The organism is Acidimicrobiales bacterium, from assembly GCA_035536915.1.
Classification (GTDB): domain Bacteria; phylum Actinomycetota; class Acidimicrobiia; order Acidimicrobiales; family JAHWLA01; genus JAHWLA01.
On the sequence record DATLNE010000012.1, the window covers coordinates 1 to 55519 of the forward strand.

Here is a 55519-nt window from a genome sequence, read left to right on the forward strand (position 1 = left end):
ACGCCCGACCAGCTCACGGCCGTCACCGAGGTCAAGGGCGACATGGAAGAGCCCGTCCCCATGGACCGCCTGGTGTGCGGCGACGTGGGCTTCGGCAAGACCGAGGTCGCCCTGCGGGCCACGTTCAAGGCAGTCCAGGACGGCATGCAGGTGGCGGTGCTGGTGCCGACGACCCTCCTGGCCCAGCAGCACTTCGGGACGTTCTCGGAGCGGTTCGCCGGGTACCCGGTGCGCGTCGAGGTGCTGTCGAGGTTCCTCACCCCCGGCCAGGCCAAGAAGGTCACCGAGGGCATCAAGGACGGCAGCGTCGACGTGGTCATCGGCACCCACCGCCTCCTCAGTGGCGACATCGCGTTCAAGGACCTCGGCCTGCTGGTGGTCGACGAGGAACAGCGCTTCGGCGTCACCCACAAGGAAGCCATCAAGAAGCTGCGCACCAACGTCGACGTGCTGACGCTCACGGCCACGCCGATCCCCCGCACCTTGGAGATGAGCCTCACCGGCATCCGCGACCTGACGCTGCTCAACACGCCGCCGGCCGATCGCCAGCCCATCCTCACCTACGTGGGCGAGTACGACGAGCGGGCGGTGGCCGAGGCCATCCGACGCGAGCTGCTGCGCGAGGGCCAGGTGTTCTTCGTACACAACCGGGTCATGGACATCGAGCACGTCACCGCCCGCATCAAGGAACTGGTGCCCGAGGCCCGCGTGGCCGTCGCCCACGGGCAGATGGACGAAGGCACGTTGGAGAAGGTCGTGCTCGACTTCTGGGAAGGCCAGTACGACGTGCTCGTGTGCACGACGATCATCGAGTCGGGCATCGACATGCCCACGGTCAACACCCTCATCGCCGACCGAGCCGACCTGCTCGGCCTCGGCCAGCTCCACCAGTTGCGCGGTCGGGTGGGGCGGGCCGGCATGCGGGCCTACGCCTACCTCTTCTTCCCGCCCGACCGGTCGCTCACCGAAGAGGCCTACGAACGGCTGAAGACGATCGGCGAGCACACCGAGTTGGGCAGCGGCTTCAAGATCGCCATGCGCGACCTGGAGATCCGTGGCGCGGGCAACCTGCTGGGCGGCGACCAGTCGGGCCACATCGCCGCGGTGGGCTACGACCTCTACGTGCAGATGGTCAGCGAAGCGGTGGCGGAGCTGAAGGGGGAGGAGCCGCGGGAGCCGGCCGAGATCAAGCTCGACCTGCCCCTCGACGCCCACCTGCCCAAGGAGTACGTGGCTCGCGAGGATCTGCGCCTGGAGGCCTACCGGCGCCTGGCCACCGTCACAACCCAGGCCGAGGTCGACGACATCCGCGACGAGTGGCTCGACCGCTACGGTCCGCTGCCCGCCCCCGCCGAGGCGCTGCTGGCCGTCGGGCGCCTGCGGGCCGAGTGTGCACGGGTCGGCGTGCGGGAGATCGCCGTGGCCCGCGACGTGGCCCGCATGGCGCCGCTGCAACTCAAGACGAGCCAGACGATCCGCCTCCAGCGCCGCTTCCCCAAAGCCGTCTACAAAGAAGACCTCCAGCAGGTCGTCCTGCCGTTGCCCAGGGGTGCTCACCCGGCCGAGGTGCTCATGGCGTTCCTGGCCGAAATCGTCCCTGCCGAGATGCCCTCGGTAGCATCGTGACCACCGTGAGACGAATCAGCGTCCTCCTCATCGCGGCCGTGCTCGCCCTCGGGGCCAGTGCGTGCGGCGACGTCGCCCCGTTTGCCGCCAAGGTCAACGGCGAGCGCATCAGCGTCGACGAGCTCAACCGCGAGCTGGAGGCGGTGAAAGCCAACCCGAAGTACCTCGACGCGCTGCGCGCCAGTCGGGAGCAGCAGGGCGTGAGCGTGCTGGGCACGGGCACCAGCGGCACCTTCGGCAGCACCTTCGTGGCCGAGACGCTGACCCGGCGCATCTACTTCAAGCTCGTCCACCAGGAGGTGGAGCGGCGCAAGCTGCCGGTCACCGACGAGGCGGTGCGCGAGGCCCGTGAGCAATTGGCCCAGTCGCCCGAGGACAAAGAGCTCTACGACGCCTTCCCCAAGGAGTTCCTCGACGAGATCGCCCGCTCGACCGCCGAGGTCACCGTGTTGCAGGAAGACCTCCAGAAGCAGGTGTCGCCGCAACAGATCGAGGAGTTCTACCGGGGCAACCCGCAGTACTTCGAGCAGTTCTGCGCCCGCCAGATCGTCACCGGTGGCTTCTCGGGCGAGGCACCGCCCCCGCCCGACCAGGAGGCGGCGGCCAAAGCCACAGCGGACGACATCAAGCGCCGCCTCGACACAGGCCAGGACTTCGCCGCCATCGCCCGGGCCGAGTCGAAGGACACGGCCACCGCAACCAGCGGCGGCGACCTCGGCTGCGTGCCCGGCAGCGCCTTCCCGCCCGAAGCCCAGGCTGCCGTGAGCGAGGCGGCACCGGCCCAAGTTGTGGGCCCCATCCGCACCGACCGCGGCCACTACCTCATCCAGGTGCAGTCGAAGAAGACACAACCGATCGAAGAGGTGGCCGACCAGATCCGCCAGTTCCTCGAATCCCAGGCCGGCAACGCCCTCACCACCTTCCTGCAGGAGACGCTGGCCAAAGCGAAGATCGAGGTGAACCCCCGCTACGGGCGCTTCGACCGCGAAGGGCAACGTCCTGGCGTGGTGCCGCCCGACCTGCCTGCCACGTCGACGACGACGCCGGCCGAGCCGGCAGAAGGCGTGCCTCTCCAGTGACCCCTCGGGTCGTGGTGGCCGGGCTCGGCCCGGCGGGCCCCGACCTGTTGACGGTGGCCACGCAGGCCGCCATCGAACGCATCCCCCGTCGTTTCCTGCGCACCCGGAGGCACCCGGCCGCCGACGCCGTGGCCGACGCCGCCGGCTTCGACGAGCTGTACGACGCGGCCGACACGCTCGACGCCGTCTACGCCGGGATCGTGACCGCGTTGGTCGACGCCGCCGAGGAGAACGGTGAGGTGCTCTACCTCGTGCCCGGCTCGCCGGTCGTGGCCGAGCGTGCGGTGGAGCTCCTGCGCACCGACGACCGGGTCCAGGTCGAGGTGCTGCCCGCCCTGTCGTTCCTCGACCTTGTGCAGTCCCACATCGGCGCCGCGGGGCGGCTGGTCGACGGCCATCGCTTCGCCGTCGAGGCGGCGGGGGAGACGGGGCCGCTCGTCGTGTCGCAATGCGACACCAAGCTCGTCCTCTCCGACATCAAGCTCGCCGTCGACGACGGGCCGACGGTCACCGTCCTCCAGCGCCTCGGCCTGCCCGACGAAGCGGTGTTCACCGTGGCGTGGGACGAGCTCGACCGGGCCTTCGAGCCCGACCACCTCACGTCGTTGTTCATCCCCGCCTTGGCGTCGCCCGTGGCCGCCGAGCTGGTGCGCTTCGCCGAGCTCGTGCGCACCCTGCGGGAGAAGTGCCCGTGGGACCAGGAGCAGACGCACCGCACCTTGACCCGGCACCTGCTGGAGGAGACCTACGAAGTCCTGGAAGCCATCGAGGCGGGCGACCCCGACCACTTGTGCGAGGAACTCGGAGACCTGCTGTTCCAGGTCTTCTTCCACGCCACCTTGGGGGCCGAGTCGGGCGACTTCGACCTGGCGGAGGTTGCCCGCGGCATCCACGACAAGTTGGTGCGCCGCCACCCCCACGTCTTCGGCACCGTCGCAGCCGACACCGCCGACCAAGTCGTCACCAACTGGGAGCAGATCAAGAAGGCCGAGAAGGGGCGCTCGTCGATGATGGACGGCATCCCCGGCGACCTGCCGTCGCTGCTGCACGCCCACAAGGTGCAGCGCAAGGCGGCCTCGGTGGGCTTCGACTGGCCGTCGGTCGACGACGTGTACCCCAAGGTGGCCGAGGAGTTGGCCGAGTTGCAGGCGGAGCCGTCCGACGAAGAGTTGGGCGACCTCTTGTTCGCCGTGGTCAACGTGGCCCGCCACCTCGACATCGACCCCGAGGCGGCGTTGCGAGGTGCGACGGCCAAGTTCCGCGACCGCTTCCGGGGCGTCGAATCGCTGGCCGCCGAACGGGGCATCGACTTGGCCACCGCAGGCTTGCCCGTGCTGGATTCCCTCTGGGACGAGGTCAAGGCCTGGTAACTTTGTCAACATCTACAACAGGAGCCACAGCAGACCGTGAGCGGCATCGAGCACATCGTGGGGCGGGAAGTCCTCGACTCCCGTGGCAACCCGACCGTGGAGGTCGAGGTGTTCCTGGAGTCGGGCGCCAAGGGCCGGGCCATCGTGCCGTCGGGCGCCTCGACCGGCACCTTCGAGGCCGTCGAACTGCGTGACGGCGGCGAGCGCTACAACGGCAAGGGCGTGCAGCAGGCCGTGGCCTTCGTCAACGACGAACTACGCGACCTGCTGGAGGACGTGGAGGCGCTCGACCAGCGCAGCGTCGACTCGATGATGATCGAGGCAGACGGCACCGACAACAAGGCCCACTTCGGGGCCAACGCCATCCTCGGGGTGAGCCTGGCCGTGGCCAAGGCGGCGGCCGACGAGCTCGACCTCCCCCTCTACCGCTACGTCGGCGGGGCCAACGCCTGCGTGCTGCCGGTGCCCATGTTGAACGTGGTCAACGGCGGCGCCCACGCCGACAACAACATCGACCTGCAGGAGTTCATGGTCATGCCCGTCGGCGCCGCGTCCTTCAGCGAGGCGCTGCGCTGGGGCACCGAGATCTATCACGTGCTCAAGAAGGTCCTGCACGACCGCGGCCTGTCCACCGCAGTGGGCGACGAGGGCGGCTTCGCCCCCGACCTCGGCACCAACGAGGACGCCGTGAAGCTGTTGGTCGAGGCCATCGAGAAGGCGGGACGGGTGCCCGGCGAGGAAGTGGCCATCGCCCTCGACCCGGCCAGTTCGGAGATCTACCGCGACGGCGTATACGACTTGGCGGGCGAAGGCCGCAAGCTGTCGTCCGACGACTTCGTGGGCTACTGGGTCGAACTGTGCGACCGCTACCCGATCGTGTCGATCGAAGACGGCATGGCCGAGGACGACTGGGACGGTTGGGCGGCCATGACCAAGGCGTTGGGCAGCCGCGTGCAGTTGGTGGGCGACGACCTGTTCGTCACCAACGTGGAGCGGCTGCAGCGGGGCATTGTTTCCGGCGTCGCCAACTCGATCCTGGTGAAGGTCAACCAGATCGGGACGTTGACCGAGACGCTGGAGACCGTGGGCCTCGCCACCCGGTCGGCCTACACCGCGGTGATGTCGCACCGCTCCGGCGAGACCGAGGACACCACCATCGCCGACTTGGCGGTGGCGACGAACTGCGGGCAGATCAAGACCGGCGCCCCCGCTCGCTCCGACCGGGTGGCCAAGTACAACCAGCTCCTGCGCATCGAAGAGGACTTGGGCGAATCCGCCGTCTTCCGGGGGCTGCGCCGGTGAAGCGTGCCGCCTGGCCCCTCATGGTGTCGGTGGTGATCGTGGGGATCCTGTTCCTCGCCGTCTTCCCGACCCGCACGTACCTGGGCCAGCGGCGCGACCTGGCCGCGACGCAGCAGCGGCTGGAGGTGCTGAACGCCGAGAACGCCCGCTTGGCGGCGCGGGTCGAGCGGCTCAACACCGACCAGGAGATCGAGCGGTTGGCCCGCGAGCAGTACAGCTTGGTGAAGCCGGGCGAGGAGGCCTACGCGATCCTGCCGTCGCCCCAGGCCGCCGCCGCAGTCCAAGCGGCGCCCGAGGAGGAGGCCGACGACCCCGGCTTCTGGTCGCGGGTGTGGGACGACGTCACCTTCTGGTCGTAGCGGGATTCACGTCACCCGCACCACGCCGCGCATGCCGTAGGCGAAGTGCCCGGGCAGGTGGCAGGCGAAGACGAACGTCCCCCGTTGGTCGAAGCGATAGGTGGTGGCGGCCGTCGTGCCCGCAGGGACCGACACCTCGCCCGGGACTGCGCCGTGGTGGGGTTCGGTCCCCGTTTCGTGGCGGGCCTGCACGGCATCGTCGCCCACGATGAACTCGTGGTCGATGGGGTCCTCGTTGCGCACCTCGAACTGCACCGTCGTGCCGAGCGTCACGGCGATGTCGCCGGGAGTGAACCGGCTGTAGCGGGCCTCGATGTCGACGGTGCGGTCGGCGGCCCCGCCGCTCGGGTCGTCGCCCCCGCACGCCGTGAGCGTGGCGGCGAGGACGACGACGACCAAAGCCGACCTCATCCGAAGCGGCGGTTGAGGACGAGGACGGCGACGGTGCACAGGGCCAACGTGCCTACCGCAAACGGCCACAGCGGCGGGTCGTCCTGCGTCAGGGGACCGTCGACGGCGATCGACGTCGCCCCGGCCAGGTCGTAGCCCGCGTCGACTCTCGACGGGGTGCGGCCGTCGACGGAGATGGCCAGGTCGTGGTCGAGCTCCTTGGCGGCGGCGTCGACTTCGAGGTGGGTGAACCACATCTTCTGGGGCACCCAGCCCATGCCCTTGTCGGAGCGCAGGTCGTCGAGCAGCGACTGGCCGGCGGCCGAACTGCGTGACGTACGCATGCCGCGCAGGCCCAGGAGCGAGGGCTCTTCGTCGGTGAGCAGGAACACGTCGGCTTCCACCGGCTCGTCGGGGCCGCGGCCCAGGCTGAGGATGCGGATGGGCACCCAGGGCGTGCGGGTGGGGATGGTGACGTGGATGGGGGTGCCGTCGCCCAGCCCCTGGCCCAGGGCCTGGGCGGCGTTGGCGTCGAAACGGGCGGCCAGGAAGATGGGGCTGCGCGAGGCGTAGAACTCCAGCACCTCGGGGGCGTCGGGCGACAGGTTGAAGCCGTGCTCCCGAGCCCAGTTGCCGACGGCCACGGCGCCGCCCTTGAGCACGGTGAGGTCGAGGGCGTCGATGCGCTTCTCCAGCAGCACCTGGGCGGAGTCGGCGGAGACGGCGGACAGTGCCCCGCCCTCGGCAGAGGAGCGGCGCGCGGTGTTTGTCTCCCGCACCAGCCGCTGGAGCATCCAGTCGCCGCCCCGTTCCACCTCACTGGGGATGCCCGGCAGCGGCACGATCGAGCCGAACTCGCCGCCGCCGCCCGAGAAGGTGAACGAGGTGATGTAGTGCTCGATGCCTTGGTGGTAGGCGGCCAGGGTGGCGGTCTCGAGCAGTCGCACGGTGCCGTTTGGTGCGACCAAACCGCCGCAGGCAACCGCGGGTGCCGCGGCGAGCCCCGAGACGACAAGGGCGACGGACAGGGCACCGAGCAACCTTCGAGTCGTGCGCATGCCGGTTCGACGGCCGAGCCGAGCGACCTGGTTCCCGTTAGCGTCCTGAAGGTGAGCATCCTCGGCAACCGCGTGCTGCGAAAGGAAGACCCCAAGTTCCTCACCACCGGGGGCGTGTACCTCGACGACCTGCCGCTGGTGGGTGCCGCGCACGTGACCTACGTGCGCTCGACGATGGCCCATGCCCGCCTGCTGACGGTCGACGTGTCGGAGGCCCGCAGCGCGCCGGGCGTGCTCGCCGTGCTCACCGTCGACGACCTCGACCTCGAGCCCATCGCCCCCTTCGGCTTCGTGAACTCGGCCATGGCGTGGCCGTGGTTGGCCCGCGACGTGGTGCGATACGTGGGCGAGCCCATCGCCGCCGTGGTGACCGAGGAGCGCTACCAAGGCCAGGACGCCGCCGAGTTGGTGTACGTCGACTACGACCCGCTCCCTGCGGTGGTCGACCCCGTCGAGGCGTTGACCTCGGAGACGGTCCTCTTCCCGGAAGCCGGCACCAACCTGGCCTCTGAACTCGACTTCGGGCAGAGCGACTCGCTGTTCGAGGACTGCGAGGTCGTGGTGCGCGCCCGCATCGTCAACCAGCGGGTGGCGCCGTGCCCGCTGGAGGGACGGGCGGCCGCCGCGTCGTGGGGTGACGACGGCAGGCTGACGATGTGGGTCTCGACCCAGACGGTGCACTCGGTGCGCGACCAGTTGGCCCGGCACTTCCGGTTGGAGCCCGAGCAGGTGCACGTGATCGCGCCCGACGTGGGCGGCGGCTTCGGCGCCAAGATCGGCCAGTACCCCGAGGAGATGCTGATGGCCGAGGTGGCGCGGCGCATCGGCCGTCCGGCCAAGTGGGTGGAGACCCGCTCGGAGAGCATGGTCGGCCTGGGCCACGGCCGAGCCCAGGTGCAGGACATCGCCATCGGGGGCAGCAGCGAGGGACGCGTCACCGCTTACCGCCTCGTCGTCACCCAGGACACCGGCGCCTACCCCCGGATGGGCGCGGCGCTGCCGGTGATGACCCGCACCATGGTCAACGGGGTGTACGACATGCCGCGCTGCGAGTTCGTCAGCCGCGCCGTGGTCACCAACACCACGCCGACCACCGCGTACCGCGGCGCGGGCCGGCCCGAGGCCACGGCCGCCATCGAGCGGGCCATGGACCTGTTCGCCGCCGAGATCGGGATGGACCCCGTCGACGTGCGCCGTCGCAACCTCATCGCCAAGGACGCCTTCCCGTACACCACGCCGGTGGGCACCGTCTACGACATCGGCGACTACGAACGAGCGCTCGACCTGGTGCTCGACGCCGCCGATTACGACGGGCTGCGAGCGGAGCAGCGCCGTCGCCGGGAGGCGGGCGAGACGGTGCACCTGGGCATCGGCGTGTCGGTCTATGTGGAGATCACGGCGGGCGGCGGGCCTGCCAACGAGTGGGGTGCCGTCGAGGTAAAGCCCGACGGCAAGGTGCTGGTGCGCACCGGCGTGTCGCCCCACGGGCAAGGGCACGTGACGTCGCTGTCGATGATCGTGGCCGACAAGCTCGGCGTCGACCTCGACGACGTGGAGGTCGTCTTCGGCGACACCGACCTGGTGGTGCGAGGCGTGGGCACCATGGGGTCACGGTCGCTCCAGACCGGCGGGGTGGCCGTGCTGCGGGCTGCGGGCCAGGTACTCGACACCGCCCGGGCAGTGGCGGCCGACCTGCTGGAGGCGGCGGCCGACGATGTCGTGTTCGACCCGGCCGGCCAGGTGTTCTCGGTGGCGGGCACGCCGTCGATCACCACGTCGTGGGCCGAGGTGGCGGCGGGCGCAGGGCCGGGTGCGCTGGCGGTGGAGCTCGACTACCAAGGCAGCAGCGCCACGTTCCCGTTCGGCGCCCATGTGGCCGTGGTCGAGGTCGACACCGAGACCGGCAAGGTCGAGTTGCGGCGGCTGGTGGCGGTCGACGACGCGGGCCGCATCCTCAACCCCATGCTGGCCGAAGGCCAGGTGCACGGCGGGTTGGCCCAAGGCGTGGCCCAGGCGTTGCTGGAAGAGGTGCGGTACGACGAGGACGGCAACCCCATCACGTCGAACCTGGCCGACTACGCCTTCGTCACCGCCGCCGAGCTGCCGAGCTTCGAGACGCTGCACATGGAGACGCCGACGCCGGTCAACGAGTTGGGGGCCAAGGGCATCGGCGAGTCGGGGACCATCGGGGCGACGCCTGCGGTGCAGAGTGCGGTGATCGACGCCCTGTCGCACCTGGGCATCCGCCATCTCGACATGCCCGCCACCCCCGAGCGGGTGTGGCGGGCATGTCGTAGTGCTCAGGAGATGGGGTAGGCGGAGACGGGGACGACGACCGTCTGGGCGGCCATGTCGTGCCAGGTCTGCTTCTCCTTGTTGAAGAACGCCCAGATGTAGCCCAAGAAGCAGGCCAAGCCCGAGACGATGCGGACGAGGTTGCGCACGACTGCCCGAGACATGTCGATCGGCCCGCCGGTGTTGAAGTCGACGACGCGGATGCCCATGACCCGCTTGCCCAACGTCTGCCCGGTGGCCGATCCCTCGAAGTAGATGTAGTAGGCCAAGCCCAACACGGTGCCGATCACCCGGGCGGCGGTCATGCCGAGGATCAGGGCGATGACGAGCTGTGCGACACCGACGATGATGCCGTCGACGATCAGTGCGACGAACCTGACCCCCACGCTCGCCCTCGGGCCGCTCGGGCCTCCTGCTACGGCGGCACCTCCGGTGTTGTATTCGCTCATTGCGGCTTCCTTTCCGAAGCGTCAGATAACGGCGAAGCGGTGCAACTGGAACAACCACATGGCCGCGAAGGCCGAACCGACGGCCCACCATGGCACGCGCAGTGCTGTTGGCCGGCGGACCACCAGGAGCACGACGGCGACGACCACGGCGGCGATCCCCACCGGGTTGGCCGCCCACGCGTCGGCCAGGTCGAGGCGAACCGCCGCGGTCACGCTCGTCGTCATGCCGCACAGCGGGCAGGGGATGCCGGTGAGGGCCCGCATCGGGCACGGGAGGCCCTGGTCGCCCGGCGCCGCCGACAGCACGGCCGCCGCCCCCAGCATCAGAGCCCCGACCGGGCGCAACCCGGTGAGGTCGACCGTCGCTCGCGTGGTGAGGAGGGCGGGCGGCACGGCGCGCAGCGTACCGAGGGTCAGCCTCGGGTGGCTTTTACTGCGGCGAGGTCGAGCAGGAAATGCTCGGGGTGCATGTCGTCGTCGGGGCCGACGACCTTGGCCCGCAGCCGAACGGCGAGGTCGTGCCCCAGGCGCGCTCGGGCTTCGGGGGTGAGGGCGGCGCGTCGTTCGAGGAAGCGCCGCACGGCCAGCAGCTCCTCGTTCGTCACCGCCGAGACGTCCCATGCCTTGGCGGCTTCGGAGGGCTCGTGGCGTACTTCGGCTCGCAACCAGGGCGGTGTCTTGTCGGGCCGTCCGCCGGTTTGCTCGCGCACCACGATGGTGCCCGCTGCCATGTCACCGAGGCGCTGGTTCCTCTTGCTCGACAGGACGGCGATCATGCCGACGAGGTACAGCCCGGGCAGGGCGTCGACGAGGCGGACCAGGTTGCGGATCGCACTACTGGTGAACGTCACCGGGCCGCCGCCCAGCTTGACCACGCGCAGGCCGGTCCAGCGCTTGCCCGGGGTGCGTCCCGACGCCAGCGTCTCGAACAAGACGGGGTAGCCGAACTGCACGACGAAGACGCCGAGGATGAACAGGGCAGCGAACAGCATCCCGGAACCGTCGCTCATGTTGCCCTCGTCGTCGGCGAACACGGCAGACACGAGCGCGAGGCCGAAGAACCCCGCCAGGATGAGCAGCCACTGGAGGGTCTGGTCGATGAGCGTGGCGGCGAAGCGGGAACCGAGGCCCGCCAGCGTCACGTCGAGCTCCACGCCCTCCGGCGTGGCCATGGAAATGCGATCCTCGTAGCTCACCGCCGATGAAGCTAGACCGATTCCTCCGCAGCCGAGAGCCGTCGTGGGCCGAGCTCCACGGGTTGGTGGCGCGGGCGCGGGGCCGCGCTGAGCGGCTGGGCGCCGACGACGTGCGCCGCCTCGGGACGCTCTACCGCGGGGCGGCGGCCGACCTGGCCATGGCTCGTCGGAGCTTCCGCGGCGACCCGGTGGTGGCCCGCCTCGAAACGCTGGTGGGAAGCGCTCGGGGGCTGGTCTACGCATCCGAGCCCACGCGAGAGTCGTTGTGGTCGTTCCTGTCTGTGCGCTACTGGCGCCGCATCCGGGAACGGCCGGTGCCGTTGCTCGTGAGCTTTGCGCTGTTGTTCGGTCCGATCGCCCTCTCGTCGGTGTGGGCGCACGGCGACCCGTCCGCCGCGGTGGCGTTGGTGCCGGGCGACTTCCACGGCGGCGACGGCCAAGCGCCCGCTGCGGGGGGCACCGACCTCGGGTTGTCGTCGGTCGAGCGCACGGCGTTCTCCATCGAGATCTTCGTCAACAACATCCGGGTGACGTTCATGGCCTTCGCGGGCGGCATCAGTGGCGGCCTGCTGACTGCTGCGGCGTTGTTGTTCAACGGCTTGATCATCGGCGTGGTGGGCGGTCTGGCGGCCGAGGCGGGCACCACGGGGCCGTTGTTGGAACTGATCGTGCCCCACGGGGTGCTCGAGTTGTCCTGCATCGTGGTGGCGGGCGCCGCGGGCCTGCGCATGGGGTGGGCCGTGGTCGACCCGGGGCGGCGCCGGCGAGGGGCGGCCTTGCTGGCCGAGGCCCGCCCAGGCGCAGAGCTGGTTATGGGCACCGCCTTGTGGCTGGTGCTGGCCGGACTGGTAGAGGGATACATCTCGCCCGCGGGCTTGGGCCCGGCCGTCAACTGGAGCGTCGGCGTCGGCCTCGGCCTCGTGTTCTGGGGCCTGGCGTGGTGGCGAGGCGCGCCCGCGCCCGTTGATACCTAAAAGCATCACGTCGTGGGTACGTTGCGATGTATGCTGGCACCGCCCGGTGATCGGGCCCTTCGGGAACACGGCGTTCCCCTTCGTACGGCCACCCGCCCGACTGGAGGAGTCCGTGGCGATCACCGAGCAGTCCAGGAAGCAGTTGTACGACGGCCTTGAACAGGTCCTCGACAAGGAGCAGGCGACGACGCTCATGGAGCACCTGCCACCAGTGGGCTGGGCCGACGTGGCCACCAAGCAGGACCTGACAGGCGCCATCCAGGGCGTGCGCGTCGAGATCGAGCACGTGCGCAGTTCCCTCTCGGCCGAGATCGGCCATCTCCGCGAGGTCATGGAACTCCGGTTCGCTCGCGTCGAAGAGCGCTTCGCTCGCGTAGACGACCGCTTCGACCGCATCGACGAGCGCTTCGCCGGCCTCGACCAGACGTTCGCCACCAAACGCGAGTTGGCCGACTTCCGTGCCGACATGTTCAAGCTGATCGCCGCCCAGACCGTCGCCTTGGTGATCGCCATGCTCACCATCGCCACCCGGCTGGGATAGCCGTGCCCAACTCCCTACAGGCGGGCCATGGCCTTCATGCGCAGGTAGGCGCTGACGCAGGCGTGGGCTAACCCGGCAGGCGGTGCTTCCACCACTTCGGCCCCGGCCGTGCGTAGTTGCGCCGCCACGACGGCCCGCGCCTCCAGCACGTCGACAGCCACCGAGGCGGCGTAGCCGTCCGCCACGTTCGCCGGCGGCGTGCGCAGCAAGCCGGCCAAGTCGGGGTCGGTGACGCTGGCCACGACGACGACATGGCGGCGAGCCAGCACCGGCACGGCGTCGACCAGGGGACGGGCGGCCGACTCTTCGAGCAGGTCGGTGAGGACGAGCACGAGCGACCGCTTGGCCCCACCCACCGTGTGGAAGGCGAGCTCGTAGTCGCTGTCGACCGACGTCGGCTCCACATCGAACAAGGCGTCCACCACGGCGCGGCCCCCCGCTCGCCGGGGCCGCACCTGTCGGCGGATGGCCGAGTCGAAGGCCACGGCGCCGCACCGGTCGCCTACTTCGTCGGCCACCAAGGCCACCGCCGCCACCGCGTCGAGGGCGATGTCGAGCCGCGTGGTGCGCGGCGTCACCGGCGCCGTCATCAGGCGCCCGCAGTCGACGACGCACAACACGTCGCGGTCCTGGTCGAGCCGGTACTGGTTGCTCATGGGCCGTTCCAGCCGCGCCGTGGCCCGCCAGTTCACTTGGCGGATGTCGTCGTCGGGCGAGTAGTCGCGCATCGACTCGAAGTCGGTGCCCAGGCCCAGCGCCCCCCGGGTCAACCGGCCCTGCTCGCGCAACTGCCCGAAGCGCACGGCCGTGGCCAAGCGGCGGGCGGCGGGCAGGTCGGGGTAGACGGCCACCTCGGCAGGCTCGCCCACCCGATGGTCCCAACGGCCGAGGCCGAGCGGGCCGGTGGTGCGCGCCACGGGCGCGGGCAGCACGTGGCGCCCGCGCCGCAACGGCGTCAGCGTGGCCTCCAGCCTGCCCACCGCGTCGGTGGGCTCGACCCGGAGGTCGGGAGGCACCGGCTGGCGCACTGCGACCACGGCCCCCGGCGCACTGCCTTCGACGACAAGGTGGGCGGCCACGCCCCGGGCCAGCACCGTCGGCGCTGTTCGCTCGACGGCGGGCGCACGGCGGGCGGCCGCCATGTCGACGGCGACCGCACCGAGCAGGGCCACCACGCCGAGCAACGCCAGCCCCGGCGGGACCACCAGCGCGGAGAGCGCCAACACCCCGAGGACGACGACCGCCCTCGGGCTGGGGCTCATCGGGGGACGGGGACCGCGGCGATGGCGGTGGCGATGGCGTCGTCGGGGCGGTAGCGCTCCAGTTCCGCCTCGGGCCGCAGCTGCAGCCGATGGCGCAACACGGGTGGAGCCATGCGGATCACGTCGTCGGGCGTCACGAAGTCGCGACCCTCCAGGCGGGCCGCCGCCTTGGACGCCGCCAACAGGTGGACGGCGGCGCGGGGGCTGGCGCCGAGCGACACGCTCGGCAGGTCGCGGGTGCGGCGCACCACGCCCGCCACGTAGGCCGTGACCTCGTGGCTCACCGTGGTGGCATCGACTTCGGCGCGCGCCGCCAGCAGTGCGTCCCCCGACGTCACCGCCTCCACGTCGTCGAGCGTCACCGGGCTCACGCCGTGGTGGGTCAATTGCAGCAGCGCCACCTCGTCGGCCTCGGACGGGTAGCCGACGTCGAGCTTGAGCAGGAAGCGGTCGAGCTGGGCCTCGGGCAACGGGTAGGTGCCCTCGTACTCGATGGGGTTCTGGGTGGCGATGACGAGGAAGGGCTCGGGCAACGGCCGGGGTTCGCCCTCCACCGACACCTGTTGCTCCTGCATCGCCTCCAACAGCGCCGCCTGCGTCTTGGGCGGGGTGCGGTTGATCTCGTCGGCCAGCAGCACGTTGGTGAACACCGGCCCCGGCCGGAAGGCCAGCTCGCGGCCCCGAAGCGTCATGGTGCCGGTGATGTCGGACGGGAGCATGTCGGGGGTGAACTGCACTCGGCGGAACTCCACGCCGAGGGTGCGGGCCAGTGCGTTGGCCGTCAGCGTCTTGGCCACGCCGGGCACGCCCTCGAGCAGGACGTGGCCACCGACGACGGCGGCGGCCAAGAGGAGCTCGACGACATCGGCTTGCCCGACCACCACCTTTGTGACCTCGGCCGTCACGTCGTCGCGCAGGCGCGCCAACTCGCCGCTGCCTGCCGTGCGCCTGGTGCGCGTCACCATGTCGATCCCTCCAGCCTGGCCAGCGCTCGTGCCGCCGCCAGGATGTCGTCGTCCCCGGTCGGGGTCTTGGTCAATGCCTCGAGCTCGTCGTCGGCCAGGCCCAGTCGTGCGGCCGCGACGACAACATCGTCGTCGGGCGCATCGGGCGGCAAGCCTGCCCTGGCCACCACGCGTCGGCGCGCAGCGCGCTGCAGCGGCCGCGCCGCGGCGGCGGGTTCGCCGGTCTTGGCCAGGGTTGCACCCACGGCGTCGACGTAGGCGCGGCGGGGCGGAGGCAGCTCCCGCTCCAACTCGTCGGGCGGGCCGAAGCGCCGGCCCTTCGACCACATCCACGCCAGCGCGGCGAGGGCGCCGAGGAAGAGCGCCCACTTCCAGCGGCTCGGCAGGGCGCCGAGTCCCACGGAATCGGCGTAACCGTGGGCGGCTTCGGCGAAGCGGACGGGGCGGCGGGCCTCGCCTGCCGCGGCCAGGGCGAAGGCGGCGTTGTCGGCCTCGTCGAGGAACCGGTTCTGCAAGACGGACGCATCGGCCAGTGCCACCACCCGGCCCTGCCCCACGGTGGCGACTGCGGCCAGCACCTGTGGGCCGTCGGCCAGGACAGGCAGGCCGCCCGCGGCGTGGCGCCAGCTGCCGTTGCCTGCGGCGCGAACCTCACCGACCGCCGCCACCTCGCTCACCGGCACCAGCGGGCGGGCACGCTCGGCACCCGAGGCCGACCAGTCGAGGTCGGTACCGAGCAGGCGCCGCAAGGCCGGGTTGGTGCGTGGCCCGGCGGCGATCAAACGGCCACCGCCACGCACGAAGGCGGCCACGGCGTCGGCCTCCTCCGTCGAGAGGTCGTCGGGGTCGGCCATCACCAAGGTCGTCTCGACGGCCAAGTCGGCCTCGTCGAGTGACGTGCGCAGGCGTTCGACGGGGTGGCCGCGCGCTTGGAGGAGGTCGGCGTACGCCGCCAAGCCGTCGTCGGCGGTGGCATACGACGACGACGTCGGCCCCCCGGGCGTGGTGCCCACGATGCTGCGCAGCATTCCGAGCGCGAGGTTGAGGGCGACGATGACGGCTATCAGCGCGGTGACGCCGCGAGCCGCGGGCGACAGGCCCCGCCACCACGTCATCGCCGCGCCTCTTGCAACACGCGAGGCCAGTCGCGTCGGGCGGCTGCCACGTCGTCGGCGTCGGCCGGCTCACCGGCGTAGGCCACTGCCTCGAAGGTGGTGGTCAGGTCGCGCATGGTGTCCGATCGCAGGCGTCGACGCAGTTCTCCCGTGGTGAGGGAGGGCCGGAGCTCCACCACGCCCGCCGCATCGAGGCGCAACAGTCCCGCTCGAAAGCGCAGCCGCACGGCGAGGTCGTAGTCGCCGCTGCGCTCGGCGTCGTCGGCTTGATGTTCGAGGGCGGCGGGGTCGTCGTGCCGTCGACGGCGGAACTCGCGCCCCTCGTCGGAGGCGACCGCCGCTGCCTTTCGGCGTGACACGAGGCGTGCCGCAACAGCCACGGCGACGGCGACGACCGCCAGCCCGAGCACACCCTTGGCCCAGTCGGGGATGCTGAGCTTGGCCAGCAGGTCGCCGATCGGCCGCAACCAACCGCCGATGCGGCGAAGCACGCCGCGCAGCGGTCGCGGGGGTTCCGCCGGGTTGTAACGACGGCCGTCGAGGATGCGCTTGGCGTCGTCGCGAGCTCCGACGACCGGAGCGCCCTCCGCGCCTTCTGCCAACGTCCGTAGTCGCGACCGGCGCTCTGTCTCGTCGGCACCTTCGAGGGCGGCGGCCACGTCGACGGGGCGACCGTCGACCCGTCGCACCTCCGTCAACTCCCGTCGCGCCTCGGGGTCGTGCTCGGCCCGGGCCGCCAAGGTGCGCAGTTCACTCGCCGTCACCTCTTCAGCCGCCGTTGCCGCCCCTGTCGAGGTACCGACGCCGACGAAGAGGACGATCAGGAGGCAGGCGAGGCGCTCACGCATCCGGTGGCCGCCACCCGGGGGGAGGCGGCCAGAACGGCGGCTCCGCACCGGCCGACGGCGGTGGGGGAGGCGGCGGCGGGAGGAACGTCGGTCGCGCACCCGCGGGCGGCGCCACGCCGACGTCGCGTGCCAGCAGCTCGACGTCGAAGCCTTCCTTGCGCACGCGGAGGTCGAAGTAGAGGACCGTCGCCACTGCCGCGGTGAACGGGGTCACAACGGCGCCCGCCAGGGTGGCGCCGATGGCGCCGACGACCACTGCCACGATGTCGCTGTCGGTGGCACCCAACGCCAGCTCCACGACGCCGGTCAGCATGCCCGACACGATCACGCCCAGGAGGAAGCCGAGGAAGACCACCGCGGCCACCGGCCACCAACGACCCTTTGTCAGCGACCTCGATCGCTTCAACGCCCGTGTGCCCCGGACGTTCTCGACGAAGAGGACGGGAATGGCGACCGAGAACGCCGCCCACAGGTAGATCCCGGGAACGATGCAGAAGAGGAAGCCGATGACGATCACGAATCCCATCAGGATCGACAGCCAGATCAGCGCCCACAACCGTTTCCGGGCGAAGCGAAGGGATTCGGGCCAGTCGACGTCCTCACCCAGGTAGGTGGCGCTCACGATGCGGAAGGCAGCTCCCGTCGCCAACTGGGTGGCCAGGTACCCGGCGAAGCCGAGCACGATGGCCGCAGCCACGAAGGCCCAGATCTGCTCGACGTCGACCTCGGGGAGCCCGGTGGCGGGATCGATCGTGGAGAACTCCTCGCGGTCCAGGGGTTCCACCAGGGAGAGCTCGACCAGCGCCGACAGGAAGTGCACGGGTGCGACCACCACGGCCACTGCCTTGACCAGTGTGAGGAACCGGTTCCGGTAGAGCTTGATCGCCACGTCGAGTATCTCGCCGACACCGAGGGGGCGGAGACTGGCCGCGTCCATGCGCGCTCACACTAACGGCGGGTAAGCGGGCGCGTGCCGGCATCATGAGCGACCATGCACCTGACCGTCACCGTGAACGGCGAGCAGCGGGAAGGCGACGTGGAACCGCGGCTGCTCCTCGTGCACTACCTGCGCGACGTGCTCGGGCTGACGGGCACCAACGTCGGCTGTGACACGTCGTCGTGCGGCGCCTGCACCGTCCTTTTCGACGGCGAGTCGGTGAAGTCGTGCACGGTGCTCGCCGTCCAAGCCGACGGGGCGGTGGTGACAACCGTCGAAGGGCTGTCGTCGGGCGACCTGCACCCGGTGCAGCAGGCGTTCCGCGAGAACCACGGGCTCCAGTGCGGGTACTGCACGCCGGGCATGGTGATGGCCGCCGTGTCGCTGCTGCGGGAGAACCAGGCGCCTTCGGAAGCCGACGTGCGCGAGGGGCTGGAGGGCAACCTCTGCCGCTGCACCGGCTACCACAACATCGTGAAGTCGATCCTCGCCGCCGCCCGCATGCCTGGAGCCACCGAGGTGCCTGCGTGATCCCGGCCGCCTTCGAGTACGTGCGGGCGAGCTCGGTCGACGAGGCCCTGGCGTTGCTGGCGGAGCACGGCGAGGACGCCAAGCTCCTGGCGGGCGGGCACTCGCTGCTGCCCCTCATGAAGTTGCGGCTGGCCGTCCCCTCGGTCTTGATCGACGTCGGCCGACTGCGGGAGCTGTCGTTCGTCGACGAGCGCGACGACCACATCGCCGTCGGCGCCCTCACCCGGCACCACGACCTCGACGTGTCGCCGGTACTGCGTCGTGAGGTGCCGTTGTTGTCGGCCGCCGCCCACAGCATCGGCGATCCGCAGGTCCGGCACCGGGGCACGCTCGGCGGCAGCCTGGCCCACGCCGACCCCGCTTCCGACTTGCCCGCCGTGGCGCTGGCCACGCGAGCGACGCTGGTGGTGCGGGGGCCGGCCGGCGAGCGGGTGATCGAGGCCGACGACTTCTTCCGCGGTTTTCTGGAGACGGCGTTGGAGCCGGGCGAGATCCTTGCCGAGGTGCGCTTCCCCAAGTTGGCCTCGGCGGGGTGGTCGTTCCAGAAGTTCACCCGTCGAGCGCAGGACTGGGCCATCGTCGGCGTGGCCGCTGTGCGCAACGGCACCGCCGGGGTGGCGTTGGTGAACATGGGCTCGACGCCGGTGCGGGCGGCTGCCGTGGAACAAGCGCTGGCCTCGGGAGCGTCGGTCGACGAGGCCGCTTCATTGGCCGCGGAGGGCACCGACCCGCCCGGCGACCTCCACGCCGGGCCTGACTTCCGTGCGCACCTCGCTCGCGTGCTGGTGCGGCGAGCGCTGGAGGAAGCGAGCCGCTGAAGTGAGCGAGCTCTCGGTCGAGTCGGTGCGAGCGGCGTTGGCCGAGCACGACTACCTGGCCGACGAAGGGCTGGCCACCGCCGTCTTCCTCGCCCTGCGCCTGCGCCGACCGCTGCTGCTCGAAGGGGAGGCGGGCGTGGGCAAGACCGAAGTGGCCAAGGTGCTGGCCCGGTGGACCGGTGGCGAACTGCTGCGGCTGCAGTGCTACGAAGGCATCGACGTCGCCCAAGCCGTCTACGAATGGGACTACGCCCGCCAGCTCCTCCACCTGCGCGCCGCCGAGGCCCGGGGCACCGACGTAGAGGACGAGCTCTACTCCGAGCGGTTCCTGGCCCGCCGCCCGCTGTTGCAGGCCATCGGCCATGACGGCGACGGCCCGCCGCCCGTGCTCCTGATCGACGAGGTCGACCGCGCCGACGACGAGTTCGAGGCCTTCCTGCTGGAGATCCTGTCGGACTACGCGGTGACCGTGCCCGAGCTCGGCACGTTCCGAGCGACGGTTCCGCCCGTGGTGGTCATCACGTCGAACCGCACCCGCGACGTGCACGACGCGCTCAAGCGCCGCTGCCTCTACCACTGGGTGGAGCACCCCGACTTCGAGCGCGAGGTGGAGATCGTGCGGCGTCGGGTGCCCGCGGTCAGCGTCGAGTTGGCGGGCGAGGTGGCTCGCGCCGTGGGGCGGCTGCGCGAGCTCGGGCTCTACAAGCCGCCGGGCGTGGCCGAGGCCATCGACTGGGCCGAAGCCTTGGGCGCACTGGGGCGTACGTCACTCGACGCCGCCACCGCCGAGGCCACCTTGGGCACGGTGCTGAAGTACCGCGAGGACCAACAGCGGGTGCGCTCGGCCGGGCTCGACGAGCTGTTGGCGGCGACCCGATGACCACGCCCGAGCGCATGGCGGTTGCCTTCGCCGCCGTGCTCCGAGGTACCGGGCTCGACGTCGGCGTGGGGCGTGTCGTGACCTTCACCGAGGCGCTGGCCGCGGTGGGCTTGGCGCGGCGCGACGGCGTGTACTGGGCGGGACGGGCCACGTTGCTCGCTCGGCCCGAAGACGTCGAGCTCTACGACCGGGCCTTCGAGGCGTTCTGGCTGGGCCTGCCCGCGCCCGCGGTGTTCGACGTCGATGCAGCGACGCCCCGGCCCGTGGCGGTGGAAACGTCGGCGTCGGCGTACAGCCCGCATGAACGCTTGCGGCACAAGGACTTTTCCGCTTACTCGCACGACGAGTGGTCGGAGGCCCGTCGACTCATGGCCGAGTTGCGGCTGTCGGGGTCGCGGCGTCGGTCTCGGCGCTTGGCGCCCGGTCGGCGGGGGCGGCCCGACGTGCGACGCACCGTGCGCGCCGCCCTGCGAACGGGCGGCGAAGTAGTGGCCCGTCCCCGGCTGGCGCCGTCGCACCGACCCCGGCGAGTGGTGCTCCTGTGCGACGTCAGCGGGTCGATGGAGCCCTACGCTCGGGCACTGGCCCGGTTCCTGCACGTCGCCGTGGCCGGCGGCAGTCGGGTGGAGGCGTTCGCGTTGGGCACCCGCCTGACCCGGGTCACCCGCGAGCTGTCGTCGCGCGACCCCGACGCCGCCTTGGCGGCTGCGGCCCAGGCCGTGGCCGACTGGAGCGGCGGCACCCGCTTGGGCGAGGGGCTGCAACGGTTCAACGACGAGTGGGGCGTGCGGGGCATGGCCCGCGGCGCGGTCGTGGTGGTGCTGTCCGACGGGTGGGACCGCGGCGATCCCGCCGTGCTCGTCGAGCAGCTGCGGCGCCTCACCCGGGTGGCCCATCGCCTGGTGTGGGTCAACCCGCTCAAGGCATCGCCCGGCTACGAACCGCTGGCCCGGGGCATGGCTGCGGCCATGCCGTTCGTCGACGAGTTCCTCGACGGCCATTCGTTGGCGTCCCTGGAGGCGTTGGCCGAGGCGGTGGCTCGGTGAAAGAGGTGCTCGACGACATCGGACGCTGGCGGGCCGCGGGCCGGCGCATCGCCATTGCGCGGGTCGTCGGCGTGGAAGGGTCGGGGCCGCGTGACCCCGGGGCCACCATGGCGGCGAACGAAGACGGCGAGGTGGCCGGGTCGGTGTCGGGCGGTTGCGTGGAAGGCGCGGTGCTCACCGAAGCGCTCGACGTGCTGTCCACGGGCACGCCGCGCACGGTGAGCTTCGGCTACTCCGACGACGAAGCCTTCGCCGTCGGGCTTACGTGTGGGGGCACCATCGCCGTCTACATCGAGCCGCTCGACTGGAGCGACACGCTGGCCGCCGCCCTGCGGGCCGAAGCGCCGGTGGCGGTGGTGACCGAGATCGAGGGGCCGCACGTGGGCGCCCGGCTCGTCGTGCGGCCCGATGCCGACGCCGAAGGAACGTTGGGCGACGCCGAGCTCGACCGGGTGGTGGCCCGTGACGCACTGGGCGAGTTGGCGTCGGGGTTGACGGTGATCCGCCACTACGGCCTGCGCGGCGAGGCCCGCCGCCGCGACGTCGCCGTGTTCGTGGAGTCGTTCGCCCCGCCTCCGCGTATGGTGATCTTCGGGGCGGTCGACTTCACCGCCGCGCTGGCGAGGGTGGGCAAGGCATTGGGCTTCCGGGTCACCGTCTGCGACGCCCGTGCCGTGTTCGCCACGCCGGCACGTTTCCCCATGGCCGACGAGGTGGTGGTCGACTGGCCCGATCGGTACCTGGCCAAGGTGGGCGACGACCTCGGGCCGCGTGACGCCGTGTGCGTGCTCACCCACGACCCCAAGTTCGACGTGCCCGCCATCACTGCCGCCCTGCGCACCGAGGTCGGCTACGTCGGTGCCATGGGGTCGCGGCGAACGCACGCGGCGCGGCTCGAACGGCTGCGGGAGGCGGGCGTGACCGACGACGACTTGGGCCGCCTGCTGGCGCCCATCGGCCTCGACATCGGCGCTCGCACGCCGGAGGAGACGGCGGTGTCGATCTGCGCCGAGGTCATCGCCTTGCGTACCGGCAGGCGCGCACCGTCGTTGCGCGACAGCGACGGGCCCATCCACGCGCCGACGAGCGGCGTGCCGGGCGCTTTGGGAGACTGAGGGCGATGCTCGAAAAGTCGGCGGTCCCCCCGAGCGACGCAGAGCGCGACCATGCCGTGGCCACGCTGCGCACGCATTGCGCCGACGGGCGGTTGACGCTCGACGAGTTTGCCGACCGTGTCTCGGCGGCGATCCAGGCCCGCACCTCGGCCGAACTGGCCACGGTGACCGCCGACCTCCCGCCTGCGCAGTTGGACCAGGAGCGGCCGCCGGCTACCGCGTGGGTCGTTGCCGTCATGTGCGGGGCCAAGCGCCGCGGGCGGTGGCGCATGGGCGAACAGGTCAACGCCTTCGCCTTTTGGGGTGGCTGCCACCTCGACCTGCGGGCCGCGGAGATGACGACCCCGGTCGTGCACGTGTCGGCCGTGGCCATCATGGGCGGCATCGAGATTGTGGTGCCCGAGGGCGTGCAGGTCGAAGTCGACGGCATCCCCCTCATGGGCGGCATCGAGCGCCGCATCCGCGACGTGCCGACACTGCCGGGCACGCCGGTGATCAAGGTCAAGGCGTTCGCCTTCTGGGGCGGCGTGACGGTGCGCAGCAAGCCCAGCCGCACCAACGAGCAGCGGGCCATCGGTGAAGAAGACCGCCGGTCGCGATCGCTGGAGCGGGTGGCCGCCGCCGTGCAGGAGGAGCGTCCCGACCTCAGCCGCGATGCCATGCCCGACGGCACGGTGACGATCCTGTTCAGCGACATCGAGGACTTCACCGGGCTGACCGAGCGGTTGGGCGACCTGCGGGCCCAGGACATCGTGCGAGCCCACAACGAGATCGTGCGGGCGCAGGTGGCGACGTGCGGCGGGCGTGAAGTGAAGTCGCAGGGCGACAGCTTCATGGTGTCGTTCGCCGGTGCGTGGCGGGGGGTGCGGTGCGCCATCGGGATCCAGCGGGCGTTCTCCGAGTGGTCGGAGAAGCACCCGGAGACGCCGTTGCGGGTGCGGATCGGCCTGCACACCGGCGAGGCCATCCGGGAAGAGGACGACTTGTTCGGGCGCAGCGTGATCCTGGCCGCCCGCATCGCCGCGTCGGCCGAGGGCGGCACCATCCTGGTGTCGTCGCTGCTGAAGGAGTTGGCCGACTCGAGCGGCGAGTTCCGTTTCGGCGAGCCGCGTCGCACAGCGCTCAAGGGCTTGTCAGGGGAACATGTCGTCTACCCCGTGGAGTGGGAAGCCGACGAATGACCGTGGCCGCCGTGGTGCTGGCGGCGGGGGCGAGCAGCCGGTTCGCTGGTGGGGCGCACAAGCTGGCCACGCCGTTCCGGGGCAAGCCGCTGGTGTGCTGGGCGGTCGAGGCGGCCGGTGCCGCCGGGCTCGACGAAATCTTGGTGGTGGAGGGGCGGACGGCGTTGCGCGACCTGCTCCCCGGCCACGTCACGGTCGTGGGCAATCCGTTGTGGGCAGACGGCCTGGCCACCTCGCTGCGGGCCGGCCTCGATGCGGCCGCGGCGTCCGGGCACGAGGCCGTCGTGGTCGGCTTGGGCGACCAGCCGCTCGTGCCTGCGACGGCGTGGCGGGCGGTGGCGGATGCCGGCGAGAGGCCCATCGCCGTGGCCACCTACGGGGGCAAACGTCGCAACCCGGTGCGGCTGCACCGGTCGGTGTGGCACCTGGTGCCGTCCACGGGCGACGCGGGCGCTCGGGCGTTGTACCGGGAGTTCCCTCACCTCGTGGGCGAAGTAGCGTGCGACGGGGAGCCCGCCGACATCGACACCGTGGAGGACTTGGCCCGATGGAGTTGACCAACGAGTTCCGGGTGGGCGTCCCCGTCGACCAGGCGTGGGCGGTGCTGACCGACGTCGAACGCATCGCGCCGTGCCTGCCGGGGGCAGAGCTGCAAGAGGTCGAAGGCGACGAGTACCGCGGCGTGGTCAAGGTCAAGGTCGGCCCCATCACCGCCCAGTACAAGGGCAAAGCCACGTTCGTGGAGCGCGACGACGCCGCCCATCGGGCCGTGCTGCGGGCCGAAGGACGCGACACCCGTGGAGCGGGCAACGCTAACGCCACCATCACGGCCACGTTGGTCGACGAGGGTGACGCCACCTTGGTGCAGGTCGTCACCGACCTGACGGTGACGGGCAAGGTCGCCCAGTTCGGCCGTGGCGTGCTGGCCGACGTCAGTGCCAAGTTGCTCGACCAGTTCGTGGAGTCGCTGGAGGCGGACGTGCTGTCTGCGCCTGCACCTGCTGCGCCTGGGGCCGAGGTGCCTGCGGCCGAGGTGCCTGCGGCCGAGGTACCTGCGGAGTCCGCAGGCGAGCCCGCCGCCCCCGCCGAGCCCGACCCGGCGTGGGCCGCTGCCGCCCCGCAACCGGAGGCCGAGGTGGCGGCCGTGGCCGTGGCCGAGCGTGCTGCGGAACCGTCGGCCAACGGATCGTCGTCGGGCGTGCGCAAGATCGAGTCCGCCGCCGCCAAGCCCGTCGACCTGCTCGATGCCGCAGGCGGCTCGGTCGCTCGTCGCGTCGGCCCGGCGGTGGGCGCCGTGGTGTTCCTGCTGTGGGTGTTCACCCGCCGCCGGCGGCGCAAGCACCGTTGAGCGACGAGCACGGGCGCATCGTCGTCCTCCTCGGGCGCGAGCCCCGAGGCGGCTACGACGTGGTGGTGCGCGACGACTCCGGTGACCCCGTGGTCATCCGCAACAAGCCGTTGTTGGCCGACGCCACGCCCATGCCCACCCTCTACTGGCTGGTGGGCGAGGCGGTGCGCGAGGCGGTGAGCCGGCTGGAGGCGGCGGGCGGCGTCAAGGAGGCCGAGTCTGCGGTCGACGCCGACGAGCTGGCTGCCGCCCACGCTCGGTACGCAGCCGAACGCGACGCCCTGTTGCCCGCCGATCACCGCGGGCCGCGTCCCAGCGGCGGGGTGGGCGGCACCCGGCTGGGGGTCAAGTGCCTCCACGCCCATTACGCGTGGTTCCTGGCGGGTGGCGACGACCCCGTCGGGCGGTGGGTGGCCGACCGGCTGGAGCAGCAGTGAACGTCGCCGCCATCGACTGCGGTACCAACTCCACCCGCCTGCTGGTGAACGACGGCGAGCGGACGCTGGAGCGCTTGATGCGCATCACCCGCCTGGGCCAAGGCGTCGACGCCACCGGGCGACTGGCCCCGGATGCGATCGAGCGCACGGCGGCGGTGCTGCGGGAGTACCGCGAGGTGATGGACCGCTTCGGGGTGGAGCGGGTGCGCATGACGGCCACGTCGGCGGCCCGTGACGCGGCCAACCGCGACGAGTTCTTCGACGTGGCCGAGAAGGTCGTGGGTGTTCGGCCCGAGTTGCTGCCCGGCGACGAAGAAGGGCGACTGTCGTTTCTGGGCGCCACCGCCGAGCTTGACCCCGGCGACGGGCCTTTCCTCGTGGTCGACATCGGCGGCGGCTCCACGGAGTTCGTGGTCGGCACCACCGAGCCCGACGGCGTGGTGTCGGTCGACATGGGCTGCGTGCGCATGACCGAGAAGTTCCTGCACTCCGACCCCCCTGCCGCCGAGGAGCTCTCACAGGCCATCTCGGTGGCCCATGCCCATCTGGAGGACGTGGCCCGTGCGTTGCCCACGTTGCGGGAGGCCAAGACGTTGGTGGGGCTGGCGGGCACGGTGTCGGCCATGGCCGCGGTGGAGATCGGCCTCCCTGCCTACGACCGCGACAGCATCCACCACTTCGTGCTGACGCGGGCGGCGGCCGAGGACGTGTTCCGCACCCTGGCCACGGAAGCCTTGGCCGACCGGGTGTGGAACCCCGGCCTCGAACCCGACCGCGCCGAGGTCATCGTGGGCGGCGCGCTGGTGCTCGTGACCATCCTGCGCCACTTCGACCTCGACGCCTGCTTGGTGTCGGAGTCCGACATCCTCGACGGGCTGGTGGCCTCGCAGGTGGGCTAGGTGGGCGTGACCTTGAGGATGCGGTCGCCACTGCCGTTGGACGTGGTGACGTAGAGGCTGCCGTCGGGGCCGAGCACCGGTGAGCGCAGGCGATCGGGCACGTCCAAGATGAGCTCGTGGGCGGTGACGTTGTTGCTGCCGTCGAGGAAGAAGGCCCGTAGTTGCCTGCCCTTCAGGCAGGCGACGACGAGGGCGCCGCTCCACGACTTCCACGCCGAGCCGGTGACAAAGGTGGCGCCCGAGGTGGCGATCGTCGGAGAGCCCGAGGCCCACGCGGGCCGCATGGCCGACGGGAACTTGGCCAGGTCGGTCATGGGCACGGACTGGTTGTAGTTGGGAACGGGGTCCCAGCCGCTGTTGCCGCCCGACTGCAACGGCGTGATCTCGTCGTCACGGTCGGGGCCGTGTTCCACGGAAAAGGCCTGCCCCGAGCCGGGCCGAAAGGCGAGCCCTTGGATGTTGCGGTGGCCGTAGGTGTAGATCCGGGAGGCCCCGATGTTGCCGGGCGCACCCGCCCCGCTCAGCTTGTCGATGCGCAGGACCTTGCCCGCCAGCGAGCCCAGGTCCTGCGGCGCCGTGCCGATCGTGCTGTCGCCGGTGCCGACCCACAAGAAGCCGTCGGGGCCGAACCGTGGTCGACAACCGGTATGGATGCCCGTGGTCGCCGGCGCGCCGCTGAACAACGGCCCGCCTGACCGGGTGGCCGTGGTGTACGCGTTGTCGACCGTCCAGGCGTAGAGGCGCACGTCGCGTGTGCTGCCGTTGGTCCACGTCTGGCACACGTAGATGCGCCGGTTGGCGGCGAAGTCGGGGTCGACGGCCATGCCGAGGACGCCGCCTTCGGTGTTGACGTAGGCGTCGCCGACCGTGGCGATCGTGCGCGGCGCCCCGCCGACCACGGCCCCGATGCGGCCGGGCCGCTCGGTGTAGAGGAGGGTGCCGTCGGGCGTGAAGCCGATGTCCCAGGGGATGGTCAGCCCTGAGGCCACGACCGAGACGGAAAGGCTCGGCGCCGTCCCCGGGAAGGCGAAGATGCCGCCGTCGGAGGCGACCAGCCAGTACCCGCCACCGCTCGGCGTCGCCGCCATGCCGACGACCGGCCGGTTGAGGGCCATGCTGCCGGTCGAGCCGTGGAAGGCAGCCGTCCCGAAGGTGAAGATGCCGCCGTCGCGGGCGACGGTCCAGTAGCCGCCGTTGGGATCGGCCGCCATGCCCACCATGGGTTGGTTGAGCGGGCGACCGCCCATGGAACCGAGGAACGGTGCCCCGCCGAAAGCGAAGATGCCGCCGTCGCGCGCCACCATCCAATAGCCACCGCCTGCGGCCGCGGCCATGCCCACGATGGGCTGGTTGAGCGGTTGGCCGCCCATCGATCCGGCGAAGGCAGCGTTGCCGAAGGTGAAGATGCCGCCGTCGGACGCCACCAGCCAGTACCCGCCGCCGTCGTTGGTGGCTGCCATGCCCACGATGGGAGCGTTCAACGGCTGGCCCCCCTTCGAGCCGAGGAAGGGAGCGCTTCCAAAGGCGAAGATGCCGCCGTCGCTCGCCACCATCCAGTAGCCGCCGCTCGGGTTGGCGGCCATGCCCACGATCGGGGAGTTGAGCGGTCGGCCGCCCATCGACCCGGCGAAGGCCGCGTTGCCGAAGGTGAAGATGCCGCCGTCGGAGGCGACCAGCCAGTAGCCGTCACCTTGCTGGGTGCGGGCCATGCCGACGATCGGCGCGTTGAGCGGTTGTCCGCCGGTCGACCCGTAGAAGTGTGCGGGGCCATGGTCGGCCTGGGCCGCAGCGGGAGCCACCAGCAGGACGACCAGGAGCAGCAACGAGAGGCGCCGAACGAACGTCATGCTTTCGAGGGTAGCGAGGGGTTGCGACGTTTTAGAGTGCGCAGCGTGCCGACCACCGATCGCGTCCTCATGGGACCCGGACCCTGCAACCCGTACCCGGAGGCGATGGCGGCTTTGGGGCGGCCGATGCTCGGCCATCTCGACCCCGAGTTCCTGGGCATCCTCGACGAGACGTGCGACCGGCTGCGGGCGGTGTTCAGGACCGACAACGCGCTCACGCTGCCGCTGTCGGGGACCGGCTCGGCGGGCATGGAGGCGGCGTTCGTGAACACCGTGCGCCCCGGCGACGTGGTGGTGGTCGGGGTGAACGGTGTGTTCGGCGAGCGCATGTGCGACGTGGCCGGCCGTTGCGGCGCGGAGGTGGTGCGGGTGGAGGCGCCGTGGGGGGAGCCGGTGGCGCCGGAACGGCTGCTCGCCGCACACCCCTCACCTGCGGTCATTGCCGTGGTGCACGCCGAGACCTCGACGGGCGTGCGCAACGACGTAGCCGCCCTGGGTGCGGGAAAGGGCGACGCCCTGTTGCTCGTCGACTGCGTGACGTCGCTCGCAGGCATCGAAGTCGACGTCGACGGATGGGGCGTCGACGTGGCCTACGCAGGCACGCAGAAGTGCCTCGGGGTGCCGCCCGGGCTGGCGCCGTTCACCATGAGCGAGCGGGCGCGTGAGCGGGCGGTGGAACGGCCGCAGTCGTGGTACCTCGACGTGGGCATGATCGGGAAGTACACGACGGCCGGGCAGGCGCGCACGTACCACCACACCGCGCCCATCTCCATGGTGTTCGCCCTGCACGGAGGCCTTGGCGCCGTGCTCGACGAGGGGCTGGAAGCGGCGTGGGCGCGGCACGCGGCGTGCGGGTCGGCGCTGCAGGCGGGCGTGGCGAAGCTGGGCTTCCGGCTGTTCGCGGCCGAGGGCCATCGGCTGCCGCAGCTGACGTCGGTGTGGGTGCCGGAGGGCATCGACGAAGCGGCGGTGCGACGGCGCTTGCTCGACGACTACGGCATCGAGGTGGGTGGGGGGCTCGGCCCCGTGGCGGGCAAGGTATGGCGCATTGGGTGCATGGGGCACACGGCCCGCATGCGCAACGTGACGTTGTTGGTGGGGGCTCTCGAGGAGGTATTGGGCCGTTGAGCGAGCCCGTGTGGTTCCCCACCGATCCTGCGGCGACGAACGTCGGGCGGTTCATGGCAGCCGAGGGCGTGGCGTCGTTCGACGAGCTGGTCGCTCGGTCGATCGACGAGCCGGAGTGGTTCTGGGCTGCGGTGGTCGACTTCCTGGGGCTGCCGTTCTCCCGCCGGTGGGACCGCGTGCTCGACACCACCGAGGGCATCCCCTGGGCCAAGTGGTTCGTGGGGGGTCGGCTGAACTTCGCCCAGGCCTGCTTGCGTCACGCGGGGTCGCGTCGGGCCCTCGTCTGGGAGGGCGAGGACGGCGAGGTGCGTTCGTGGACGTACGGCGAGCTGGCCGCCGAGGTCGACGGGCTGTGCGCGCTGTTGGCTTCGCGTGGCGTGGGCGTCGGCGACCGCGTCGGCATCTTCATGCCGATGGTCCCCGAGACGGTGGCCGCCGTGCTGGCCGTGGCCAAGCTGGGAGCGGTGTTCCTGCCGTTGTTCAGCGGCTACGGCGCAGGCGCGGTGGCGAGCCGACTGCAGGATGCGTCGGCTGTGGCCTTGATCACTGCGGACGGCACCTACCGCCGGGGCAAGCCGGTCGACATGTTGTCGGTGGCGGAAGAGGCGGTGATCGAGTGCCCGTCGGTGACGACGACGGTGGTGGTGCCTCGGCTGGGCCGAGGCGGCGGCGTGCCGTGGCCGGGCCCCGGTGAGCCCCAGCCGTTCGAGGAGGTCGACAGCGAGCACCCGTTGTTCATCGCCTACACGTCGGGCACGACGGGCAAGCCCAAGGGCTCGGTGCACGTGCACGCGGGCTGGCTGGCCAAGGTGGCGGAGGAGGGTGCCTTCCAGACCGACTGCGGGCCTGACGACACGCTGTTCTGGTTTACCGACATGGGCTGGATCATGGGGCCGTGGGAGGTCACGGCGGCGTTGGCCAACGGCGCCACGCTGGCCCTCTACGAGGGTGCGCCCGACTGGCCCGAGCCCGACCGGCTGTGGGCGTTCTTGGAACGGCACGGGGTCACGATCCTCGGCATCAGCCCGACCTTGGTGCGGGCGATGATGCCGCACGGCGACGAGCCGGTGCGTCGCCACGACCTCTCGGCGTTGCGCATCCTCGGGTCGACGGGCGAGCCGTGGAACGAGGGGCCGTGGCAGTGGTTCTTCTCGGTCGTGGGCGGCGGGCGGTGCCCGATCATCAACATCTCCGGCGGGACGGAGGTGGGCGCGTGCTTCTTGTCGCCCCACCCGGTGGCTCCGTTGAAGCCGATGTCGTTGGGCGGACCGTCGCTGGGCATGGCGGTCGACGTCTTCGACGACGACGGCAAGCCGGTGCGCGAAGCGGTGGGCGAGCTGGTGTGCACCCGTCCGTGGCCGGGGATGACGCGGGGGCTGTACCAGGCGCCGGAGCGCTACATCGAGACGTACTGGAGCCGCTGGCCCGACGTGTGGGTGCACGGCGACTGGGCGTCGGTCGATGCCGACGGCAATTGGTTCCTGCACGGGCGCAGCGACGACACCATCAAAGTGGCAGGCAAGCGGTTAGGGCCTGCCGAGGCGGAGTCGGCGGCGGTGGCGCATCCGGCCGTGCTGGAGGCGGCCGCAGTGGGCATCCCCGACGAGGTGAAGGGCGAGTCGCTCTGGATCTATGCGGTGCTGGTGCCGGGCACGGACGAGTCCGACACGCTGCGCTCCGAGATTGCCGCGGTCGTGGCCGACGCGCTGGGCAAGTCGTTCAAGCCGTCGGTGGTGCGGCTCTGCGACTCGCTGCCGAAGACCCGCAACGCCAAGGTGCTGCGCCGGGCGGTACGGGCCGTTGCCGTCGGAAAGGACCCCGGCGACCTGTCGTCGCTGGAGGACCCCGCCACCATCGAGGCAGTGCGGGCGGCCCGGTGATCAGGGCGCTGCCGCCCGTGCTCGAGGGACGACGGGTGTTCCTGCGGTCGCTGGGGACCGGCGACTTCCGGCAGTGGCAGGAGGTCCGGCGGCGCTGCCACGACTGGTTGACGAAGTGGGAGCCCGCGCCGTCGCCAGGGGCGCCCGACGTGGTCGACGACCCCCGGGCGTTTGCGGCTCGTTGCGGCGCCCGTGAACGCGAGCGGCAGTTGGGGACGGGCTACGGGTTCGGCGTGTTCGTCGACGGCCGCTTCGCCGGGGAGATCAACGTCTCCAACGTGGTGCGGGGCGCCACGCAGGGCTGCACGGTCGGGTACTGGGTCGACCAGGCGCAGGCGGGCCACGGGTACGTGCCCGAGGCACTGGTGCTGATCCTGCGCTTCGCCTTCGAGGAGTTGCAGTTGCACCGGGTGGAGATCGGCATCATCCCCCGCAACGCCGCCAGCCGGCGGGTGGTGGAGAAGCTCGCTATCCGCGAAGAAGGGTTGGCGCAGCGTTTCCTGCAGATCAACGGGCGGTGGGAGGACCACATCCGCTACGCCATGACGGCCGAGGAGTGGGCCGACCGGGCCGACGACCTGGTGAAGGAGTGGCTCTAGGCGGTTGCGTCGGGCTGGCGGACCACGGCGGGGGAGTGGCGGAAGAAGGCTTCCACGTCGGCGTCGTAGGTGTAGGCGGGGCGGCTGTCGCCCACCGTGCGCCGGAGGCGCTGGGCCCGGGCGAAGTTCTCGACGGCCCCCGCAGAGGTGTAGCGGTACTCGAAGCCGGCCTGCTTGAGCCGGCGGTTGTCGATGCCGCGGCCGTAGCGGAGGAGGTCGAGCGTCTCGGGCGGGAGGTCGACGATGCCGAGGCGGCTCAACGGCGACAAGGCCAGGTTGGTGAAGAAAGGGGGGAGCGGGGCCAGGCGCTTGTTGCAGATGGAGGCCACTTCGCTCCACGGCAGCCGACCGTCGCCCGCCACGTTGAAGATGCCGGGGACGTCGTTGCGCATGGCGAACTCGATGGAGCGCACCACGTCGTCTTCTTCGGCGAACTGCAACAACGGGTCGAAGCCGAAGACGGCGGGTGCGGCGGGCAGGTCGAGGGCTTTGGTCAGCGGCGTCACGATGTCGGTGCCGACGACGTTGGCGAAGCGCAGGAGGCTGACCGTGACATGGGGGTTGTCCTCGGCGAAGTCTCGTAGGTAGTCCTCGGCCTCCAGCAGCGAGCGCTCGACCCGGGTGCGGGGGGAGCGGCTGCGGGGGGTTTCCTCCCGGAACCACACGGGGTCGTCGGCGGTGGCGCCGTAGACGAGGGCCGACGACTTGACCACGATCTTGCGCACCGAACTGCCGGGGGCGCCCGCCGCAGCCAGGAGGTTCATGGTGCCGATGACGTTGATCTCGTGCAGGGTGCGCCCGCTCATGCGGGTCGAGTCGACGACCAGGAAGGTGTGGAGGATGGTGTCGACCTGGGTGGCCTGCACGATCCGACTGAGGATCGAGTAGCTCTGGTCGGACTTCACGAACTCGGTCCGCTCGAGGGGGATTTTGGGCGCTTCCCGGTCGAGGCCGACGATGACCTCGACGTTGGGGTCGGCCTCGAGGACCTGGGCGACGCGGCCGCCCCAGAAGCTGCCGAGGCCGGTGACGAGGACGCGGTGGCCCATCAGCCGAACCAGACGCTCTTGCGGCGGGCCAGCATCTCGTAGAGCGTGTCCTGCAGCTTCACCCGGATGTCCTCCGCTTCGTCCATGACCCGGCTCTTGGAATAGCGCTCTTGGTCGGGGGGCACGTCGATGTGCACCGGGTCGAGGACCCGGAGCTTGAACTTGGTGGGGAAGTAGAGGACGGTGCCCAACAGCGGCCCGAACACCAGGTGGTTGGCGGTGATAGGGACGTAGGGGACGCCCAGCATCTTGGCCAGCGAGGGGACCTTGAAGATGATCGGCATCGACTCTTCGGCGCCGACCACGGCGATGGGCACGATCGGCACCCCCGCCCGCATGGCGATCTCCACGAACCCGCCCCGACCGAAGCGGCGCAGGCGGTACTTCTCGTCGTAGGTCTTGCCCGGCCCCTTGCCGCCTTCCGGGAACACGAGGACCAGCTGCTGCTGCTCCCGCAGGAGGCGGTAGGCGTTCTCGGGGTGGGCGGGCACGCCGCCGGTGCGCGACCACAAGGTGCCAACGACCGGGACGGTCCGGAAGAAGTTGTCGGCCAAGCCGTAGACCGGTCGCCCCAGCTCCTCTTCGATCCCGTGGATGATCACCGGCGCGTCGGAGGGGATGGCCGCCGCATGGTTGGCAACGAGCAGTGCACCGCCGTTGCGGGGGATCTTCTCCAGGCCTTCCCACTCGACCCGGAACCAGCGCCGGTAGATGGGGTCGTAGAGGCGACGGGCCAGTTCCCGCATGCGCTCGGAGCGCCCCCACTCGTCGACGTCGGACAACCGGGGGTCGGCCGGGCCTTGCTTCGCCCGCGGCAGGGGGACGAGCTCGCCGCCCTTGGTCGACAGTTCTGGGCGTAGCTGCGTCGGATTCTCGGCCCCCATCGCCGTTGATCCTAGGGCGTGGTCGGGCTGGCGTTCCCCGGCGGGCATGGGGAAGGGTGTCCCCCGTCATGCCCACGTTCATGCGGGACGACCTGCGGCTGCACTACGGCGCGCGCGGCCGGCCGGACGGGCGTCCGGTGGTGCTGATGCACGGGCTGCTGTGGTCGTCTCGCATGCTGGAGCGGGTAGCCGCCCTGCTCCCGGAGCAACGCATCGTCTTGCTCGACCTGCACGGGCACGGCAAGTCGGACAAACCCACGGACCCGATTCGCTACACGTGGGCCGAGCTGACGGCCGACCTCGTCGGCCTGCTCGACCACCTGGGCGTGGAACGAGCGGTCGTCGGTGGGTTGTCGCTGGGCGCCAACGTGGCGCTGGCCGCCGCCCACGAGCACGCCCGGCGCATGGACGCGCTGGTACTCGAGATGCCCGTGCTGCTGCGCGGGCACCGCGTCGGTCGTCCGGCCTTCTCGGCGCTGGCCGCCGCCTACGCAGGGGCGGCGCCGTTCCTGGCTCCGGCATCGAGGGTGCTCGCTCGCCTGCCTGCGCCGAGAGGGCGGCTGCCCGAGGCCGCGGCGATGCGCGACGTGGCGTCGCTCGACCCCCGAGTGGCGCGAGCGATCCTCACCGGCCTGCTGGCCGAGGCTCCCATCGCCGAGGACGAGGCCTCCCTGCGCCGCCTGACCATGCCTGCGCTCGTCATCGCCCATCGCAACGACCCGCTGCACGCCTTGGCCGACGCTCGCGACCTCGTCGCCCGCCTGCCCGACGCCACCTTGGTGGAGGCGTCCTCGATCGTGGAGTACCGCATCCGTCCGGCCACCCTCGCCCGCCACCTGCGGCATTTCCTGGCGACAGTCCCCGACTAGGCGCGCCTCGCAAGCGCGCGCAAGCAACCGTCGTTCAGTTGTCGAAGTGGGCCAGTCAGATCACCCCCGCCTCCGCTCGTTGTTCGATCCAGGCCTGGGCGCCCGGGCACGTGGCGCGCACCACGCAGTACCCGCACGTCGGACCGGGTTGCAGGCGGGCCTCCCGCTCACCCGCCTGCAACTCGATCACCTTTGCCACACCGTCGACGACGCGCCGGGCCGCGGCTGCCAGCACGTCCTCGTCGATGTCATCCCACTGGCCGTGCCCCGAGTCGAGGTACCAGCTCGCCACCCGGAAGGGCGGCACCCCGGCCCGAAGCGTCTCCAGTAGGGCGTAGTACCAAAGATCGTCGCGGTGGCCGGCCGCTGGTTGGCCGGTCTTGAAGTCGACGATCATCACGCGGGCTTCGGTCCCCTGGGCTTGGCCCAGCGCCAGGTCGACCTTTCCCCGCAACGTCACCCGACCGCCGCACAGCACGGCCGAGAGCGACGACTCCAGACGAGGCCGCCATGCGGGCTTCAGCGGCGGGAACTCGTCGGAGAACTTGTGCACCACGTCGGCGGCGTACGCCCGCAGCTCCGCCGCCTCCGTGGGTGGGGCCTCAGAGAGCCATCGACCGGGGCCCCAGTCCCAGTCCTCCTCTACCAACCGGTCGATGGCGAGGTCGACCAACGCTGCGGGCGGCGGGCACGGCCGCAGGTTGACCGACAACTCGATTGCTTTGTGGGCCACCGTCCCTCGGGCGTTGCGGGAGTTCCACCCGTCCCACGGTGACGTCTTCTCGGCGAGGTAATGCGCCTCGCAAGCGTGGACCTGCGAGAGGTCGGCCTTGCGGACAACGAGCCCGTCGGCTCCCACCCGCACTGCCGCCTCGGAGAGGCCCTCCTCCAACATCGCCCTGAGCCGTTCGGCCAAGGTGTCGGGGAACGACGGCCGCGGCCGACCGGCCGCCATCAGTTCCTCCAGCACTCGGCGCTGGGTCGGCGTCAGAGGGGAATCCTCCACGCCGACGATGTTACGGACGGGGTGAGACAGTTCGGCTTGCCCGGGACAATCCGAGGCAAGCCGCGAGGGCCACGAGGGCGGTGCCGAGGGTGCCGGCGACGTAGGTGGCGAGCACCCGCCGGGCCAGGGCGTCGACGGCCTGGCCGCCCACGTCGAGGGCATGGATGCGGGCCCGCACGGCGATGGGCGTGCCCAGCACGAGGAGCACGGCGAGCACCCCGCCGATGCCGAAGACCAGCGCCTGGCGGCGGCGCACGCCCTCGCTCGTCGGCGCACCCAGCAGGGTGGGCAGGCCCGCCACGACGGCGGCAACCAGGAGGGCGAGGCCGTTGGCGCTGCCCACGTTGCTCAGCAGGACGACGCCCAGCTTGTGGAAGAAGTCGCCGGGGTAGCGGGCCACCGCCAGGCTCTGGGCCAGGGTGCCCAGCAGCACGAGCGCCTGCACGAGCACCAAGCCGAGCCCGACGCCCGTCACTGCGCTCACCCACGCGGGAGAGGACGGCACGGCAGCCGGGACGGGCTCCCAGTCCGCCTCGTCGTCCAAGGCCTCGGGCGGCTCCGGCGCAAGGCCCTCGTCGGGCCCCAGGACAGGGACGGGATCAATCCCCGCCACCTCTTCCGCGTCGTCGTGCTCCCCGCCGGACCGTGTCTCGAACTGGTCGCTCATAGCGCCAGCCTTGCCGCTCCAGCCTTTGTTGTCACACCCCCTCGTCAAGATGGTCCTTGTGCACGCGTCGTCCCTCTCCTTCAGCGCCTTGGCCCAGGTGCTTGCCGCCGAGGTACGTCGCCACGGGCTCGTGCTGCCGTCGTTCTCGAGCCCGCCCCGGGTTGCGGGTGCCCGGAGGACCATTCGACGGCTGCAAGGCGGGGGGTTGATGGTGAGTGTCCAGGTGCGTGGCCGGTCGATCGACGACGTGCTGGGCGACATGGTCGACGGGGTCGTCGTCGCCAACGGCCTGCGCGGGCGCGAGGCCGAAGGGTGGCGACTGGCGCTGCGGGCCGCCGTGGTCCCGGAGGCGATGGCGGCATAGGTGCAGGTATGGGAGGTCGAGCCGAAAGGAGGTGGGAGTGAGTCAGCGCGGTGGCCGGCTACCGCACCTACGAAAAGGCTGGGTTCGTTCTACATGCCGGATCGCGACTCGGCGCCGGTGCCGCTGCCGGCCTTCGGGCTCGACCTCACCGGTACCGTGGACCTGCGCCCGGGTGGTGGAACACGGCAGACACGGGGGGCTTAAACCCTCCTGGCCCGAAAGGGCCGTGCGGGTTCGAATCCCGCCCCGGGCACCTCCGTCCTAGCGACGGCGGTGCGAGGTGGTCGAGCCCACGGTGCCGAAGCCCGCCAGTGCAACGACCAGAAGTGCAACCGATACGGCGACGTCCATGGACACCACGTCGGCAGCCGGAGGCCGACGCTGTAGCGCGCGCCCCTCAGGTGCCGGAGGGTTCGGGCAGCGCCGCCTCGCCCGCCACCGCGTCGGCTTCAGCTCGGACCTTGCGCCCGAGCCGGGCCAGCACGACCGCACCGACCGCGCACATGCCCGCAGGCAAGCCGTAGCCGCCGCCGAACCCCCACCGGTCGGCGACCGCCCCCACGGCGTAGCCGCCGGTCGATGAGCCGATGTCGAAGAAGGCGGTGAACGAACCGACGGCGGCGCCCCGCTCGGTCTCCGGCACGCGGTCGACGGTGAGGGCCATGAGCGCAGGGAACACCAACGAGAAGCCCACCCCGAACCCGGCGACCCCAACGAAGGCCAGGGCGGGCGAGACCTGCAAGGCCATCAACGTCAGGCCCGCCACCGCCAGCACCATGCCAGGCAGGGCGACTTCCACTCGGCCGTACCGATCGGCCAGCCGCCCCGAGACCAAGCGCACCACCAACACGCTCAGGGCGAACGTCGCGTACAGCGGACCGGAGGTGGCCATCCCCATGCGCCGGGCGTACAGGGGCGAGAACGCGGTGATCGACGTGTAGCCCACCGCCGCGGTGATGATGACGACGCCAGGCCCCACGGCGGCGGGGTGCAGGAACCGGGCGAAGCCCCGTGGCGCCACCGCCTCCAGCCGGGCGGCGGCCGCCTCGGCCGAGCGCGTCTCGGGGAGGGCCAAGGCGACGACCAGGCACACGACGGCCGAGGTGCCGGCCGCAGCCCACGTCCACCCGAACCCCCGGCTGCTCACGATGGCCTCCCCGAGGGCAGGGCCGATGGCGAGCCCGCCGTACAGGAACAGGCTGAACCGGGCCAAGTACTCCGCCCGCCGGCCCTCCGGGGCGAGGTCGGTGGCCACCGTGGCCGCCGCCGTGTAGAAGCACGCCCCGGCCACTCCCTGTGCCAAACGCAGCGCCACCGCCACCGGCACGGCCCGGGCCAGGCCGAAGCCCGCCGAGGTGACGATGAGGATCAACGGTGCGGCGGCCAGGAACAACCGACGCCCCCGCTTGTCGATCTCGCGCCCCACCGTGGGCCGCAGCAGCACCGCCGACAACGAGAAGGCGCCGACGGTGAGCCCAACGGCGGAGCGGGACCCGCCGAGCTCGCCCGTGACGAACAGCGGCAGGGCCGACAAGTAGATGCCCATGGTGACGAACTGGAACAGCGTCGCCCCGCACAGCAGCCCGAATCGGAGCCCGTTGGACGGGGAGGCGGTGCGGGCCACCGTCCTAGGCTCGTCGGCCATGGACACGACCGTCTACTTCAATCCTCGGTGCTCGAAGTGCCGCACCACCCAAGGCATCCTGGCCGAGCAGGGGATCGAGGCCGACTACGTCCGCTACCTGGAGCAGGTGCCCACCCGCGAGGAGCTGGAGCGGGTCATGAAACTGCTGGGCATCGACGACCCCCGGCAGATGATGCGCACCGGCGAGGACGTCTACGCCGAGCTGGGCCTGGCCGACGCCGACGCCGACGGCGACCGCCTCCTCGACGCCATGACAGAGCACCCCATCCTCATCGAGCGCCCCATCGTCATCCGGGGCGACCGGGCCGTGATCGCCCGACCCCCCGAACGCGTCCTCGACCTGTTGAGCGATCAGTAGCCCGGGGCGACCGGCGTCCAACTGCCGTCGCTCGACGGCCGGATCGTCCCCAACGAGTGGAACTCCTCCAGCGAGTCGTCGCGCCGCGGGTGCCCGTCGAGCGCGTGCTCGACCTCGCGCAAGGTGAGGGCCAGGTTTTGATTGCGACGCGGCCCCAGCGACTCGGCCTTGGCCCGCTCCCACAGCCCACCCACGATCTCGGTCCCCGGCACCTTGCGCCCGTCCGACGTCACGAACGTGCGGTCGCGCATCTCGCTCAGCACCGTCTTCAGGTACGCCACATGCGGCGCCTCGTCGGCCCTGATGTACGACACCAGCCGGGCCGCCTCGCCGTCGCCCGCCACCAGCGACGGGTCGGACAGCACCTCCTCGGCCCAGGCGAACACGTGGTGGGCGCTGATCTCGATCAGCAGCAGGCTCGCCATGCGGGCGATGAGCATCTCCAGGTTGGCGTCGACGGCCGGGAACATGGGTTCGGGGATGATCGGCCCCCGCGACCCGTTCGACGTGGTGATCCCCATGCGCTGGAGCATGACCTCGGTCTGGTCCTCGGTCACCGGGTGCTCGAAGGCCACGTCGCGCGCCGCGAACCACATCTGCTTGTGGCCGCCCTCGTCGCCGTAGCCCGCCTCGTCCCGTGCGTGCGCCTCGAACAGCCCGTTGTCGAGGTGCACCATGGCCGTGCCTTCCACCGGCTCGTCGAAGCACGCCTGGAAGTCGGGGATGAGTGAGTACCGGATCATGGCTCCGAACCCCTCGACGGTGCCGATGCGGGTGAGCGACGAGATGATCGGCTCCGGCACGCCCTGCGCCAGCAGGAACTTCGCCTGGGCCACGTTGGGGTACGCCTCGGGCCACGACTCCAGCAGGATGTCGAGCAGGTCGGTGCCGAACTGGGCCCGGTGCTGCTCCTGCCAGGAGTGAATGGCCGGCCACCGGTTGCGGGTGCGGGGCGACACGTAGCGCCCCTCGGCATCGAACCCGCCATGGCAGCGCACGCCGCCGGCGACGAGCCGCTCGACGATCGGCTCGCTCTCCAGAAGATCCTGGCGCGCCCACTCCACCGCGACCGTGGTCATCTTCCTAAGTGTAAACTCGTGCGTATACACTTGGCAAGGTGAACGTGCCGCAAGTCACCCGCCAACTGCTCCCCAGAGCGGAGCGCCGTGCGGCCATCCTCAAGGCAGCAGCGACCGCATTCGCCCACAAGGGGTTCGCCGCCACCTCCATGGACGACGTGGCCGCCGAAGCGGGCATCACCAAGCTGATCGTCTACCGCCACTTCGCCTCCAAAGAGGAGCTGTACGAGGCCGTGCTCGAACGGGTCTCGAAGCGCTTGGCCGAGGAGTTCGTGGCGGGCCTCGACCAGCACCCGCCCCGGGGTGTGGGGGTGCGCACGCTGCTCACCGTCGCCCGCGAGGACCCCGACGGCTTCGTCCTCCTGTGGCGTCACGCCGCCCGCGAACCGCAGTTCGCCGAGCACGCCGAGCGCTTCCGCCAACAAGCGGTCAAAGTCGCCGTCGCCATGCTGTCGCAGCGCGCACTGGGCGGCGATCGGCGCCGCAAGCGGTGGGCGGCCGAAGCGCTGATGTCGTGGCTGGTCGACGCCGTGGTCCACTGGCTGGAAGAGGGCACCGCCGATCGTGACGACGAACTCATCGAGCTCGTCTCCCGCTCGCTGCCCGCCATGATCACCGCCTGGTCCGAGGTCGACTGAACGCCTTCCGAACGTCTGTTCGATACAATCGTGGCATGCCCTCGGAGACCAAGCTCCGCTGGAAGCTGGCCGACGACCAGCTCGGCCAAGGCGCCTTCTTCGACGACGAGGAACTGGTCGAGCGTCACGTCGGCACAGGCGAGTTCCGCGGCCTGGAGTTCCTCCACGTCAACGCCCGCCGCATCGTCAACGAGGTGCCCGCCGCCTCCCGCATGCCCTTCCGCTACACCATCAACGCCTACCGGGGCTGCAGCCACGCCTGCACCTACTGCTTCGCCCGCCCGACCCACGAGTACCTCGGCCTCGATATCGGCGCCGACTTCGACAGCAAGATCGTCGTCAAGGTCAACGCCGTCGAACGCCTGCGCGCCGAACTGCGCTCGCCCAAGTGGCAGGGCGACCACATCGCCATGGGCACCAACACCGACCCCTACCAACGCTGCGAGGGCAAGTACCACCTGACGCGCGGCATCCTGCGCGTGCTGGCCGAGGCTCGCAACGACTTCTCCATCCTCACCAAGTCGACGCTCATCCTGCGCGACCTCGACCTCCTCGTCGCCGCCGCCGAGCGAACCCAGGTGCGCATCAACTTCTCCATCGGCACCCTCGACGAAGCGGTCTGGAAAGCCACCGAACCGGGCACGCCGCACCCCTGCCGTCGCGTGGAGGCAGTGCGCAAGCTGAACGACGCGGGCATCCCCTGCGGGGTCCTCGTCGCCCCCGTCCTGCCCGGCATCTCCGACGGCGACGACCAGCTGCGTGAGGTGGTGACTGCATGCGTCGGCGCAGGCGCCGTGTCGCTGTCGGCCATGTCGCTCCACCTGCGCCCCGGCGTCCGCGAACACTTTCTGGCCCGGCTGGCCGAGCAACGTCCCGACTTGGTCGACGAGTACCGCCGCCGCTACAAGGGCGCCTACCTCCCCAAGAAGGAGCAGGAGGCGCTGACCGCCCGGGTGGGCGACCTCGTCGCCCAAGCGGGCGGGCTGCCGCGCAACCGGCCCCGGCCGCTGTTCGCCGAGTCGCCTTCCGACGTCACCGAAGCCCGCCGCCGAACAGGCGCAGCACCGACGACGCCGACCGCCGAGGTCGAGCAACTGGGACTCGGCGTCTGACTCAAGCCAGCGCGGCCTGCAGCGGAGCCAGCACGGCAGTCGGCGTGACCCGCTCGACCACCACGTCGTCGCAGCCGACCCAAGCGGCTGCTTCCCGCAACGCCACGGCCAAGGCGTCCACCGCTCCCGTGGCTACTGAGACCTGCCGAGCCACCAACGTCCGCCCCGACCGGGCCGGGTCGACGCGGCCCACCAGCCGGCCCCCGGCCAACAGCGGCATGGTGAAGTACCCGTGCACGCGCAGCGGCTTGGGCACGTACGCCTCCAGCTTGTGCTCGAACCCGAACACCCGCAGGGTGCGCGCCCGGTCCCACACCAGCGAGTCGAACGGCGACAGCAACGTCGTGCGGTGCCTGCCCCGTTCGCCCAGCCGGGCCAACGCGCCAGGGTCGGCCCACGCCGCCTCCGGCCACCCCGCCACCGACACCGGCACCAACCCGCTGTCGGGCAAGGCCCCCTGCACGTCGACGACCTTGAGCCGGTAGTAGTCGGCCAGGTCTCGCACGGTCGCCACGCCCAACCGGGCTGCCGCCCGCTGCACCAACTGCACCCGGCACTCGTGGTCGTCGGGCTCCGCGTCCAGCAGCGCCGCCGGCACCACCCGCTCGGGCAGGTCGTAGACGCGCTTCCACCCCCGCCGTTCGACGCACACCACCTCACCCCACGCCAGCATGCGCTCCACGGCGATCTTCACCTCCGACCAGTCCCACCACGGCCCCCCTCGTTTGGCACCGCCCAACTCGGTGGCGGTGCAGGGCCCGTCGGCCAGCCGGTCGCGCACGATGGCGAGCGCGGTGGCCGACACCTCCCGCGACCAGTCGTAGTCGTGGTAGCGGCGCCGACGGGCGGCGAACCACGGCCAGTCCTCCATCGGCAGTACCGAGGCGGCATGGGCCCAGTACTCGAAGGCCCGAGGCGGCGCGCCCCAGTACGCCGACTCCACGGCAGCCCGGCCCACTGCGCCCAGGCGCGCGTAGGCCACCAGCTCGTGCGACCGGGCCAGCACGGAGATCGTGTCGAGCTGCACGGCACCGAGCAGTCGCAGCACGCCCTCCACGCCCGTGCGCCGGTCGACCGCACCGAGTACGCCTTGTGCGCGCAAGAAGGCGCGCCGCGCCTCGTCGGCGGAGAGGAGATCGGCCACCGCCGGATCGTAGAGTCGCCGGCCATGTTCTCCCTCGAAGATCGCGTCGCAGTCGTGACCGGTGCCTCCAGCGGACTCGGTGTGCAGATGGCCCGTGCCCTGCACGGCGCCGGCGCGCAGGTGGTCGTCGCCGCCCGCCGCGCCGACCGGCTGGAAGCGCTGGCGGCCGAGCTGCCGGGCAGCCTCGCCGTGCAGTGCGACGTCGTCTCCGACGACGACTGCGAGGCATTGGTCGCCCGCGTCCTCGACGCCTACGGGCGCATCGACGTGCTGGTCAACAACGCGGGCATCGGCGACAAGGTGCCCGCCGAGGACGAGCCCCGGGAGATGTTCCGGAACGTGGTTGCCGTCAACCTCGAAGCCGTCTTCGTCCTGTCGCAGCTCGTCGGCCGCCACATGCTCGAACGGGGCTCCGGGTCGATCGTCAATATCGCATCCGTGCTCGGCTTGGTCGGCGTGGGCCAGATCCCGCAAGCGGGCTACGCGGCGAGCAAGGGCGCCGTCGTCAACCTCACCCGCGAGCTCGCCGCCCAGTGGGCCCGCCGTGGCGTGCGCGTCAACGCCATCGCGCCGGGTTGGTTCCCCAGCGAGATGACCGGCGACATGACCACCGACGAAGACAGGGGCCTGCGCTGGATTCGCACAAAGGTCCCCATGGGCCGCCCTGGCCGTGAGCACGAGCTCGACGGCGCCCTGCTGTTCCTGGCCGGCGACGCATCGACCTACGTCACCGGCCAGACCATCGTCGTCGACGGCGGCTACACCGTGGTCTAAGGAGCAAGGACGATCTTGCCGAGCTTGCCGCCCGCCGCGAACCGCTCGTAGGCGGCGGCCACCTCGTCGAGGGGGTAGGTCGCCACCAGCGGCACCCGGTGGCGGCCCTCCTCGAACAACGGCAGCACGTGCGCCTCCATGCGCCGTGCCGCGTCGGCTTTCTGCTCCAAGGGCCGGGCTCGCAACGTCGACGCGGTGATGCGGGCCCGCTTGGCCATCAGCGCCAACAGGTTCACTTCCGCCGACGCCCCGCCGCCCACGCCGATGACGACGATGCGCCCGCCCGGAGCCAGCGCCTCCACGTTGCCTGCCATGTTCGGCCCGCCGATCAGTTCGAGCACGACATCGAACGGCCCGGCGCCGACGAAGTCCTCGGGCGCCACCACGACCGATGCGCCCAATGCCTGCACCTCGCCGCGCAACGCCTCGTTGCGCACCGACGCCACCACTCGGGCGCCCGCCGCCGCGGCGAGGTGCACCGCCGCTGTGCCGACGCCGCCTGCCGCACCCGAGATGCACACCCGTTCGCCCATCGACAGCCCGCACTGGGTGAACAGGGCGTCGTGCGCCGTCATGTAGGCCTCAGGGATGGCGCCCGCCTCCTCCCACGACAACCCCTCCGGCACGGGCATCAGCGCCCGCTCGTGGACCACCGCCCATTCGGCCTGGCCCCCGCCCGCCACCACCGCCATGACGCGGTCGCCGGGCGAGAACCGCAGGGCATCGCGCCCCACGGCCACCACTTCGCCCGCCAGCTCCAAGCCGGGGATGTCGGCGGGCACGCCGGGCGGCGCCGGGTAGAAGCCCTTGGCCTGCAGCAGGTCGGCGTTGTTGACCCCCGCGGCGCGCACCCGCACCAGCACCTCGCCCACGCCGGGCTCGGGGTCGGGGTGTTCGGCCACCGCTACTGCGCCGTCGCTGATCGTCACCGCTCGCACCGCCGCACCATAGGGAAATCCGCCGATTGCTACGAGTTCGCTGTAGAAGACGCCTGCGGAAAAGAACTCAATGACTAGCTGTGGGGGAAGGACGCCGCGGGGTCGACGAGCTGCTGCAGAAGCTCGCCCTTCGCGTGCGCCGACGCCGCAAGGAGTTGGGCCTCTCCCAGGAGGCGCTGGCCCTCAAGGCAGGCCTCCAACGCTCGCATGTCGGCCATGTCGAACAGGCCAAAAGAGACGTGAGGTTCTCCACCTTGGTGAAGCTCGCCTTTGCACTGGGCATCGACCTCGGCGAGTTGCTCAAGGGGATCGAGCTAACCCACCCGCCCGACGCCCGCTAGGTCACGGCGGTAGATCGACGCGTATCGCACCGGCGTGCCCGTCTGCGAGGCCTCGATCATCTTGCCGTCGCCCACGGCGATGCCGACGTGGTGGATGGGATTGCCGTAGAACAACAAGTCGCCCGGCTGCACCTGGGTGATCGACACCCGGCTGGTCGAGTTGAACTGGGCCTGCGACGAGTGGGGGAGGTACTTGCCGCCCGCCTTCCACGCCCACTGGGTCAGCCCTGAGCAGTCGAAGCTGTCGGGACCGTCGGCGCCCCATTCGTACGGCTTGCCCAACTGGCGCCGGGCTTCCTCCACGGCGGCGGCCGCACCGGCAGCGGGAGGCCGGGCCGGGCCGGGAGCAGGCGACGGGGATGGCGACGGCGACGGCGAAGGCGACGGCGACGACGGCGGGCGGTTGCGCCGCTGCTCCTCCTCGCGCCGTCGCGCCGCTTCTTCCTCGGCTTGGCGGCGAGCCAGTTCCGCCTGTGCCCGCTGGGCCGCTTCCTCTTCGCGTCGGCGGCGGTCGGCGTCGACCAACGCGCCCAGTTCGCCCTGGACCCGGGCCAACGTGGCCCGCTGCGCGGCCTCGGCGGCTGCCGCCTCGCGCCGCGAGCCCTCCACCGCGGCCAATGCCTGGCGGGCCGCCGCCCGTGCCGCGTCCATCGAGGCCTGCTTGGCCTTGCGATCCTGCTGGGCGGCGTGCAGTGCTTCGAGGGCGGCCTGCTCCTGGCCCACCACCGTCTCCACGTAGGTGTTGCGCAGCGCCAGGTCGTCGGAGTCGCCCGAGATCAGCATCTGCACGGCGGGCAGCCGCCCGCCGCGCACGTAGGCGTTCACCGCCTGCACCCGAAGGCGGGCCCGGGCGTCGCCCACCTCTCGCTCGACGCGCGCCAACTCCGCGGCCACGGCCGCGGCGTCGGCCTCCACCTTGTCGGCCTCGATGCGGGCGTTGTTCACCTGCTCGGCCAGCTGGCTGATGCGCTCGCCCTGTTCGTCGAGCTGCTGGGCCAGCCGTTCCGCCTCGGCCCGCTTGTCGGCCAGCGGGTCGGCCGATGCAACCGGCGCAGCCAGCGACAGCACCAGCGCCGCCGCGACGAGGGTTCGGAGGGGACGGGCCAAGAACCACCAGGCTACCTTCGGCCCTATGAGCGAGTACCGCATCGAGCACGATTCGATGGGCGAGGTCAAGGTCCCGGCCGACGCCCGCTGGGCGGCCCAGACGCAGCGCGCCGTCGAGAACTTCCCCATCTCCGGGTTGACCATCGACCGCCTGCTGATCCGGGCCTTGGCCGAGATCAAGGGCGCGGCGGCGCTGGCCAACGCCCGCCTCAAGGTGCTCGACAAGGACGTCGCCACCGCCATCTCCGAAGCTGCTCGCGAGGTGGCCGACGGGCAGTGGGACGGGCACTTCCCCATCGACGTGTTCCAGACGGGCTCGGGCACCTCGTCGAACATGAACACCAACGAGGTGCTGGCCTCACTGGCCACCGAGAAGCTGGGCAAGCACGTCCACCCCAACGACCACGTGAACGCCTCGCAGTCCTCGAACGACGTGTTCCCCTCGGCCATCCACATCGCCGCCTGCTACGGCTTGGTCAACGACCTCATGCCGTCCTTGGAGCACCTGGCCAAGTCGTTGCGCAAGAAGCAGCGGGAGTTCAAGACGGTGGTGAAGTCGGGGCGCACCCACCTCATGGACGCCACCCCCGTCACCTTGGGCCAGGAGTTCGGCGGTTACGCCCAGGCCGTGGAGATCGGCATCGAGCGCATCCAGGCCGCCCTGCCCCGGGTGGGCGAGCTTCCCCTCGGCGGCACCGCGGTGGGCACCGGCATCAACGCGCCGAAGGGCTTCGCCAAGGGCGTGATCACCCGCTTGGCCGCCGACATGGACTTGCCGCTCACCGAGGCCCGCGACCACTTCGAGGCCCAAGGCGCTCGTGACGCACTGGTCGAGTGCAGTGGCGTGCTGCGCACCATCGCCGTGTCGCTCTACAAGGTCGCCAACGACCTGCGCTGGATGGGCAGCGGCCCCCGCACCGGCCTGGCCGAGATTCGCATCCCCGACCTGCAGCCCGGTTCGTCGATCATGCCGGGCAAGGTCAACCCCGTGGTGCCCGAGGCCGTGTGCCAGGTGGTGTCGCAGGTGGTCGGCAACGACGCCGCCGTCGCCTTCGGCGGCGCCGCCGGCAACCTCGAGCTCAACGTCATGCTCCCGGTCATCGCCCGCAACCTGCTGGAGTCGATCCGCCTGTTGTCGTCGGTCAGCCGGGTCTTTGCCGACAAGTGCATCCTGGGCATCGAGGCCAACGTGGAGCGCTGCAAGGCGTATGCCGAGTCGTCGCCGTCGATCGGCACCTCGCTGAACCCCTCCATCGGCTACGAGAAGGCGGCCGAGGTCATCAAGGAGTCGACCAAGACCGGCCGCTCAATTCGGGAGCTGGTGCTGGAGCGAGGATGGATGACCGACGCCGAGCTCGACCGGGCGCTCGACACCCTGGCCATGACCAAGGGTGGAATAGTTAAGTAACTGCTTGACTGTTATGGTCAAGCGTGTGCTTGACCATCCCGACGAGGGCCTGGACCGGGTGTTCCAGGCCCTCGCCGACCCGGCGCGGCGGACGATGGTCGACCGGCTCTGTCAGGGACCGGCGTCGGTGAGCGAGCTCGCCGCGCCTCTCGACATGACGCTGGCCGCTGTCGTCCAGCACGTGCAGGTGCTCGAAGCGAGTGGCCTGGCCAGCTCGGAAAAGGTCGGACGGGTGCGGACGGTCCGCATCGAGCCCGCCGTGCTGCGGGCGGTCGAGCACTGGATCGCCCGACGGCGAACCGGCTGGGAACGCCGGCTCGACCGCTTGGGCGAGGTCCTCGACGAGACAGGAGAGCGGTCATGATCACCCACGCCAGCTTCACGTTGGAGCGCACCTACGACGTACCCCCGGAGCGGGTCTTCGCCCAGTTCGCCGACCGCGACCTCAAGAAGAAGTGGTTCTCCGGGCCGCCGGAGTGGACGAGCGTGGCCGGTGAGATCGACTTCCGGGTCGGCGGCCACGAGGTCGACGCGGGCGGCCCGCCTGGCGGTCCTGTGCACTGGTTCAAGGCGACCTTCTACGACATCGTCGAGAACGAGCGCATCGTCTACGCCTACGAGATGGCGCTCGACGACGAGCGCATCTCGGTGTCGCTCTCGACCATCGAGTTCGAGCCCGCAGGCGGCGGCACCCGGCTGGTGTTGACCGAGCAGGGCGCCTTCCTCGACGGCTACGACGATCCCGCGCTCCGGGAATCGGGCACCAAGGAGATGCTCGAAATGCTGGGCGCCGCGCTGGCGGGGGACTAGCCCAGCGCGGGCGTGCCCTCGAAGGGGCCGGGGTCGCCGGGCACCGGGAAGCTCGGCGCCGTCCAGGCCATGCGCTTGGCCAGGTTGTCGGTGATGGCCTTCCACTCGGCGGGCCGCCACCCTTCCGACGCGCCGACGAGGGTGCCGTCGATGCCGAGGTGCACGAGGGCGGGCAGGCGTTCGAGGCCGAAAGCCTTGACCGCCTCCCGCTCGGGGTCGGCGAAGGTCATGACGTTGCGGGCCCACGGGCCGAGGAACATCCGGCATTCGTCCGGGGTGGCCGTGCACAGGAATGCCACCCGCACGTCGGCCTGGTCGAACACGGTGAGGACGCGCCCTGCTGTTTCGAGGATCCAGGCGCTCTCGTGCGTGAACGGGTCGACGGCCACGAAGCACAGGTCGAACATGGTGAGCAGTTGCTCGACCGCCCGCTCCGGGCCGTTCAGTGGCGCGAGGACGAGGTCGGGAGGGGGGTTGCTTGCCACGGCGCCAGAAGGTAGCCCAGCTACCCTCGCCGCTGCGAAGCCAACGTCGTCTGTCGAAAGGAGACCCGCGTGGGTGTCGAAAGCGGGATCTACAAGGTTCTGTTGGTGCTGCACATCCTCTCGGCGATCATCGGCTTCGGCGGGGTGATGCTCAACGGGCTGTACGGGGCCCAGGCCAAGAAGCGCAAGGGGACCGAGGGCCTCGCCGTCCTGGAGTCGACGATCGGCGTGTCGAAGGTCGCCCAGAAGTTCATCTACGCCGTGTTCGTGTTCGGACTGCTGCTCATCGTGACGAGCGACGAGACGTGGAAGTTCAGCCAGCTCTGGCTGAGCGCGTCGATGGGCCTCTACATCGTGGCCGTCGGGATCTCCCATGCGGTGGTGGCCAAGAACGTCGGTCGCATGCGCGACCTCATGGCCGAGATGGCCGCAGGCCCGCCGCCCGCCGGGGGGCCGCCCCCGCAGGCGGCCGAGATGGAGCGGCGAGGCAAGACGGTGGCTGCCGCCAGCATGGTGCTCGACGTGATCCTGGTGACGATCCTGGTGCTCATGGTCTGGAAGCCGCTGTAACGTCCGCTTGATGCACCCCATCGAGCGGTTGCGCCATGTGGCCCGGGCCGAGGGCGCGGGCGCGTCGCTGCTGGTGCGGGAAGCGGCGGGGGCGTTAGCGGGTTTCGGGTCCGACCCGCCCGGCATGGTGACGGCGTGCCGGCGCTTGGTCGACCGGCACCCGGCTGTGGGGCCCATGTGGTGGCTGGCCGCCAACGTGTTGGCCGCGGGCGAACCGGTGGCCGCGGCATGGCGAGCGGCCGACGAGCTCGACAGCGACCCCACGCCCGCCGCGCTGGCCAAGGAGCTGCCCGACGACGCCACCGTCGTCGTCGTGGGCTGGCCCGAGCTGGCGGCCGACGCGCTGCGCCGGCGAGCCGACCTGGAGGTGCTGGTGGTCGATGCCGCGGGCGAGGGAGCGGGCCTGGCCCGGCGGTTGCGGGGCGCAGGGGTCGACGCCATCGACGTGCCCGACGCAGGCATCGGCGCGGCGGTGGCCGAGTCCGACCTGGTGCTGCTGGAGGCGGGCGCCATTGGCCACGACGGCTTGGTGGCGGTGGCCGGGTCGCGGGCCGCAGCGGCCGTCGCCCAGCACGCGGGCACGCCCGTGTGGGTGGTGGCGGGCGTCGGCCGTGCGCTGCCCGACGCGTTGTGGGACGCCTTGGTCGACCGGCTCGGCGCCGACACCTCGGAGCCGTGGGACCGCATCGACGAAGTCGTGCCCCTCGACTTGGTCGACGAGCTCATCGGGTCGCGTCGGGCCACCTGCGCGGTTGCACCCGAGTTGCTCAAGCCGCTCGACTGACGGCCCCGCCGAAGTTGCGTAGGAATCGCGCCGTTTTGCAGCGCGATCTGTACGCAACTTCACTGGTCGGCATGAGCCGGCGCGACCAGATCCGCATGTCCCCCGAGGAAATCGACGCCTTCCTGGCGTCGGGGCACACCATGAACGTGGCCACCATCGGGGCCGACGGCCAACCCCATCTGGCGGCCATGTGGTACGCCCTGCTCGACGGCGCCCCCGTGTTCTGGACCTACGGCAAGTCACAGAAGATCGTGAACCTGCGGCGCGACAACCGCATCACCTGCCTGGTCGAGACGGGCAAGGACTACAACGAGCTGCGAGGCGTCGAACTGGTCGGCACGGCCACCATCCTCGAGGACCGCGAGGCGATCATGGCCGTGGGCCGCGCCGTGTTCGAGCGCTACACCGGGCCGTTCTCCGAGACCGACCTGCCGGGCCTCGAACAGGTCGGTGCCAAGCGGGTGGCGGTGCGCATCGACGTGCGCAAGACGGTGTCGTGGGACCACACCAAGCTGGGCGGCGCGTACTGATCGAGGCGGCGGTATGGTCACCCGCCATGGGTGAGATCGTCGAGTTTCCGAGCAACGGCACCACCGGCCAGGGCTACCTGGCGTTGCCCGAGGCGGGCACCGGTCCTGGCGTCGTGGTCATCCAGGAGTGGTGGGGGCTGGTCGACCACATCAAGGACGTGTGCGACCGTTTCGCCGCCGAGGGATTCGTCGCCTTGGCGCCCGACCTGTACCACGGCGAGACCACCACCGAGCCCGACGAAGCGGGCAAGTTGATGATGGCGCTCAACATCGACAAGGCCGGCAAGGACATGGGCGGCGCCGTCGACTACGTGCGTGACCGGGCGGCGGGCCACGGCGTCGGCGTCATCGGGTTCTGCATGGGCGGCGGCCTGGCCCTGGTGCTGGCCGCGCAACGGCCCGACGCGGTCAAGGCGTGCGTGCCCTTCTACGGGCTCATCCCGTGGCCGGAGGCCCAACCCGACTACTCCAGGATCAGCGCCGCCGTGCAGGGCCACTATGCCGAACGCGACGACTTTTTCACGCCCGACCTGGCTCGCGGGTTGGAGGAGCAGCTGGGTGAGCTGGGCAAGGACGTCGAGTTCTTCCTCTACGACGCCCACCACGCCTTCTTCAACGACGCCCGACCCGAGGTGCACGACCCCGAGGCGGCGGCCACGGCATGGGGCCGCGCCCTGTCGTTCCTGCGGGCGCAGCTTGGCTGAGCCCGACGTCGTCGAGCGGTACCTCGTCCTCGGGCTCGCCCTGGGGCGTCACATCGACGGCTTGGTCGACGCCTACTACGGGCCGCCGTCGTTGGCCGAGCGGGCGGCGGCCGAGCCGGTGCGCCCACCGGCTGCGCTCCTCGCCGAGGCGGGGCGGCTGTTGGCCGACGTGGAAACGTCCGACCTGGAAGCGGCCCGCCGCCACTGGCTGGCCGCCCAGGTGCGAGGCCTGCGCACGGTCGCAGCCAAGCTCGCAGGCGAGCCCATCTCCTACAGCGACGAGGTGGAGGCGTGTTACGGCGTGCGCCCCCGACGCCTCGACGAAGAGGTGTTGTCGGCTGCCCACCGCAAGCTCGACGAAGTGCTCCCCGGGTCGGGGCCCGTGCGCGACCGGCTGGTGGCGTGGCGGGAGGCCCAAGCCGTCCCCGTCGACAAGCTCGACGCTGCCATCCAGTCGCTGGCCGACGACCTGCGGGAGCGCACGCAGCGGCTGTTCGGCCTGCCCGAGGGCGAGCACATCGACTTCGAGTTGGTGAACGACAAGCCGTGGTCGGGGTTCAACTACTACCTCGGCGGCCTGCACAGCCGGGTGGCGGTCAACACCGACCTGCCGGTGCTGTCGACGTCGCTGGCCCACCTGGTGGCGCACGAGGCCTACCCCGGGCACCACACCGAGCACTGCCGCAAGGAGGTGGGCTTGGTGCGGCGGCGTCGGCTGGTGGAAGAGACGATCTTCTTGGTGGGCACGCCCCAATGCCTGCTGGCCGAGGGCTTGGCCGACCTCGGCTTGGAGGTGGTCATGGGGGAGCGCCCGGAGGCGACGGTCGCCGGCCACCTGCACCCGCTCGGCATTCCCTACGACGCCGAGGTGGCGGCCCTGGTGGCCGAAGCAGGTGAGGCCATGAGCGCAGTGCGGGGCAACGCCGCCCTGCTGCTGCACGAGGATGGCGCCGATGCCGACGAGGTCGTCGACTACCTCAGCCGCTGGGCGCTGCTGCCCGAGCCCCGTGCCCGCAAGGCCGTGGAGTTCCTGTCGGACCCGACGTGGCGGGCGTACATGACGTGTTACGTCGAGGGGCTGCCGCTGTGCCGGTCGTACGTGGCGGGCGACCCCACACGGTTCGAGCGCCTCATCACCGACCAGCTCACCCCGGACCAGCTGCTGGCGAGCTGAGTTCGCGCTCCAGGTCGGCGAAGGCGTCGATGACGGCCTTGGCCTCGAACGCTCGATTGCGTTTGCCGACGTTCACCTGTTTCAGCACGCCCGCTTCCAGCAACCGCTCGACGGCGCCGTTGGCCGCCTGGAAGCTGCGCCCGATGAGCTCTGCTGCCCCCGCTGCGGTCACGACGGGGGCGCCCGGCAGCCGGCGCACGAGCAGGTCGACGGACGAGTCGGCCCGTACCTTGCCGAGCGCCTCGCGCCACTGCTTCTGGATGTCGGCGATGCGTGCTTCGAAGGCCCGGGCATCGTCGACCGCCTGTCGACAGGCAGCGGCGAACTGGGCGACCCAACTGTTGATGCCGTCGTGGGCTGCTCTCGAATCCGCCCGGCCCCGGTAGCGCGTGGCGGTCAATCCCTCGACGTAGGACGCGGACGACCGCGCCAAGGCCATCGACAGCGGAGGCAACACACGGGGAGCCACCCCTCGGCGGCGTAGGACGACGTGGCTGAGCGCTCTCCCCACTCGGCCATTGCCGTCGGCGAACGGGTGGATCGTCTCGAACTGGGCATGGGCGACGGCGGCCTGGGCCACGGCCGGAAGCGTGTCGAGGTTGCAGAACGTCAGCAGGTCCTGGACCAGCGGCGCCACATGGTCGGGCGGAGGCGGCACGAAGGATGCCCGGCACGGCGTGTACGCACTGCCGCCGATCCAGTTCTGCCGATGACGGAGGCGACCGGCGAACTCCTTGGCCCCGGGGGTGCGGGCCAGCAGCCGACGGTGGACTTCGAGCAGACCGTCGATGGTGAGGACGGGGGCAGCGGAGAGCGAGTCCACGGCCCACCGCATCGCCTCGATGTTGCCGAGCACCTCTTCCGCGGTTACGTCGTCGGCCGGCACCCCCATGCTCAGAGCGGACTCGGCGCGCAGCAGGCGGCGTCCGCCGATCTGCAGCCCCTCGATGTGCGACGACGCCACCGACTCGCTGCGCAAGAGCAGGCGTGCCAACGCTTCGGTGTCGACCAGCGCGGATGCTTCGAGGTTGAGCCGGGTTATCGCTGCCTCGGCATCGGCGACATCGGCCGCCACGTCGGCGTCGAGCATCATTCCCCGGCCCACGAGCGGGTCCGGTACGTATGCCTCGTACTCGCACCCGTGCCGGTCGCGACGCGGGAGTCCTGCCGCGGGCGAGGGTGGCCACTCCATTCTCAGGACCTTGCTCATGTCGACTCCTTGTTAAAGGTTACATAATAACCTTTAACAAGGGCTCTCGCCGTTCAAGGTTGTGGGGTTGGCGTCGCCTGGTTACCGGCTCGTAGCATTCCGGGCATGTCCGAACGCACGAGGAACTTGCCCCGCCGGTCCTGCCTCTCGGTCCCGGCTTCGAGCGAGAAGATGCTCGGCAAGGCGCCCGGCCTGCCCGCCGACATGGTGTTCCTCGACCTCGAGGACTCGGTGGCACCCCTGGAGAAGGAGTCGGCTCGGGCCAAGGCCGTCGATGCCATCAAGAACCAGGACTGGGGCGACAAGATCCTCTGCGTCCGCATCAACGCCTGGGACACCAAGTGGACCTACGGCGACGTCATCGAGGTCGTCGGCAATGCCGGTGAGCGCCTCGAAGAGGTCATGCTCCCCAAGGTGCAGTCGGCCGCCGAGGTCGTGGCCATGGACCTGCTGTTGACCCAGGTCGAGCAGAACGCCGGCCTGCCCGTCGGCCACATCGGCATCGAGGCCCAGATCGAGACGGCCCGTGGCCTCATCAACGTCGAAGAGATCTGCGCCGCCTCCAAGCGGCTGGAGACCATCATCCTCGGCCCCGTCGATTTCTCGGCCTCGATGGAGATGCCGTCGCTGTTGGGCGGCCTGCAGATCCCCGAGTACCCGGGCGACTACTTCCACTATCCGTTCATGAAGATCCTCATGGCGGGCCGGGCCAACGGCCTCCAGGTCATCGACGGCCCCTATGTGAAGGTCCGCGATCCCGAGGGCTTCCGCGACTTCTGCACCCGCACGCAGATCCTCGGCTACGACGGCAAGTGGGCGCTGCACCCCGACCAGGTCACCATCCTCAACGAGGTGTTCTCGCCCTCGCAGGAGCAGTTCGACCGGGCCTGGGCCGTGCTCGACGCCTACAAGGAAGCCACCGAAGGCGCGGAGCGCAAGGGCGCCGTCATGTTCGGTGACGAGATGATCGACGAGGCCTCGCGCAAGGTGGCCGTGAAGATGGTCAGCCGGGGCGAGCGCGCCGGCCTCAAGCGCACAAACGCGGCCCAGTAGGCACGACCGTGGCGGGCCGACGGCACGCCATCGACGTCGTCATCCCGGCTCGCAACGAGGGCCTCACCGTGGCCGACGTGGTGCTCGCTTGCCACGGCTGCCGCTACGTCCGCGACATCATCGTGGTCGACGACGGCTCCACCGACGACACCGCGGCCAAGGCGGCCGGTGCCGGGGCGCGAGTCGTCGCACGCACGCCGGGCGGGTCCAAGGCCCACGCCATGCGAGCTGGCGTCGACGCCACCGACGCCGAGGCGGTGTTCTTCGTCGATGCCGACCTGCTCGGCCTGCGCAGCCATCACCTCGACGCCATTTGCGAGCCGGTCGTCGACGGCCGCGCCGTCATGTCGATCGGCACCTTCGACTACGGCGCGTGGAACCCCGTCGTCCTGCGCTTCCCGCCGACCACCGGCGAGCGGGTCCTGCCTCGCTGGGCCTTCGACGCGGTGGCCCCAGACAAGCTCGACGGCTACACCATCGAGGTGATGATCAACGAGGTCATCGCCGAGGGGCGGCTGCTCACCACGGCCCGGGTGATGAAGGGCGTGACCCATCGCACCAAGCGCGACAAGTTCGGGCCGGTTGAGGGATGGCGGCGCTCGTGGCGCATGTTCTGGCAGCTGGTCGGCCTGGCCCGGGTGGTGCGCCTGCGGACGTACTGGTTCTACCTGCGCGACCTGACTATTGAGACGTAGTCCTTCGAGAACCGTCCTGTGATTCGGGCGGTTGCGCCGCTACCATCCGAAGTTCACGCGGGGGCACTCGAAGGGACACACAATGAAGCAACGGCGGTATTCGCACGCGAGCGCGGTGGTCGCCGCCATCGTCGGCCTCTCAGCGTGGCTCGTGCCGGCCTCGCCTGCGGCTGCAGCAGGCTCCCTCTCGATCGATAGAGTCCACATCGACTTCGGCGCCCAGCGCGTGGGGACGTACGGGGGCGTCGAGCGCCTCACCGTCACAGCCACCGGGGAAGCCGTCGACATCGAGAGCGTCGACCTGGTCGGCGGCTCGGCCCGCTACGACTTCACGCCGGTCGACCCTGTAGACGGTGCGACCGATTGCTGGTCGGACTCGGTCGTGACATTGGCGGTGGGCGAGAGCTGTGTCGTCGACCTCGTCTTCTGGCCTGACGACGACGGGCGCCGCACGAGCACTCTCCAGTTCGCGACCGACGCCGAGAGCAACCCCTCTCTCCCGGTGGCCGGCTTCGGGACGGTGGGCTACTTCATCGCCGGATCGGCCGGCCAGGTCGCCAACTTCGGCGATGCCAACGACCTCGGTGACGTCTCGCACCTCCCGCTGAACTCGCCGATCGTGGGCATGGCGGCCACCCCGAACGGC

General features: G+C 70.9%; 61 protein-coding genes and 1 tRNA gene (1 of these 62 cut by a window edge). 40 read left to right on the forward strand and 22 right to left on the reverse strand.

Annotated features, from left to right (window positions below; all coding sequences use genetic code 11):
- From VM938_03660 to VM938_03680, 5 genes are all read left to right on the forward strand, one after another.
- The coding region (locus tag VM938_03660) for a DEAD/DEAH box helicase (GenBank protein ID HVF74120.1) at window positions 1-1626 on the forward strand (1626 nt) is incomplete at its 5' end.
- Window positions 1627-1631: 5 nt separating this feature from the next.
- Window positions 1632-2705, forward strand: coding sequence for a peptidylprolyl isomerase (locus VM938_03665; GenBank protein HVF74121.1), 1074 nt, complete (start codon window positions 1632-1634; stop codon window positions 2703-2705).
- Window positions 2702-4075, forward strand: a complete 1374-nt coding sequence (mazG, locus tag VM938_03670) for a nucleoside triphosphate pyrophosphohydrolase (GenBank protein HVF74122.1) — start codon at window positions 2702-2704, stop codon at window positions 4073-4075. The genes VM938_03665 and mazG overlap by 4 nt, the downstream gene beginning before the upstream one ends.
- Window positions 4076-4111: 36 nt before the next feature.
- Window positions 4112-5377, forward strand: a complete 1266-nt coding sequence (gene eno, locus VM938_03675) for a phosphopyruvate hydratase (protein HVF74123.1) — start codon at window positions 4112-4114, stop codon at window positions 5375-5377.
- The gene (locus tag VM938_03680; protein ID HVF74124.1) at window positions 5374-5736 is read left to right on the forward strand and encodes a septum formation initiator family protein; all 363 of its coding nucleotides are present in this window, start codon (window positions 5374-5376) and stop codon (window positions 5734-5736) included. Before eno ends, VM938_03680 begins: the two co-directional genes overlap by 4 nt.
- Window positions 5737-5742: 6 nt before the next feature.
- On the opposite strand, the gene VM938_03685 is transcribed toward VM938_03680, so the two are convergent.
- The gene (locus VM938_03685; protein ID HVF74125.1) at window positions 5743-6135 is read right to left on the reverse strand and encodes a plastocyanin/azurin family copper-binding protein; all 393 of its coding nucleotides are present in this window, start codon (window positions 6133-6135) and stop codon (window positions 5743-5745) included.
- 8 nt (window positions 6136-6143) lie between these two features.
- Window positions 6144-7184, reverse strand: coding sequence for a DUF2330 domain-containing protein (locus VM938_03690; GenBank protein HVF74126.1), 1041 nt, complete (start codon window positions 7182-7184; stop codon window positions 6144-6146).
- Between the two features lie 51 nt (window positions 7185-7235).
- Here VM938_03690 and VM938_03695 point away from each other — a divergent pair, with 51 nt between their 5' ends.
- The gene (locus VM938_03695) at window positions 7236-9500 is read left to right on the forward strand and encodes a xanthine dehydrogenase family protein molybdopterin-binding subunit (protein HVF74127.1); all 2265 of its coding nucleotides are present in this window, start codon (window positions 7236-7238) and stop codon (window positions 9498-9500) included.
- Here the strand turns inward: VM938_03695 and VM938_03700 are convergent.
- From VM938_03700 to VM938_03710, 3 genes are read right to left on the reverse strand one after another with little or no spacing between them, the layout of a single operon-like run.
- Entirely contained in the window at window positions 9485-9928 is a 444-nt protein-coding gene (locus tag VM938_03700) for an RDD family protein (protein ID HVF74128.1), read from the reverse strand. The genes VM938_03695 and VM938_03700 overlap by 16 nt on opposite strands.
- 21 nt (window positions 9929-9949) lie before the next feature.
- Window positions 9950-10321, reverse strand: coding sequence for a DUF2752 domain-containing protein (locus VM938_03705; GenBank protein HVF74129.1), 372 nt, complete (start codon window positions 10319-10321; stop codon window positions 9950-9952).
- A 20-nt stretch (window positions 10322-10341) separates the two neighbouring features.
- The gene (locus VM938_03710) at window positions 10342-11124 is read right to left on the reverse strand and encodes an RDD family protein (protein HVF74130.1); all 783 of its coding nucleotides are present in this window, start codon (window positions 11122-11124) and stop codon (window positions 10342-10344) included.
- A gap of 5 nt (window positions 11125-11129) precedes the next feature.
- Between VM938_03710 and VM938_03715 the strand changes: the two genes are divergently transcribed.
- Window positions 11130-12098 (forward strand): stage II sporulation protein M, encoded by a 969-nt coding sequence (locus tag VM938_03715; protein HVF74131.1) that lies wholly within the window; start codon window positions 11130-11132, stop codon window positions 12096-12098.
- A 112-nt stretch (window positions 12099-12210) separates the two neighbouring features.
- Window positions 12211-12639, forward strand: a complete 429-nt coding sequence (locus VM938_03720) for a hypothetical protein (protein ID HVF74132.1) — start codon at window positions 12211-12213, stop codon at window positions 12637-12639.
- Between the two features lie 14 nt (window positions 12640-12653).
- Here VM938_03720 and VM938_03725 read toward each other — a convergent pair whose 3' ends face one another.
- From VM938_03725 to VM938_03745, 5 genes are read right to left on the reverse strand one after another with little or no spacing between them, the layout of a single operon-like run.
- Window positions 12654-13901 (reverse strand): DUF58 domain-containing protein, encoded by a 1248-nt coding sequence (locus VM938_03725; protein HVF74133.1) that lies wholly within the window; start codon window positions 13899-13901, stop codon window positions 12654-12656.
- Window positions 13898-14866 carry a MoxR family ATPase gene (locus tag VM938_03730; protein ID HVF74134.1) on the reverse strand — a complete coding sequence of 323 codons (969 nt, stop codon included), beginning with the start codon at window positions 14864-14866 and terminating at the stop codon, window positions 13898-13900. Before VM938_03730 ends, VM938_03725 begins: the two co-directional genes overlap by 4 nt.
- Window positions 14860-15981, reverse strand: coding sequence for a DUF4350 domain-containing protein (locus VM938_03735; GenBank protein HVF74135.1), 1122 nt, complete (start codon window positions 15979-15981; stop codon window positions 14860-14862). Before VM938_03735 ends, VM938_03730 begins: the two co-directional genes overlap by 7 nt.
- Entirely contained in the window at window positions 15978-16829 is an 852-nt protein-coding gene (locus VM938_03740; protein ID HVF74136.1) for a DUF4129 domain-containing protein, read from the reverse strand. Before VM938_03740 ends, VM938_03735 begins: the two co-directional genes overlap by 4 nt.
- Window positions 16822-17766: a hypothetical protein gene (locus tag VM938_03745; protein ID HVF74137.1), complete on the reverse strand. Its 945-nt coding sequence runs from the start codon at window positions 17764-17766 to the stop codon at window positions 16822-16824. Before VM938_03745 ends, VM938_03740 begins: the two co-directional genes overlap by 8 nt.
- A 54-nt stretch (window positions 17767-17820) precedes the next feature.
- On the opposite strand from VM938_03745, the gene VM938_03750 reads away from it, so the two are divergent.
- Genes VM938_03750 through VM938_03795 form a run of 10 tightly spaced genes read left to right on the forward strand, consistent with a single transcriptional unit; the run spans window position 17821 to window position 26021 of the window.
- The gene (locus VM938_03750; protein HVF74138.1) at window positions 17821-18297 is read left to right on the forward strand and encodes a (2Fe-2S)-binding protein; all 477 of its coding nucleotides are present in this window, start codon (window positions 17821-17823) and stop codon (window positions 18295-18297) included.
- Window positions 18294-19115, forward strand: coding sequence for a xanthine dehydrogenase family protein subunit M (locus VM938_03755; GenBank protein ID HVF74139.1), 822 nt, complete (start codon window positions 18294-18296; stop codon window positions 19113-19115). The genes VM938_03750 and VM938_03755 overlap by 4 nt, the downstream gene beginning before the upstream one ends.
- Window position 19116: 1 nt before the next feature.
- Window positions 19117-19995 carry a MoxR family ATPase gene (locus VM938_03760; protein ID HVF74140.1) on the forward strand — a complete coding sequence of 293 codons (879 nt, stop codon included), beginning with the start codon at window positions 19117-19119 and terminating at the stop codon, window positions 19993-19995.
- On the forward strand, window positions 19992-21041 hold the full coding sequence (locus VM938_03765; GenBank protein HVF74141.1) for a VWA domain-containing protein: 1050 nt from the start codon (window positions 19992-19994) through the stop codon (window positions 21039-21041). Before VM938_03760 ends, VM938_03765 begins: the two co-directional genes overlap by 4 nt.
- Window positions 21038-22156 (forward strand): XdhC family protein, encoded by a 1119-nt coding sequence (locus VM938_03770; GenBank protein HVF74142.1) that lies wholly within the window; start codon window positions 21038-21040, stop codon window positions 22154-22156. The genes VM938_03765 and VM938_03770 overlap by 4 nt, the downstream gene beginning before the upstream one ends.
- Window positions 22157-22161: 5 nt before the next feature.
- On the forward strand, window positions 22162-23337 hold the full coding sequence (locus tag VM938_03775; GenBank protein ID HVF74143.1) for an adenylate/guanylate cyclase domain-containing protein: 1176 nt from the start codon (window positions 22162-22164) through the stop codon (window positions 23335-23337).
- Window positions 23334-23894, forward strand: coding sequence for a nucleotidyltransferase family protein (locus VM938_03780; GenBank protein ID HVF74144.1), 561 nt, complete (start codon window positions 23334-23336; stop codon window positions 23892-23894). Before VM938_03775 ends, VM938_03780 begins: the two co-directional genes overlap by 4 nt.
- Window positions 23885-24685: an SRPBCC family protein gene (locus VM938_03785; protein ID HVF74145.1), complete on the forward strand. Its 801-nt coding sequence runs from the start codon at window positions 23885-23887 to the stop codon at window positions 24683-24685. Before VM938_03780 ends, VM938_03785 begins: the two co-directional genes overlap by 10 nt.
- Window positions 24682-25122, forward strand: a complete 441-nt coding sequence (locus VM938_03790) for a DUF501 domain-containing protein (protein ID HVF74146.1) — start codon at window positions 24682-24684, stop codon at window positions 25120-25122. Before VM938_03785 ends, VM938_03790 begins: the two co-directional genes overlap by 4 nt.
- Entirely contained in the window at window positions 25119-26021 is a 903-nt protein-coding gene (locus VM938_03795) for a Ppx/GppA phosphatase family protein (protein HVF74147.1), read from the forward strand. The genes VM938_03790 and VM938_03795 overlap by 4 nt, the downstream gene beginning before the upstream one ends.
- Here the strand turns inward: VM938_03795 and VM938_03800 are convergent.
- A complete protein-coding gene (locus VM938_03800; GenBank protein ID HVF74148.1) occupies window positions 26018-27868 on the reverse strand; it encodes a PQQ-dependent sugar dehydrogenase in 1851 nt (616 codons plus the stop codon). The genes VM938_03795 and VM938_03800 overlap by 4 nt on opposite strands.
- A 105-nt stretch (window positions 27869-27973) precedes the next feature.
- Here VM938_03800 and VM938_03805 point away from each other — a divergent pair, with 105 nt between their 5' ends.
- Genes VM938_03805 through VM938_03815 form a run of 3 tightly spaced genes read left to right on the forward strand, consistent with a single transcriptional unit; the run spans window position 27974 to window position 31475 of the window.
- The gene (locus VM938_03805) at window positions 27974-28996 is read left to right on the forward strand and encodes an alanine--glyoxylate aminotransferase family protein (protein ID HVF74149.1); all 1023 of its coding nucleotides are present in this window, start codon (window positions 27974-27976) and stop codon (window positions 28994-28996) included.
- Window positions 28993-30876, forward strand: coding sequence for an AMP-binding protein (locus VM938_03810; protein HVF74150.1), 1884 nt, complete (start codon window positions 28993-28995; stop codon window positions 30874-30876). Before VM938_03805 ends, VM938_03810 begins: the two co-directional genes overlap by 4 nt.
- Window positions 30873-31475 carry a GNAT family protein gene (locus VM938_03815; GenBank protein ID HVF74151.1) on the forward strand — a complete coding sequence of 201 codons (603 nt, stop codon included), beginning with the start codon at window positions 30873-30875 and terminating at the stop codon, window positions 31473-31475. Before VM938_03810 ends, VM938_03815 begins: the two co-directional genes overlap by 4 nt.
- On the opposite strand, the gene VM938_03820 is transcribed toward VM938_03815, so the two are convergent.
- Together VM938_03820 and VM938_03825 are read right to left on the reverse strand one after the other, a co-directional pair.
- Window positions 31472-32524, reverse strand: a complete 1053-nt coding sequence (locus VM938_03820; GenBank protein ID HVF74152.1) for an NAD-dependent epimerase/dehydratase family protein — start codon at window positions 32522-32524, stop codon at window positions 31472-31474. The two genes, VM938_03815 and VM938_03820, sit on opposite strands and share 4 nt — an antisense overlap.
- Window positions 32524-33408, reverse strand: a complete 885-nt coding sequence (locus tag VM938_03825; GenBank protein ID HVF74153.1) for a lysophospholipid acyltransferase family protein — start codon at window positions 33406-33408, stop codon at window positions 32524-32526. Before VM938_03825 ends, VM938_03820 begins: the two co-directional genes overlap by 1 nt.
- A gap of 68 nt (window positions 33409-33476) precedes the next feature.
- Between VM938_03825 and VM938_03830 the strand changes: the two genes are divergently transcribed.
- Window positions 33477-34277, forward strand: a complete 801-nt coding sequence (locus tag VM938_03830) for an alpha/beta hydrolase (GenBank protein ID HVF74154.1) — start codon at window positions 33477-33479, stop codon at window positions 34275-34277.
- A 55-nt stretch (window positions 34278-34332) separates the two neighbouring features.
- On the opposite strand, the gene VM938_03835 is transcribed toward VM938_03830, so the two are convergent.
- Both VM938_03835 and VM938_03840 read right to left on the reverse strand, forming a co-directional pair.
- Window positions 34333-35283, reverse strand: a complete 951-nt coding sequence (locus VM938_03835) for a PD-(D/E)XK nuclease family protein (protein HVF74155.1) — start codon at window positions 35281-35283, stop codon at window positions 34333-34335.
- Window positions 35284-35293: 10 nt separating this feature from the next.
- The gene (locus VM938_03840) at window positions 35294-35950 is read right to left on the reverse strand and encodes a hypothetical protein (GenBank protein ID HVF74156.1); all 657 of its coding nucleotides are present in this window, start codon (window positions 35948-35950) and stop codon (window positions 35294-35296) included.
- 49 nt (window positions 35951-35999) lie between these two features.
- Here VM938_03840 and VM938_03845 point away from each other — a divergent pair, with 49 nt between their 5' ends.
- Window positions 36000-36314, forward strand: a complete 315-nt coding sequence (locus VM938_03845; GenBank protein HVF74157.1) for a hypothetical protein — start codon at window positions 36000-36002, stop codon at window positions 36312-36314.
- A 166-nt stretch (window positions 36315-36480) separates the two neighbouring features.
- Window positions 36481-36567: transfer RNA gene (locus VM938_03850), tRNA-Leu, on the forward strand.
- 144 nt (window positions 36568-36711) lie between these two features.
- Here VM938_03850 and VM938_03855 read toward each other — a convergent pair.
- Complete coding sequence (locus VM938_03855) at window positions 36712-37959, reverse strand: MFS transporter (GenBank protein ID HVF74158.1); 1248 nt, start codon at window positions 37957-37959, stop codon at window positions 36712-36714.
- Between VM938_03855 and arsC the strand changes: the two genes are divergently transcribed.
- Entirely contained in the window at window positions 37958-38317 is a 360-nt protein-coding gene (arsC, locus tag VM938_03860; GenBank protein ID HVF74159.1) for an arsenate reductase (glutaredoxin), read from the forward strand. The genes VM938_03855 and arsC overlap by 2 nt on opposite strands.
- Here arsC and VM938_03865 read toward each other — a convergent pair.
- Window positions 38311-39396 carry a hypothetical protein gene (locus VM938_03865; protein ID HVF74160.1) on the reverse strand — a complete coding sequence of 362 codons (1086 nt, stop codon included), beginning with the start codon at window positions 39394-39396 and terminating at the stop codon, window positions 38311-38313. The genes arsC and VM938_03865 overlap by 7 nt on opposite strands.
- Before the next feature lie 38 nt (window positions 39397-39434).
- On the opposite strand from VM938_03865, the gene VM938_03870 reads away from it, so the two are divergent.
- Together VM938_03870 and VM938_03875 are read left to right on the forward strand one after the other, a co-directional pair.
- Window positions 39435-40034 carry a TetR/AcrR family transcriptional regulator gene (locus VM938_03870; GenBank protein HVF74161.1) on the forward strand — a complete coding sequence of 200 codons (600 nt, stop codon included), beginning with the start codon at window positions 39435-39437 and terminating at the stop codon, window positions 40032-40034.
- A 35-nt stretch (window positions 40035-40069) separates the two neighbouring features.
- A complete protein-coding gene (locus tag VM938_03875) occupies window positions 40070-41146 on the forward strand; it encodes a radical SAM protein (protein ID HVF74162.1) in 1077 nt (358 codons plus the stop codon).
- A 1-nt stretch (window position 41147) separates the two neighbouring features.
- On the opposite strand, the gene VM938_03880 is transcribed toward VM938_03875, so the two are convergent.
- A complete protein-coding gene (locus VM938_03880; GenBank protein ID HVF74163.1) occupies window positions 41148-42290 on the reverse strand; it encodes a crosslink repair DNA glycosylase YcaQ family protein in 1143 nt (380 codons plus the stop codon).
- Window positions 42291-42314: 24 nt separating this feature from the next.
- Between VM938_03880 and VM938_03885 the strand changes: the two genes are divergently transcribed.
- Window positions 42315-43064 carry a glucose 1-dehydrogenase gene (locus tag VM938_03885; GenBank protein HVF74164.1) on the forward strand — a complete coding sequence of 250 codons (750 nt, stop codon included), beginning with the start codon at window positions 42315-42317 and terminating at the stop codon, window positions 43062-43064.
- On the opposite strand, the gene VM938_03890 is transcribed toward VM938_03885, so the two are convergent.
- Window positions 43061-44002: a zinc-binding dehydrogenase gene (locus VM938_03890; protein ID HVF74165.1), complete on the reverse strand. Its 942-nt coding sequence runs from the start codon at window positions 44000-44002 to the stop codon at window positions 43061-43063. The genes VM938_03885 and VM938_03890 overlap by 4 nt on opposite strands.
- An 80-nt stretch (window positions 44003-44082) precedes the next feature.
- On the opposite strand from VM938_03890, the gene VM938_03895 reads away from it, so the two are divergent.
- Window positions 44083-44343, forward strand: a complete 261-nt coding sequence (locus tag VM938_03895) for a helix-turn-helix transcriptional regulator (GenBank protein HVF74166.1) — start codon at window positions 44083-44085, stop codon at window positions 44341-44343.
- On the opposite strand, the gene VM938_03900 is transcribed toward VM938_03895, so the two are convergent.
- Window positions 44317-45450, reverse strand: a complete 1134-nt coding sequence (locus VM938_03900; GenBank protein ID HVF74167.1) for an NlpC/P60 family protein — start codon at window positions 45448-45450, stop codon at window positions 44317-44319. The two genes, VM938_03895 and VM938_03900, sit on opposite strands and share 27 nt — an antisense overlap.
- Window positions 45451-45475: 25 nt before the next feature.
- On the opposite strand from VM938_03900, the gene VM938_03905 reads away from it, so the two are divergent.
- Genes VM938_03905 through VM938_03915 form a run of 3 tightly spaced genes read left to right on the forward strand, consistent with a single transcriptional unit; the run spans window position 45476 to window position 47668 of the window.
- Window positions 45476-46858: a class II fumarate hydratase gene (locus tag VM938_03905; GenBank protein HVF74168.1), complete on the forward strand. Its 1383-nt coding sequence runs from the start codon at window positions 45476-45478 to the stop codon at window positions 46856-46858.
- Window positions 46859-46883: 25 nt separating this feature from the next.
- Window positions 46884-47222, forward strand: a complete 339-nt coding sequence (locus tag VM938_03910) for a metalloregulator ArsR/SmtB family transcription factor (GenBank protein ID HVF74169.1) — start codon at window positions 46884-46886, stop codon at window positions 47220-47222.
- On the forward strand, window positions 47219-47668 hold the full coding sequence (locus VM938_03915) for an SRPBCC family protein (protein ID HVF74170.1): 450 nt from the start codon (window positions 47219-47221) through the stop codon (window positions 47666-47668). Before VM938_03910 ends, VM938_03915 begins: the two co-directional genes overlap by 4 nt.
- Here the strand turns inward: VM938_03915 and VM938_03920 are convergent.
- Window positions 47665-48153, reverse strand: a complete 489-nt coding sequence (locus VM938_03920; protein ID HVF74171.1) for a hypothetical protein — start codon at window positions 48151-48153, stop codon at window positions 47665-47667. The genes VM938_03915 and VM938_03920 overlap by 4 nt on opposite strands.
- A 69-nt stretch (window positions 48154-48222) precedes the next feature.
- Here VM938_03920 and VM938_03925 point away from each other — a divergent pair, with 69 nt between their 5' ends.
- The 5 genes from VM938_03925 (at window position 48223) to VM938_03945 (ending at window position 51915) form a co-directional block, all read left to right on the forward strand.
- The gene (locus VM938_03925; GenBank protein HVF74172.1) at window positions 48223-48723 is read left to right on the forward strand and encodes a DUF2269 family protein; all 501 of its coding nucleotides are present in this window, start codon (window positions 48223-48225) and stop codon (window positions 48721-48723) included.
- 10 nt (window positions 48724-48733) lie between these two features.
- Complete coding sequence (locus VM938_03930) at window positions 48734-49507, forward strand: hypothetical protein (GenBank protein HVF74173.1); 774 nt, start codon at window positions 48734-48736, stop codon at window positions 49505-49507.
- Between the two features lie 71 nt (window positions 49508-49578).
- Complete coding sequence (locus VM938_03935) at window positions 49579-50037, forward strand: TIGR03618 family F420-dependent PPOX class oxidoreductase (protein HVF74174.1); 459 nt, start codon at window positions 49579-49581, stop codon at window positions 50035-50037.
- Between the two features lie 26 nt (window positions 50038-50063).
- Window positions 50064-50741, forward strand: coding sequence for a dienelactone hydrolase family protein (locus VM938_03940; protein ID HVF74175.1), 678 nt, complete (start codon window positions 50064-50066; stop codon window positions 50739-50741).
- Complete coding sequence (locus VM938_03945; protein ID HVF74176.1) at window positions 50734-51915, forward strand: hypothetical protein; 1182 nt, start codon at window positions 50734-50736, stop codon at window positions 51913-51915. The genes VM938_03940 and VM938_03945 overlap by 8 nt, the downstream gene beginning before the upstream one ends.
- Here the strand turns inward: VM938_03945 and VM938_03950 are convergent.
- Window positions 51887-53020, reverse strand: coding sequence for a Fic family protein (locus tag VM938_03950; GenBank protein ID HVF74177.1), 1134 nt, complete (start codon window positions 53018-53020; stop codon window positions 51887-51889). The two genes, VM938_03945 and VM938_03950, sit on opposite strands and share 29 nt — an antisense overlap.
- Before the next feature lie 210 nt (window positions 53021-53230).
- Here VM938_03950 and VM938_03955 point away from each other — a divergent pair, with 210 nt between their 5' ends.
- The 3 genes from VM938_03955 to VM938_03965 form a co-directional block, all read left to right on the forward strand.
- A complete protein-coding gene (locus VM938_03955; GenBank protein HVF74178.1) occupies window positions 53231-54178 on the forward strand; it encodes a CoA ester lyase in 948 nt (315 codons plus the stop codon).
- Between the two features lie 8 nt (window positions 54179-54186).
- Window positions 54187-54873, forward strand: a complete 687-nt coding sequence (locus VM938_03960; protein ID HVF74179.1) for a glycosyltransferase family 2 protein — start codon at window positions 54187-54189, stop codon at window positions 54871-54873.
- An 82-nt stretch (window positions 54874-54955) separates the two neighbouring features.
- Window positions 54956-55519, forward strand: partial view of a hypothetical protein gene (locus tag VM938_03965; protein HVF74180.1) — the beginning only. The gene runs 726 nt beyond the window's last position; 564 of the gene's 1290 nt are visible here — the first part of the coding sequence; its start codon is at window positions 54956-54958; its stop codon lies beyond the right edge, outside the window.

Bases quoted from the DNA above. Each gene is read 5' to 3' on its own strand.
- VM938_03735 (HVF74135.1), bottom strand. From the start codon at position 15,981: ATGACGTGGTGGCGGGGCCTGTCGCCCGCGGCTCGCGGCGTCACCGCG.
- VM938_03940 (HVF74175.1), top strand. From the start codon at position 50,064: ATGGGTGAGATCGTCGAGTTTCCGAGCAACGGCACCACCGGCCAGGGC.
- VM938_03700 (HVF74128.1), bottom strand. From the start codon at position 9,928: ATGAGCGAATACAACACCGGAGGTGCCGCCGTAGCAGGAGGCCCGAGC.
- arsC (HVF74159.1), top strand. From the start codon at position 37,958: ATGGACACGACCGTCTACTTCAATCCTCGGTGCTCGAAGTGCCGCACC.
- VM938_03845 (HVF74157.1), top strand. From the start codon at position 36,000: ATGGTCCTTGTGCACGCGTCGTCCCTCTCCTTCAGCGCCTTGGCCCAG.
- VM938_03825 (HVF74153.1), bottom strand. From the start codon at position 33,408: ATGGGGGCCGAGAATCCGACGCAGCTACGCCCAGAACTGTCGACCAAG.
- VM938_03805 (HVF74149.1), top strand. From the start codon at position 27,974: ATGGCGGCTTTGGGGCGGCCGATGCTCGGCCATCTCGACCCCGAGTTC.
- VM938_03855 (HVF74158.1), bottom strand. From the start codon at position 37,959: ATGGCCGACGAGCCTAGGACGGTGGCCCGCACCGCCTCCCCGTCCAAC.
- VM938_03885 (HVF74164.1), top strand. From the start codon at position 42,315: ATGTTCTCCCTCGAAGATCGCGTCGCAGTCGTGACCGGTGCCTCCAGC.
- VM938_03840 (HVF74156.1), bottom strand. From the start codon at position 35,950: ATGAGCGACCAGTTCGAGACACGGTCCGGCGGGGAGCACGACGACGCG.
- VM938_03780 (HVF74144.1), top strand. From the start codon at position 23,334: ATGACCGTGGCCGCCGTGGTGCTGGCGGCGGGGGCGAGCAGCCGGTTC.
- VM938_03915 (HVF74170.1), top strand. From the start codon at position 47,219: ATGATCACCCACGCCAGCTTCACGTTGGAGCGCACCTACGACGTACCC.
- VM938_03725 (HVF74133.1), bottom strand. From the start codon at position 13,901: ATGAGCCCCAGCCCGAGGGCGGTCGTCGTCCTCGGGGTGTTGGCGCTC.
- VM938_03955 (HVF74178.1), top strand. From the start codon at position 53,231: ATGTCCGAACGCACGAGGAACTTGCCCCGCCGGTCCTGCCTCTCGGTC.
- VM938_03775 (HVF74143.1), top strand. From the start codon at position 22,162: ATGCTCGAAAAGTCGGCGGTCCCCCCGAGCGACGCAGAGCGCGACCAT.
- VM938_03830 (HVF74154.1), top strand. From the start codon at position 33,477: ATGCCCACGTTCATGCGGGACGACCTGCGGCTGCACTACGGCGCGCGC.
- VM938_03820 (HVF74152.1), bottom strand. From the start codon at position 32,524: ATGGGCCACCGCGTCCTCGTCACCGGCCTCGGCAGCTTCTGGGGCGGC.
- VM938_03905 (HVF74168.1), top strand. From the start codon at position 45,476: ATGAGCGAGTACCGCATCGAGCACGATTCGATGGGCGAGGTCAAGGTC.
- VM938_03715 (HVF74131.1), top strand. From the start codon at position 11,130: ATGAAGCTAGACCGATTCCTCCGCAGCCGAGAGCCGTCGTGGGCCGAG.
- VM938_03690 (HVF74126.1), bottom strand. From the start codon at position 7,184: ATGCGCACGACTCGAAGGTTGCTCGGTGCCCTGTCCGTCGCCCTTGTC.
- VM938_03875 (HVF74162.1), top strand. From the start codon at position 40,070: ATGCCCTCGGAGACCAAGCTCCGCTGGAAGCTGGCCGACGACCAGCTC.
- VM938_03750 (HVF74138.1), top strand. From the start codon at position 17,821: ATGCACCTGACCGTCACCGTGAACGGCGAGCAGCGGGAAGGCGACGTG.
- VM938_03785 (HVF74145.1), top strand. From the start codon at position 23,885: ATGGAGTTGACCAACGAGTTCCGGGTGGGCGTCCCCGTCGACCAGGCG.
- VM938_03765 (HVF74141.1), top strand. From the start codon at position 19,992: ATGACCACGCCCGAGCGCATGGCGGTTGCCTTCGCCGCCGTGCTCCGA.
- VM938_03730 (HVF74134.1), bottom strand. From the start codon at position 14,866: ATGGTGACGCGCACCAGGCGCACGGCAGGCAGCGGCGAGTTGGCGCGC.
- VM938_03930 (HVF74173.1), top strand. From the start codon at position 48,734: ATGCACCCCATCGAGCGGTTGCGCCATGTGGCCCGGGCCGAGGGCGCG.
- VM938_03935 (HVF74174.1), top strand. From the start codon at position 49,579: ATGAGCCGGCGCGACCAGATCCGCATGTCCCCCGAGGAAATCGACGCC.
- VM938_03740 (HVF74136.1), bottom strand. From the start codon at position 16,829: ATGCGTGAGCGCCTCGCCTGCCTCCTGATCGTCCTCTTCGTCGGCGTC.
- VM938_03800 (HVF74148.1), bottom strand. From the start codon at position 27,868: ATGACGTTCGTTCGGCGCCTCTCGTTGCTGCTCCTGGTCGTCCTGCTG.
- VM938_03865 (HVF74160.1), bottom strand. From the start codon at position 39,396: ATGACCACGGTCGCGGTGGAGTGGGCGCGCCAGGATCTTCTGGAGAGC.
- VM938_03745 (HVF74137.1), bottom strand. From the start codon at position 17,766: ATGGACGCGGCCAGTCTCCGCCCCCTCGGTGTCGGCGAGATACTCGAC.